This is a genomic window from Caldithrix sp. (assembly GCF_056497305.1).
This window is the reverse complement of record NZ_JBSMDE010000004.1, coordinates 1-57,671: the sequence shown is the minus strand read 5'-3', so window position 1 is coordinate 57,671 and position 57,671 is coordinate 1. Positions and strand designations below refer to the sequence as shown.

Genomic DNA, 57,671 nt, shown 5'->3' with positions numbered 1-57,671 from the left:
ATCGATCACCTTTCCGCAAAGGATCAGTAATTCGGGATTGATTATTTTATTAAGAGTCGAGCAGGCCAGGGCCAGTAAATAGGCAAATTCATCAAGAATCTCCTTAATCTCCTCAAAAAAGAGTTTTGATTTCAGGATGCGTTCCAGGTTCATGCGTTTTAAATCGTATTTGCCGGCCAATTTTTTGATAATCACCTCTTCCAGGTAGGCTTCGGATAAAATATCTCCAAAATACTTCTGCCCATGGTACAAATGGGGCAGCCGATTTACCGGTTCGCAAAAGCGTTCCAATTCTAAATAGCCCAATTCTCCGGCGCCGCCGCTGTAGCCTTGAATCAACTGATTATTAATAACCAGCCCAGCGCCAATGCCTTCGCCGATCCACACACAACCAATATTTGAATTTTCTTTGCCTGCCCCTAAAATACTTTCAGCCAGAGCGACAACATTCACATCATTTTCAATAAAAACCGGCACCTTAAATTCCTGGGTGAACCTATCTACCAGGGGAAAGCCGGCCCAACCGCGCAGAGTATCGGCAAAACTCAACTCTCCTTTCTGGTAATCAATCAATCCCGGAATGCCAATTCCTATGGAAATGATTTGCTGTCTGTCAACACCTGCGCTTTCCAGCAAACCAGCAATTTTGTCAAACACTTTTTTCAAGACTTTTTCCGGCGGGCTGCCCACGGCCATTTTGAAACGCACCGTATTGACTATTTCGGCTTCGATATTGGCCAACGCGATCTGAACTTCCCGTCGTTTAAAAGCAACGCCAATGACATAGTGTTGCTCCGGATTGAGTTTTACCAGCGACGGCCTTTTACCGCCTCTGCTGGTAGACTCTCCTTTGCCAATATCGAGTACAAACCCGGCGTCAATCAGGCGGTTGATGATATCAAACACAGCCACTTTGGACATCTGTACGCGGCGCGCCACCTCAATGCGCGAAATGGGACCCTCTTCACGAATAAGATTGAGAATTTGAATCTCGTTCAAAAGTTTAATTAATTGCGTATCTGCTTTTTTGAACATTTTATGAAACCCTGCTCTTTAACGTCGGAAAATGGGAAAAAATTTTGTGCAATGTATTTTAAAGTTAGTTAACTTACATTACCAAATACATGGTAAATATACGTGTTTTTTGAAAAAAAATAAAGTTAATCATTGAGTTTTTTGGTTTCATGGAACTGCTTCAAATTGTAACCATCATCGTCATTTTTGTTTTCATGGCGGGCGCCATGTTTTTCAGGAGAATTCCGGCGCTCCTTGCCCTACCCCTCATGGCCTTTTTCATTCCCCTGGTAAGCGGCGTTTCCTTAAACCATATTTTACAACTGGTCATCGGGCAAGGCGCATTACGACTGCATAATGCGTACACCATTGTCCTGTTTGGTAGCATGCTCAGCGTGTTTTTACAAAAGACCGGCGTGGCCCATAATCTGATCAAGTATGGTGCAGAGCTGGCCGGAGACAGTCCCTGGGGTATTTCGCTACTCATGCTCGTTTTAATCACCGCCCTTTTTACCACTTTAGGCGGATTGGGCGCTATCATCATGGTAGCCACCATTGTACTGCCCATCCTGTCGGCTATTGGTCTGCGCCCCCTTACCGTAGCCAGCATCTTTCTGATCGGTCTTTCCATGGGTGGCATTTTAAACGTCGGTAACTGGGCCGTGTACATCGATGTGATGAACCTGACGGTAGAGCAGATTCGGCCTTTTGCTTTGCTGATGTTCCTGGTTACCTTCATTATGGCCATGGCTTACATCACCATTGAACTGTATCGTAGCGGACAAAATTTGCCTTTAAAAAAGATCGTCCGAAACAGCGTTTTGACTTTAATTCTGTTGATTCTTTTCTTTACAGCGTACCGGTTTCTTCCGGAGCAGCAAAAATTTTTACTCCATGGCATTTCAGGGCAAATCTTTCATCTTTTTAAATGGATTGTGGCCGGGTTTTTGCTCCTTTCTTTTCTGTTTTCCATTCAATTTGCTTTTAACAGAAAACGGGCCAACCAGGAACCGGCCATATTCTGGACAGCTTACCTCAGTCCTATCCTGCCCCTGTTATTGATTTTATTGTTCGAGATGAATTTTATTGCGGCCTTTATTTGCGGATTGATTTTTTGCTATTTTGCCACTTACCGAAAAGGCCATCTAAACACATTCATCGGTGCGCTGTTAGAAGGCGGAGCGGTGGTTATGCCCGCCGTGGTGCTGATGCTGGGCATTGGCATGCTGCTGAACGCCATTATGGGGCCAGCTGGTTTTAGTACCGATCCCTGGCCAGTACTGCGCCTTTTGCAGCCTTTCATCAGTAAATTGGTTCCTGCCAGCGGTTTTGTTTACGTTCTGCTCTTTGGGCTGGCCGCGCCTTTGGCTTTGTACCGTGGCCCGCTGAACGTGTGGGGCATGGGCTATGGACTGGCGGCTGTCTTTCTGGCCAGCGGCCTTAATCCCGGAGCGGTAATGGGACTATTAATGGCAGTAGGCCAGGTGCAGGGCATTAGCGATCCCACAAACACGCACAATGTGTGGCTGGCCAATGAGCTGAAAGTGGACGTGCAGAAAATCCTCTGGAATACCCTGCCCTACACCTGGGCTGTCGCTTTTGTGGGCTTAATCCTTTCGGCAATGATGTTTTATTAAGGCGAAATGGAACATGACAGAGAATCAGACTCGGCGCAAGATAAAAATCGGAATTGACGTGGGCGGCACTTTTACACACGCCGTGGCCATCGATATTTCGGATTACCGGCTTTTGGGCAAAGCCTGTGTGCCCACCACGCACCGGGCCAAAGAAGGCGTGGCCAAAGGCGTCATCGATTCGCTGCAACGTGTGCTCCAAACAGCGCAGGTGCATCCAGCTGAGGTGGTTTTGATCGCCCATTCCACCACCCAGGCCACCAATGCTTTACTGGAAGGCGACCTGGCCCCGGTGGGCATTATTGGCATGGGCAAGGGCCTGCAGGCCCGGCTGGCCCGGCGCGAAACGCGGCTAAAAAATCTTGAACTGGCGCCAGGCAAATATTTGCAAACCTTCTACCGTTTCTTAAATACAGATCAACCCCCGTCCAGTGAAATAATCCAAAAGACAATACAGGAGCTCATTGACCAGGGAGCGCAGGTTATTGTGGCCAGCGAGGCTTTTGGCGTGGACCATCCACAGAATGAATTAAGGGTCAAAGAGCTTGCCCAACAACTGGGCTACCTGGCCACGGCGGCCAGCGAACTGACCAAATTGTACGGTCTGCGCATTCGAACGCGCACCGCGGCCATCAACGCCGGCATGCTGCCCAAAATGCTGGAAACAGCGCAGCTCACCGAAGAAGCGGTACGCCAGAGTGGCATCACCGCGCCCTTAATGATCATGCGCTCCGACGGCGGAATTATGGACATCAACGAGATGCGCAAGCGCCCCATTTTAACCATGCTTTCCGGACCGGCTGCAGGCGTGGCCGCCGCCTTGATGTACGTCAAAATTTCCGACGGAATCTTTATCGAAGTGGGCGGAACTTCTACCGATATCTCAATCATCAAGCACGGCAAACCGCAGGTCAAAACAGCCAGTGTCGGCGGACATCGTTTGTACATTAAAACACTGGATGTGCGCACCCTGGGCATCGCCGGCGGCTCCATGCCCCGTCTTTCCGCAAAACGCATTATCGATGTAGGCCCGCGCAGCGCGCACATCGCCAACTTACATTACGTCTCGTTTGCTGAAAATGAATCATTTGAAGAATTTGAAATCGTCCACTTTCAGCCCCTGCCCGGGGATCCGCAGGACTATTTTTACATCAAACCGCCCCATACTCAAAAGCGTTACGTCATTACGCCCACCGGCGCGGCAAATTTTCTGGGGCTGGTTAAAGAGATCGACCACGGGACGGCCAATTTCAAAGCCTTAAACACTTTTTTTAAGGTCTTTGCGCAAAAACTCGGGCAATCCGCAGAAAACATTGCCCGCCAGATTCTGATCATTGCAGCCGAAAAAATTAAACCGACCATCCGCCAACTAATGCGCGAATACAAACTGGATCGGGACCTCATCCGCCTGGCGGGAGGTGGAGGAGGCGCGCCCGCAATCGTTCCCTTTACCGCAGAACATCTTAAGCTGCCCTTCTCCATTGCCAAAAATACCGAAGTTCTGTCGGCTATCGGAGCAGCGCTGGGCATCATCCGCGATACCGTTGAACGCACGGTAATCCATCCTACCGAGGCCGATATTCTGTCCATCCGCCAGGAAGCAGTGGAGAGCGTCCAGGCCATGGGAGCTATTCCGGAAAGCATTGAAGTTAGTGTGGAAGTGGATGCGCGCAACAAACGTTTGATCGCCATTGCCACTGGTTCCGGAGAACTGCGCATGCGCGATCTGCGGTTACAACCCAAATCGGACGAAGAGCTGCGCGAGCTGGCCGCCCAACTTTTACATTGTCCTAAAGAAGAAGTTACCTTGCAGGCTAAGACCTCGCAACTCCTAACTTTTAGCGCCATTCGAACTCAAAAGCGTCTTTTCGGGCTGATCAAACACAGTTACCAGACCGTGCGCGTACTGGATCGCGAAGGCGTGGTGCGCTTGCAATTGAACGATTGCCAGATTGTTCAAACGCGGGTTGAGGGCGTTCGAGCCCGAATCAATGCGCTGCTGGAAGCCTTAACCACTTTTGGCGATGCCGGCCCATTACTTCCGGATCTCTTTTTACTGGTTTCAGCGCGCATCATTGATTTTTCCGGATTGGTGGAGGCCAGTCAGATTGCAGCGCTGGTCGATGTGGAGTTAAAGCGTCTGCCGCCGGACGAAGCAGTGGTACTCATTGGAGCCCGAAAACAATGACCAACACAACAGAGCGCGCCCTGAATTTGGACGCCTTGCGAGGCTTTGCCATTCTGTCCATGGTTTTAGCAGGCACTATTCCTTACACCGGTTTACCGGCCTGGATGTACCACGCGCAACTCCCGCCGCCGGATCGAACCTTTAACCCCAACCTGCCCGGTTTTACCTGGGTAGACCTGGTCTTCCCGCTCTTTCTATTTTGCCTGGGAGCGGCCATTCCTCTGGCTTTAGGGCGCCGCTTACAACAACACTCTGTTCCAAAGGTCTTGTTGCACATTGTCGAACGAACCGTCTTACTCGCTTTTTTTGCCATTTTTCTCTTTCACGTGCGCCCCCACATCATCGATCCGCACCTCTCCACAAGGGCCTGGCTGCTGAGCCTGGCCGGTTTTATCATCCTGTTTGCTCTTTTTGTCAAACTACCAGAACGCTGGCCTTTCCGCCTTCGTTTAATTTTTAAAATTATTGTCTGGCTGCTGGCAGAGGGCCTGTTAGTCAGCCTGCGTTATCCTGATGGTTCCGGTTTTTCTCTTTACCGCTCGGACATCATCCTTATTGTCTTGACCAATGTTTACTTTTCGGGCTCATTAATCTGGCTTTTAACACGAAACCGTTTACTTGCCCGGCTGGGCATATTAGGCATTTTGTTGGGCATCCGACTGGCACACACAGAGCCGGGCTGGATTCACTGGCTGTGGGAGTTTCGTCCGCTGCCCTGGTTGTATTCGCTTTACTACCACCAGTATTTATTTTTAGTCATTCCTGGAACCATCATTGGCGAAGCTTTGCTGGTCTGGCAAAAAAGACTCAAGTCCTCACCCACACCGGCCTTTCGCTGGCCCTACTGGAAACAAATAAGCGTGGCCCTGCTCATGCTTGCGATTTTACTGTTGAATTTAATCGGTCTGCAATGCCGATGTCTTCTGATTAACCATCTGGGCACCTTGATCCTGCTATTAAGCGCCTGGTTGCTGTTAAGAAACAGCCAGACGCCCACGGAGAACTTTCTTAAACAGATCTTTCTATGGGGCTGCTACTGGATAGTGGTTGGTATAGTTTTTGAACCATACGAAGGGGGGATCAAAAAGGATCATCCGACCATGAGTTACTACCTGGTAAGCGCCGGGTTTTCCATTTTTCTGTTGACGGCCTTCACCATTCTGGAATCGGTATTCAAACGACCATTCTGGCTAAAGTGGCTGGCCGGCAATGGGCAAAACCCCATGGTGGCCTACGTGGGCTTTGCCAATTTCTTATGGCCTATTCTCTCTTTAAGCGGCCTGGCTGCTTTGTTGGATCAATGGACGTCATTCTCGCCCTGGCTTGGTTTTGGGAAAGGTGCGCTTTACACCGTTACTGTGGCTTTTGGCGTGTACGTTTTGTCTAAAAACAAAATCTACTGGAAAACCTGAACTCAGCTCTGGCGCAAAATATTAATACGAAACCGCTGGCCCCAGATTTCAGGTTCAAAGGGAACTTTTGCAAGTTCAAAACATTGTTCCGGAATACCAATGTCCGCTAAAATGAGCTGCCCGCAGGAAGCATTGTGTAAACCGTGCTTGGGTATGGCCAGCGTCAGAGTGAGGTGGGCTTTAAAAAACCGGCCCGGCGCCAGGCCGCTGGTAGCATCAACACCGGAAGGGATGTCCAGTGCCAATTTAAAGGCCTGCTGCTGATTGGCCCAATCAATAACCATGGCCGTCTCGCCTTCGGGCGCTCCGCGCAAACTATAGCCAATGAGTCCATCCATGATCACATCGGCATGAAGGTGCTCCAGGGCCTGCCTGTCGACGATTTGACCTTTTGCAGCTTTGAAAATTTTTAACTGATGTTCAGCGGCTGCGCTCAAAGATCGTTTGTGGCCCAGGTAAACCAGCACATTCAATCCACGATTGCGTAAATGCCTGGCCGCGCAAATGGCGCCACCGCCATTGCCTCCTCCGCCGGCCAAAATTAAATAGGTCGCCTGCCGCCAGGTTTGGGGCAAGGCTTCCATGGCCGTAAGAGCCAGGTTCCTTCCGGCATGCTCCATCATCTGCAAAAGGGACGGCCCGGTCAGCTCTGTGGCAATGCGATCAATTTCCCGCATCTGTTCTGCGCTAACAGCAGGCACCACCCGACCTTCTTCAGTCATAAATTTGGCCAAAATGTTCACCTCTTTTTAAATTCCGTAGACGCCTTTACATGGGAAGCACAAAAAAGAACATCCGGCAGCTAAGGTTGCCGTACACAATCCTACAAGCGTTTTTTTCTGCCCTAAAAAAAATCATGCCCATTTTGGAACTCATGAATCCCAAAACAGGCATGTCTCATCAAGTGCAATGGTAAACTATACTTGATCCACTATGGATTACAATTTGAGCATGACACTAAATGCCATAAACAAGCCTTCCGAGTGGGTTGGCCACAGGGCATTTTTCATGGCCATGGAAAAATCAAAGGTAAAATATTTAAGATCAATACCACTGCCGGCGGCCAGTAAAAAGCCGCTGTTCCCGCCAACGGAAAAGCCTCCGCGAAGGGGCAGCCAACAGAGGGGCCGGTAATAGACTCCCGCCCCAAAGCGTGGTGTAGTTGCATTCCCAAAAGCCCGATCCAGGCCCTGGACGTATTCGGCTGTAAAAGTCAAATTCTTTTTGAATTGGTAGGCCGCTCCCAGACGCATGACTGTAGGCAGATCCATGGAAAAACCATCCATTGCCTCTGTTGTGTCTACCGTCGATTCTTCCGATACAGGGTCCAGATCGGTATCATGGTAAATTTTAAAACGGTGATAGCTTGTTAACATGAACTGCTCGGCATTGCTGCTCACATCCATGGAACCAAACAGATCAATAAAACTGAGGCCAAAGTACCAGTCCTTTTTAAAACGGGTCGATAGGCCCAGATTAATTCCACGCCCTTTGGCAACCGGGCTTCCCCCATCCGAAACAGCCTGACGTGCTCTGATATTTAAGGTCGACTCATTGATTTCGTATTCATCGTACTGGGTACGGTTAATGGTTATATCCGATTGCTCAATTTCGGACACGGCCATAGAGATGTAATAGTTGATGCCGATGCCCACAGCCAGATAAGAAAAATCCGGCAAATATTTTTTAATCTGCAAAAATGGGTATCCATAAGCCAGAGCGACCTTCACACCGCCAAAGGCAGAACCGCTGACAAAATTGTTGATGGTTCTATGGTACTCTCTGCTGTAGGTATCGCCAAAGAATGCTAATTCCAATGGAGTTTTGTCTTCGAATGGGATTAATTGGCCCATAACCATCGGCTGCACAGCAAGGGCAAAATTATTAAAAGCAAAGCCCAGGGCATTGGCAGCTACATTGGTATGAATTTTCCAACCGGAATTGGGAATAATATCGTAGAATTCTTTCTGTTTACTTTCAGACCAGCGGTTTTCTTCCTGATCTGTAACAAAAAAGTAGTTGTAATCATTAAGGCTGAAACTATTGTTGAACAATCCCAGATTGAGACCGATCAGGTTAAGCTCAAATACATTGCCGCGTGGTAGGGCCACATTGGCCGGGTTGTAATTAACAGCCTGAACGCCACGTGAAATGACCGCAAAGTTATCTCCAAGCCCGAGGGCCACCCCATCAAATCCCTGAGCCAATAGACTGGCGGCCATGACGAACGTTAAAACAATCTTTTTCATAACGAACTCCATTTTTGTTAAAACCTGACTGTAAAATTAATCTTAATAAAACCAGTCAGTTCAATTTTATCACTGGTACGTACCTTTACTTTGGTTTTACCGGTTGGCAATAGTTTTGCCATTTGTTTAAAATAAATAGGCGATTTTTGAAAGAGCTGCATCTGTTTTTGATTTAGTTTGATGCCCACTTCGCTTTCCGTTGGCGCGCTGACATAGCCATCGGCCCCAATGGTTCCCGATTGGATATTGGCCTCTAATACAATCTTTTTACTCGAGTCGCTGATCGTTGTAGAATTGACCTGGGATGAATCTTCCGCCAGAACAAATGTAAATTGCGTGCCAAATGGCGTTCCATTGCGGATGATCAAGCGGAATTCACTGTCATTCCAGTCATTTGCCAGGCGATCTCTCACATCCTGATCAATATCATCTCTCCGAATACTGTCTATCTTGCTCTCATAGGTCACCGGATTTTCCAGTTTAAAAAAGAGTGGCGTCTCCACCGAAAAGAGGGCCCTTACGCCTTCCCCCAGGGCCACCGTTCCCTGTCCTTCCACAGTGGCCTGGCCGCTGAATTCAATTTTTTCCGGCAAAAGAGAAAACAGATCAATAATGCTATTGGGCGTTTGATAATTTTTGTCCAGTACAATTTCGGTGTAAGGAGCCTGGCTGGAAGCCTTAATCCACTCATCAACAACCATGGTCTTCTCTTCTGTGTTGTTACTGGCTTTTAGATTCAATACCAGATGCACCGGGATGTCTATCTGATTCTCTATTCTGAATTTTAACTGCAAATCTTCCAGGATCAAACCACTGCCATTGATTTTTTCAAAAAAATCGCTATTGTCCACGGTATCCGGGTCGATTTGAACCACCACCGGCTCAAGAATTCCCGTGATGCTCTGGAATACAATATCAGTAAAGTCAACATCTACAGCAATTTGATCTGTCTCTTTTATGGTCACAATCTGATCATTGGAATGAACGGTCGATTCAATGTGCACGTGAATGGAATCCAGCGGCTGACCAGGCTGATTTGAATTTTGAATGAGCAATCCGGCTAAATTAATTTGTCGGCTGGTATTTTCGTTGGGTTGCAAATCAAGTTCGATGCGCTCGGGTTGCCCATTTTTGATTATTTCGGGTAGGGTGATGATAGAATGCGAATATAATGGCAAATTATTTTGAATATTTAAAGTCAATAGTCCCTCTTTAACCGTAGCCATAATGATTTTATGTTCATTCTGAGGCATGGCGATGCTCTGATCTTTGGCAAAACTTTGTTCAGGCACCTTAGCGTCTGCCTCACTTACCTCAATATCTTCGATGGTAAGAATAGAATAAATTGTGCCATTTTTTTGTTCATCGGTTACCACCTGAATGGTGTCAGAACCGGCAATAGGAATGGTGTATTTCAGTAAGAAATGGTTGCTCACAGTTAGACCACTTAAATCAACCACATCGCTCTGCGTAACCGCGTAAGGTTCAATTGGATCACTGAAAATGATTGAGGTGATCAAGGTGGGGTTGGGGCTATCATTATTGTACACATCAATTTTCATTCCGGCGTCCACTTTAATAAACAGATCATTGTGGAAGGTGAGATAAATTTTGCCTTTTTTAATAACCGCCCTTTCAAAAAAGTCGTAAGTCACCTCTTTAGGATCAGGAGTAACTGTTCGACCCGGATAGGGCGGGATGGTGTCTCTGGCGATTAGTTGTGGAGGCAGAAGTTCACTTAAAGTGATTTCGGTTGATTTTACCTCGGTCTTTTGCTGCAATTTAATGGGCCCAATTTTTGCTTCAAAATGGGCATTTTCAGGTGTGACTGTCAGGTCTGATTCCTGCACTTTTTGCCAATCCGTACTGTCGTTCATATTAAAACGAACGATGGCCTGCCCATCCTGTGTCGTATCCGCCAACAGAGTGGAATCGTTTACCAATTTTTTTAATGTAATACTCTGGATTGGCAATTCAATTTTCCAGGTCGTGTCCCACACGGGAGGATCGGGTTTTTCAATAGTACAGGAGTAAGTTAAAAAAAGCAGCGCTCCAAGCACGGCAAATAATCTTTTCAACATCAGTTGTCTCTCCTTCTATTTTTTTTTACCTTATTAAAGATCGTCAAGTTTCACGTTTTCCTTAATAATTTAGAACAACTGGGAAAACCATGGACAAAATGATTCCTTTTAAAGAGATTGAACACACCGCGGACATCGGTTTACAGATTTTTGGCCGCGACCTGAACGAACTGTTCAGTAATGCCCTTCACGGTTTTTACGCGCTCGTTTTTGGTAGTTTAAAAAATTTTCAAAACATTTCAACCCTTTCTACGCCCATAAAGGAAATAAAACAAATTCGAATTAATGAAGCCACTCTGGAAGACTTGCTGGTCTCGTTTTTGAGTGAAATCAACTTCAATTTGCAGGTTCATCATCGGCTATTTGTTCCTTTACACTATCTAAAAATTGAACCAAAAGGGCATCGTTATCTTCTATTAATGGAAAGCGGTCAGATCATTTTAAAGGAAAATGGGCTGAACCATTTAATGGAAATAAAAGCGGTGACCTACCACGGAATAGAAATCGCTAAACAGGACAAAGGCTACGAGGTAACCGTTATTTTTGACATTTAACAGACCAATGGAAACTAAAACACCTGGTCACTCGTTTTTAATGTGCAGACCCATTGAGGTGAGGAGCTACCCATGGCAAAAGCTAAAATCCCCATTAAAAAAATCGAAGAGAACCTTTACCAGATAGAACCATTCGGAGGTATGTTAAAACCGGGCCGGATTTATGCTTCAGAATCCATGATGTCCGATTTATTGGAAGAAGAAGCGCCTCTGCAACAGGTCATCAATGTGGCCCACCTGCCAGGCGTTGAAAAATATGCTCTGGCCATGCCCGACATTCATTGGGGATATGGATTTCCCATTGGTGGTGTGGCCGCTACCGACTGGAACGAGGGGGTCATTTCTCCAGGCGGCGTTGGCTACGATATCAATTGTGGCATGCGATTGATCCGAACCAATTTAACCGATCAGGAGGTAAAAAAGCGTTTACAAAAACTGGTGGAAGAACTGTTTAAAGCCATTCCCACAGGAGTTGGGGCCTCCCACGCCATTAAAAAACTGTCTAAAAACGAATTAAAAAAAGTTGCCCAGGAAGGTGTGAATTGGGTCATTGAACAGGGCTTTGGGCGCCCAGAAGACCTGGAAGTAATCGAAGAGAAGGGGAAACTGCCCTCCGCAGATTTTTCCGTTGTCAGTCAACGGGCTGTGGAGCGCGGCCTGGACCAGTTGGGCACTTTAGGTTCCGGTAATCACTTCCTGGAAATTGACGTGGTTGAACGCATTTACGATGAACAAAAAGCAGCCGCACTTGGCTTGTTCTTAGGACAGATTGTGTTGCTAGTCCATACCGGTTCCCGCGGATTTGGTTACCAGATTTGCGATGACTACCTGAAAGTAATGGGCAAAGCGGCGCAGAAATACCATTTAAATCTTCCAGACCGCCAGCTGGCCGCAGCGCCCATCCAGAGCCCTGAGGGTCAGGACTATTTTGCAGCCATGTCCTGCGCTGCCAATTTTGCCTGGAGCAATCGTCAGGTCATCATGGATTTAGCCCGACGCGTTTTCAAAAAGGTTTTCAATATCTCGGATGCGGATCTGCAATTTCATTTAGTGTACGATGTTTCGCACAATATTGCTAAGAAAGAGAAACATCAAGTGGGAGATGAAGAAAAGACGGTCTGCGTTCACCGGAAAGGGGCAACCCGGGCTTTGGGGCCCGAACATCCTCTGTTGCCGGAACGATATCGTTCCATTGGTCAGCCGGTGCTCATTCCGGGCGACATGGGGCGCTACTCTTTTGTTTGCATCGGCACACAAAAAGCCATGGAAGAGACCTTTGGCAGCACCTGCCACGGCGCAGGACGTTTGTTAAGCCGACGCCAGGCCAAAAAAGCCGGAGCCGGACGTAACCTGGTCAAAGAGCTCTCGGATCAAGGGGTAATTATTCAGGCCAGAGGTCGGGCTACCATTGCCGAAGAGATGCCCGAAGCCTACAAAGATGTGCAATCGGTGGTAAATGTAATGCACCAGAGTGGGATTAGCCTTAAAGTGGCCCGTCTTAAACCGATCGGTGTGATCAAAGGTTAAGGCAGCAGAGGCGAGTTATTCAATTAAAAATTAAAAAATTACGAGTTACGAATTATTTTGCGAAGGGCCAGGTTGTGCCCAGGGGGTTAAGGCCTGTGCTGGCCTGTCATTCTGATCTCACTTTAAACGTAATTTGAGCTTTAGCTCGAAGCTTTTGTTATAGCGAAGAAAGCATCAAACGCAGGTTTGATGCCGGCGTCTACCGACTGATTGAATTTACCCCTCGCCCAACCTTATGATTGAACGCGCTCATCCTCCGGAAAATTTGGTTTTCAAGCCCTGTTTGTTTAAGAATTCTGCAATCTTTTGCCGATGATCGCCCTGAATTTCAACCGTGTCCCCCTTAACGGTTCCACCGGCGCCGCAAAGCTGTTGCAGCTCTTTTTTCCAGTTTTTCAGATTACCACTCAGTCCAGTTATCAGAGTCACGGTTTTGCCGCCCCGCCCTTTGCTCACTCTTTGCAGATAGACCGGCCCGATTTTTGATGGCCTTTCTTTTGAAACCTCATCCCCTTTTTTCTTCCAGTTAGGATCTGTTGAATACACAAGCTTGCCTCTGACCATTATCTGACTCCCACTATGTTTTCCAGTCGGGCGGGCAAATGTTTTTTCACCCACAATTTGTAATTGCCGCTGTAGCCAACCTTTTCCTGTAATTGTTTAGCCGAATCTTCGATGTGTGCGATCTGTTTTCTGCTTAAATCCGGCTGGTTTTTGATGACTTCCAATACCGAATTAACGCGCCGATCGGCTAATTGGCTGCGTTCTTCAAACAATTTTTGATAGTCGCCTGAATTCAGCGAGAAATATTCATCGACAATAAATTCTGTCACCTTTTTGCTGTGCAACATGGATTGGCGGATATTGCCGCGCCCCGTTACGGTATTGCCTAAAGCAAATACCCGCCCCAACCCCCTTATCTTCCCATTTTCCGGATTTTCCACATCGAACAATTCCCCCTTCATGGGAATACCAGGTAACGGTTCCGGGATGGCTCCAATGGCCGAAATAACCAGGTTGGTTTGCACCTTAACCAATGTTTCTTTTTTGCCTTTTTCCAGAAAGACCAATCCCATCAGTTGTCCATCTTTGACGATTTTATCCTTAATATGGTGTCGTTCGATCAGTTCGAAAGGGAATTTTTCTTTCAGTTTCTGGATAATCTTACGGCGCGTTTCCGCTGCCTGGTCTAATTGTTCAGGAGTCGGCTTTTCCGGTAAGATCGTCAAGGGCAACTCTTCAATGGATCGGCGGACAAAGAGTCTGGGCGGTTCAATATTCAACGCTTCCCAGGACAATCCAAATTCTTTCAAGCTCTGGAAAATGCCTTTGCGTTCAAGTTGTAACACATCGGTTTTAATCCCTTTTTCGTGCAGGCGTTGAATGGTTTGGCGAATGACCACAATTTTAATCACATCGATAGAGGCCAGCCCCCCGCCGATCACCGCCACATCTTTGTAAGGCATGATGTAATTCGGCCCCTGGTAATTGGGATCGTGACACAGATTAAACCATCTGGTAACTTCGTGCATGTAGAGCAGACCTTTACCCACATATTCGTTGATATTTTGGATGGGTAATGGTCGATCGCGCCAGGCGCCCGAGGCCAGTAAAACAGCGTCAAAATGCCACTTCTCCAGCAAATCGTGAATCTGGAAATCCCGACCCAATTTCAAATTGGGGATGAAATACACATAGGGGTTGTTCAGCTTTTGATCGATCAGATGCTCCTGACGGTCGCGCAACCGGGCATGCCATTTGGGCAATCCGAACTCCAGTTTGCCGTAAGGAATGGAATTTTGTTCAAAGACAACGCTGTAAATGCCTTTTTGCGCCAGTTGGCTGGCAGCTTCGGAACCGGCAACGGCTCCGCCAATAATGGCTATTATTTTTTTAGCCATAGACTTCACCTTCTATTGACTGACAATCTTCCACTCAAATTTCCAATCCCATTGATCAAAGTACAGATTGCCGCCGCTCCATTCCACCTCGCCGCGCTGCGAATCCACTGTCTCCGAACGAAAATGCGTTTTGGGCGGATCAAAAGGAACAGAAAAATCATCGTTAAAAATTAAGCGAAAACTATCCATTCCATTTAGATAAAAATATTTGATTTCAGGGACATCAGAAGGCCGCAGGCCATAGGTTACATCAGCCGGCACCCAGCCGTACGGTTTAAAATAGACCATGCTCCAGTCATGCATGCTGTCATCGGGCGGCTGGAACTCCCAACCGCTCTGCCAGCGGGCCGGGATGCCATTCATACGGCAAAGGGTAATGAATAACATGGACTGAATGCCGCAATCACCATGACGCGTTAGCAATGGATAAAGCGAAAGATTACGAATGGTGGAATACTCACGGGCCGAGGCCCAGGTAATATTGGTATCGATCCAGGCAAATATTTTCTGGGCAATTCGATAGGGATTGGTTTCTGTTCCGACAATCTTTTGGGAGAGTTTTTTTAAGGTGTCGCTAAACACAATGTGCGGCGGCCTTTCCTGCAGGTACTCTTTCAAAGGACCGTTTGCATCCACGGGCTGCACCTTTTCAGGATCGATGGGCACATAGACGCCGTGCGAAGTGTATTCATATTCTACCCAGAATTCGGTTGGATGATTCCCATTACTACTTTTTTCAAAATAGATGGTTCTCTGCAAACGCTCGTTGGGCGCAAGTTGAAACTGGGCAGGTTCACTATTCAGGATTTTAATATTGATTTGGCGATGGGGAATCTCTCTTGGAAAGGGAATCCAGCAACGAATGGTCTGGCCTTTGGGCACCTCATCGGGATGCACCACAATGCCCTGTTTAATGCGCAAACGAACCGGGCTACCATAGGGCAGGCCGCTTTCCTGACATTCGGCCATCACATTTTCGATATGCACATCCAAATCAAATTGTTTCTTTTTCGCTTTATTTTGCTTTTGCCAGATTTGAGCGCATTGTGGATCGAGACGAAAAAGATTACGGGCGGCGTAATTAAAATATTTCTTGTGGCCATCGATGATCTTAAATTCCAGTTTGTGCTCTCTTTCCCAGCGGGACAGGTCTTCATCGCTTACCTCGGGAATGTATTTTCGGATAAAGTCCAGCACATCCTGTCGCGATTTTGTAAAATCTTTGCGAATGCGATTCATCCGCTCTATTTCAAAGCGCAGTAAATTTTTCTCACTTTCACTTAACCGGCCATCGTTTTGAAGGCGTTTCTTAATGATCTGTTCTGCTTTGCTAAACTCTCCGCGGTCAACCATCTCCTGTAGCTCTGAAATGGTCATTTTCCGGCAGCCTGCAAACATAATCCAGACTCCTAAGAAGGTGATCACTATTTTTTTCATAACATTGCCTCCGGCTTTTGATTAAAATTCTTTGACAATAATTTCATCTAAAGGGCGTTTGGGGACATGATGGACGCCCTTTTCATCACGCCAGTAACGGATGTCCCCATCTTTGCCCACTTCTTCCAGCACAATGGTTTCCGCCGGCCTGCCCAGCGCCAGAACCAACAAAATTTCCAGGTTTTCCGGAATGTTGAGTATTTGTCGCAATGCTTTTCGCTGGATGGAGCCAATAATGCATCCGGCATAGCCCGATTCCGTAGCTCCCAGTAAAATGCTCTGGGCTGCAATCCCGTGATCACAATCAATAGGGTATTTGATGGTTTTGTCAGCCAGAATAATGATGTAAGCAGCTGGACGTTGGCCTTCGGCCGGTCCCGGCCAGTCGGTTAAATAGCCAGCCCAGGCCAGAGTGGGAAATATCCTGGCATTCACTTCTTCAGACGCAGAGAGAATGTATTTCAGCGGTTGTAAATTGGAAGCCGATGCAGATAATCGGGCCAGATCCACCCAGCTTCGCAACACAGAAAGCGGAATGGTTTCGTGTTGTCTAAAACGACGGCAACTTCGATTTCTCATGATCAAATCCCTAATAGACATGAGCACCTCCTGTTCTTTGCCCAAAGTCCACTATTTCTGACAGAAGCTGTTCAGGCGCATCGGCATGCACCCAATGGGATGCGCCTTTAATTAAACGAATTTCCGCCCGCGGAAATAATCGTTTAATGTTCGGCTCATCCTCTTCTGAGATGTAGGTCGAATGTTCTCCTTTTAAAAACAGCGCTGGCCCATCAAAGGTAGTGGAGGCAGTGATGGCGCTTAGCACGTGTTCCAGATTGTTGTAGATGGCTGGTAAATTGAGCTTCCAGACAAAGCGATTATTCTCCAGACGCTTCAGATTTTTCAGAAGAAACTGACGAATGGCTGGCTGGGGAATTTTTTGCGCCAGATGGCGATCAATCTCCATGCGCGTCTTAAATTTCGTTAAGTCAAGGCTAAGAAGGGATTCCAGAAAATCTTTAAAATGCGTATGGTGATAGGCTCTGGGAGCGATATCTACCACAATAAGGCCTGCGATGTCCGGATCATAGTTTAGGGCTAGATTCATGGCCACCTTTCCCCCCATGGAATGTCCCAGAACAAGGGGCGCCTGCAGCTGGTGCTCTTCCATAAACTCCACAACATCGCTGGTCATTACGGAATAATTGAAAGCTGCATCGTGCGGCGACTGGCCATGATTTCTCAGGTCCAATAAATACACGTGAAAATATTCTGACAGTCGGCGACCGATGGACAACCAATTGTCCGACATACCAAACAAGCCGTGCAACACGATCAATGGCCGCCCCTGACCAAAAGCTCTGTAAAATAACTTCATGTAACCCCTTTCCTTACCAAAAATTAGCTAATGCGCTGCAATAAAGCAATTTTGATTTTTTAGCGCCTTTGCCTGAGATGTTTGCCAATAAGCGATCGAGCCCTGCGGCGGAGTGCAAAGCGTTCAAAGAAAGCGTGAAAAACCTTCATTTTACATTTGAATCATTTCGTCAATTTTGTTAGTTTTGATTTTATGAATTCAGAATCAAAACTGTGAATTCAGCGAATGGACGCATTTTTCCATGAAAGTTAATGGAAATTTTGCCTGGAATTCGGCTACGGTTACTGTGTACGTAAGCTCACTGATCTGAAAATTAGGATGGATCATGCAACTTGCCGGAAACATACTGATCTTGATCTTCAGCATTGGCGCCCTCTGGCTGGGTGCGGTGTGGATTGTCGATTCCGCGCCCCGTCTGGCTCAAAAGTTAGGCATTTCCGATCTGGTCATTGGTTTAACCGTTATTGCTTTTGGAACGTCGGCCCCGGAATTTGCGGTCACCATTTCGGCGGCCATCAAGCACCAGGCGGATATTTCTGTGGGCAATATTGTTGGTTCCAATATCTTTAATCTGGGCTTTATTCTTGGGGGCGTTGCCTTACTGCAAACCATCAAAACTACTAAAAAAATGGTCTATCGCGAAGGTGGACTATTGCTTGTAGTTTCGATTGTGCTGCTCTTATTTTTAAGCGATTACGCCATTGCCCTCTGGGAAGGCCTCTTTTTGCTTGTGAGCCTCGTTGCCTATCTGACCTATCTTTTCTTTCACAAGGAACCACTGGAAGACGAGTTCAGTCACGGCCCCTTTCGCTGGTATCATGGTTTGCAACTCATCGGTGGCTTGCTGCTGGTGGTGGCGGGTGGACATTTCCTGGTCGATTCGGCCACATTCCTGGCTCGCAAGGTGGGCCTTTCGGAGTGGGCCATTGCGGTGACTATTGTAGCCGCCGGAACTTCCGCTCCGGAATTCGCCACTTCGCTGGTGGCCGCTATCAAAGGCAGGCATGGCATTTCGGCCGGCAATCTCATTGGCAGCGATCTTTTTAACATCATGGGCGTGCTGGGCTTGGCCGCCATTTTACGTCCGTTGCACGTGGCCCAGGATGCACCATTCGACATTTTGCTGCTGGTGTTGTTGGTGCTTACGGTTGTCATCATGATGCGCACCGGATGGAAAATTTCACGGACGGAAGGGCTGATCTTGATTGTGCTCAACTTGATTCGCTGGATTTTCACTCTAAAACAATAAGGCGCCTATAAACCAATTTTTATGAAACCATCCTGTATGATTAACATGGAACTGCCCCTGAGCTGGATGCGCCTCCCCCTCTCTGAGGCACGATTTCACTCCATAGCTCTTAAACACACTTCTTTTATCTGGCTGGCCATGGGCGATGTGCCTTACAACCAGACCTTTATGCAAACGATTGATGCATTGCCTGAGCGGAATTATGTGATACGGGGCTGTACACCTCCTATTGCGGCCGCGCTTAAAGCCCGTGGCTGGCAATGCTTGCAAAGTGGAATGGAGGCCACGCTTGAACTTCAACACCTTCCACAATGGTCCCGTAAATTGCGCCATTGTATTCGTCGGGGTAAGCAAAAGCTTCAATTTACTGAACTACCACTCCATAACCTGAATGTGCGAAAACTACAAGAACTGGAAAAACGCACGTCTTTTGCAGGGCATCCTCGTTTGAGACATGTGTTTCGATGGAATGAGCCAACGGCCCTGCGTCTTTTTGTTGCACGGGACCGGCAAAACGAATGGCAGGCCGCTTTTACGCTTTCCCTCAATGCTCCGGGGCGTTTCCAGGGCGAGTTAATGTTGCGCCATTGTCAGGCGCCTTACGGCGCCATGGAAGCGCTCATTGCCTTTGTAGTTCAGCAATTGCAAAATGAAGGAATTAGCCAGTTGAGTTTGGGAGAAGTGCCCTTTTTATTGAACAATACACAAAACTTAAAAGAAGTAGCCATCCATTGGGGAGGTTTTTCGCTTTTACCTGTGTACAATTTCAAAGGATTACATTTTTTTAAAGATAAGTTCAAACCAAACTGGCGTGCGGTTTATTTGTGCGCCACTCCGGCTCTCCATTTTAGAACCATGGCTGAGCTACTTTACGTTTCTGGTACATTTTCTCTCTGGAGAGCTGCTCTGGGCAAAGCGCCTGCAGCCATTCTTCCCTCGTCCAGAGCACTATTGCGTACAGTGGCAACCGGAATTCCTGCTTTGCTGCAATTAATAGACAAGTAAACAGGGCCGGCCCGGTTTAATAGGTAGACACCAATATATTTTCTGAAATATTTAGAGAGTAGGAAAAAGTTCGGATTGTAAAAATTATAATAGCATATTGTCTTAAAATTTTAAGACAATATCTAAAGAAGCAAATCCGGAACCTTTAAAAAACCGCAGTCGTAACTCGAGCTTCAGATCGAGACCTCCCCTGCCAGACACAATTTTCCCCTGGCCTCGATTTTCGGGGACGGGCATAGGCATGAATTGGCCAGTGAGAAAATCTCCCCCCAATGAACATTCATTGGCGCGTGGCCAATCCGGTTAACTTGTTTATTAGAGTCTTAAAGATTAGTTAATTTATTTTTTGCCAAATGTGTGCCATTGACGTATATTTAGTATTTAAAGATAATTGAAACACCAATCTTTACTAGACAAGTGAATAAAATTTTATCGGAAGATGAATGTCGATTACTTCAGAAGACTCTTCTACTAAGACCAGATTTAGGAAAGATCATTCAAGGTAGCGGCGGTCTAAAAAAATTCGTTGATCAGGTTCAGGAAGAGGCAAGCGTGGCGGTTCAAGAGTTATTTATTATTGGTCTAAAGAAAAAGAAATTATTATGATGCTACTTATTTATAAGAAAAAAGAATTGTATGATTTAAACAAACAACAATTGAAATTATTAAAAGAAATAGTAGAAGGAGAATTAAAATGAATGATAAATTATTTCAGGAATTATTGGAAAGTATAAAACAAGGCGGTGAAATACTCCGTGGAGAACGAAAAGCCAGCCGGTCGTGTGAATTTAAAAATACAGATGTAAAGTATATCCGGCACAAGTATGGATTATCGCAAAATAAATTTGCTCAGCTTCTTGGAATCAGTACAGCTACTTTGCGCAATTGGGAACAGGGAAGAAGGAAGCCGGAGGGACCTGCTCGAGTATTGTTGATGGTGGCTGAAAAACATCCTGAAGCCATTCTAGATTCTGTTTACCAAGCCGCCGAGTAAATATCGGTACTGGACCTGATCGTCTTATTTTGCGGGTATTCTGGAATTTTTGTTAACTTTTAACGTGGTAAGAACAGTCCTCAATGCTTCTGGGGCTGGAACCCACCCGTTTAAAGGTTGATACTGTTGTTTTGCTGAATAGTCCAACAAATCGCTCCAGCAGTTCGCTATTTTGCAGCGCTCTATAGCGGAGGTCGTTTCTAAGCCATAAGGAGTTTTTGTCATGAATGAGCAGCAAGAAAAATTGGAGGCCTTTCCATTCGTTAAAGGCGGTATTTCTTTTATACCACTGTTAGGTGTTTTTTTCGGCTTAGTTGCCATTATTTGGGGGCTATCAACCAAAAAAACAGGCGGAAGGAAGCTTGCGTTGATTGGTGGTGGAGGAATTGTTTTTACTACTATTCTCTACTCTGCCCTATTTTACTTCGGTTTTGTACAGCGGGGTGGGGTTTACGACCATTTAAGGGAAGAGCTGGCAGAAACAACATTAACATCATTAGTTCAGGCCATAGAGTTCTACAAAGTACAAAACGGAAAGTATCCAGAATCACTTGAGGAACTTAAGAAATCCTTGCCAGAAAATTCATTAGTAACTGTCTTTGACCCGACTGATAAAAGACTGGGAGGAAAACCCAGATTACTTGATAATGAGCACTATTACTTACTTGGAGTCGGCCCTGATGGTAAACCATTCACTGCTGATGATATTTTACCTGGGATAGAATTGAATGCTCAAAGCAAAATAGGTTTAGTCATTAAAAATCGTTAGAAGCTTATAACAAATGGGCATCGCACCGGACGCTATTTAATAAATATCCGCAGGCTCACCTTTTGAATGTGCGTCCGTCGCCAAACCTTTGTCAGATTATCCCCCGCCTGCGAGGTAAAAGGATTGGCTGACCAAATTGTGCAAGAAATTGTTGAAAGGAGTTAGAATGACTTTTCAACTCTCAAACTGGATCAAGAAACATTCCCTTTTGGCCTACTTTGTTCTGGCCTTTCTAATAACATGGATATTTATACTGCCGCTTGCTCTTTCTGCGCAGAATCTTCTTCACTTTAGAATATCAGAGCACTGGCATTTCCTGGGAGCATTGGGGCCGATCGGTGCTGCATTAATAGTTACGGCAATTGCCGATTCAAAAGCTGGTATTTCGGAATTTCTTGAGCGTATGGCACGGTGGAAGGTAGGCATTGTTTGGTTTACGATATCTACATTTACTCCTTTTGTTCTATTCATACTTTCTATGATCATCTTGCGTATTTTCGGGAACTCCTGGCCAGACTTTGGAAAGTTGGCATCGGGTGAACATGCTACCCTGGTGTGGGTAGGGGGCTCGTTGCTGTCAGCGGTTGCTTACGGGATTGGTGAAGAAGCGGGCTGGCGGGGGTATGCCCTGCCAAGATTGCAACAAGGACGTAGCGCGTTATGGGCAACGTTCATCTTATCGGTGTTTTGGGCTATCTGGCATATTCCAATGTTTTTCTATAGATTCGAATTTGGCATAGGCCAAATCATTGGTTTTTTTATAGGCTTATTCGCCGGTGCAATCTGGCTTACTTTTCTATATAATAGCACAGGGGGGAACACGTTAATGGTGATCCTTTGGCACACAACCTGGAATGTAGTCAATATCTTAGGACTCGTTGTTTCAGCAGAAGTCGTCTCTATGATGAGTACAATGGTTATGGTTGCAGCCGTCGTCATCGTAATTAAAGGCAAACCTGCACAACTTTCTCCTTATGGCAAGTACATTATTCAGATTGTTTCATAAAATACAGGACAATCCAACAAGGGTTGTTGGCGACACGCTCCACTCACTTTGCTGCGCGTGCGGCTAAACCTTGTTTATTGGGTAATGAAATAAATAAATTAATCAATGGAGAAACATCCCATGCAAACAATACTTGGATCAGGTGGAGCTATAGGCATCGAGCTTGCGAAAGCATTGAAAGAATTTACGAGTCACATTCGTTTGGTAAGCCGAAATCCCAAAGCCGTTAATCCAAGTGATCAATTGCTTTCTGCAGACTTAACAAAACCTGAAGATGTATTGAAAGCAGTAAAAGGTTCGGAAATTGTTTATTTAACAGTAGGCTTGCCTTATAATACTAAGTTATGGGAAAGAATATGGCCGAGAATAATGAAAAATGTGATCACGGCATGTAAGCATGAAAATTCTAAACTTGTTTTTTTTGATAATATCTATATGTATGATCCAAACCATCTGTATCATATGACGGAAGATACTCCAATAAATCCTGTGAGCAGAAAAGGTCTTGTAAGAAGTCGAATAGCTAAAATGATAACGGATGAGGTGAAAAAGGGAAATCTTCAAGCTCTGATCGCTCGGTCTGCAGATTTTTATGGTCCTTCGATTAAAAATACAAGTGTATTAACCGAAGCGGTCTTTAATAATTTCAGTAAGGGTAAAAAAGCGTTTTGGTTCTCATCCATAAATTACAAACATTCTTTTACTTACACACCGGATGCCGGAAAGGCTACAGCCTTATTAGGAAATACACCGGAAGCCTATAATCAAGTTTGGCATCTGCCCACAGCTTCAAATCCATTAACAGGAAAGGAATGGATTGAAGCAATTGCTAAAGAGATGGGAGTAGAACTCAGATATCAAATTGTTTCAAAATTTATGTTACGCATAATTGGTCTTTTTAATTCGGTAATGAGAGAAATGGTAGAAATGCTTTACCAATATGATCGGGATTATATCTTCGATAGCAGCAAATTTGAAAACCATTTTGATTTCAAACCCACTCTCTATTCACAAGGTATTAAAACTATTGTCGATATCGATTACAGATAAGAATTATGATGAATTTAAAGCAGTCTTTAAAAACCATTTCTCTTCGTGTTCCTGAATCTTTAATTGAAGAATTAAAATTTCTTGCGAACAAGAAAGATATCCCTTACAAATCGCTATTAAATTAGCAGAAAGAGTTGAGAAAGGATTAAAAAGTTTATCAAAAAAATGAGATAAAATTAAATTTTGTTTGCCCAACAAAACGTTCAACAGGCAATTTGCCATGCCCGTCTTGCCACCGGTTGGAACATAACGGAAATCCCGATTTTCGGGGACGGGCGTGGTCATGAATCGGCCAGTGAGAAAATCGCCGCGCCAATGAACGTTCTTTGGCGCGTGGCCAATCCGGATGACTTAATCATTTTACAAGATAGGAAAGGAGGAATCAAGGGAAAATGCAAAAGCCAGTAAAACTAAGCGCCCTAATTGAAGGGATGGAATCACAAATGGATGAGTTTTCGTCATATCTCAACCGCAAGACCGGGGCAATTGTGACAATCAGCGAAGAAGAATTCTCGGCAGCAGAGAGCGACGAGTCTCTGGAGGACTATCCTAAATGGCAACACGATAACATTAAGACAGCGCGGGCGATTCTGGAGGATGAAGAAGGTAACTATGTACAGCTACCAACGAAGTTTGAGATTCACGAATGGCAGATCATGAATCAGTTTGCCCTTCAGGTTGAAGATGATCAGATCAGTGAGGAGCTGCAGTACGCGTTGAGAGGTAGAGGTGCTTTTCGGATGTTCAAAGAAGCAATTCGTCGCCATGGGATAGAGAAGGAGTGGTATGGTTACAAAGAGCGGGCATTGAAGCGCATAGCGGTGGCCTGGTGTGAATTGAACGGTATACCTTTTGAGGACGATTAAATGGCCCTCTACAAATTAAGGTATTAACTCTCGGGCAGATGTAAAACCAGACAGCAATTTACGCTCACGCGCGCCCCGATAGTTGATACCGGTACTGGAGCTGATCGTCTTATTGGTATTCTGTAATTTTTGTTAACTTTTAACGTGGTAGGAATAGGCCTCAATGCTTCTGGGGCTGTAACCGATCGGTTTAATGTTGATGGATAGTGTTTTGAGCAATATAATTTACAAAGGAAGGCGCCTTTTCTCAGCAATTTTAAATATTTCCTTCAAAAGAAGTCTATCCCGCTATGGCGGGATGCGAAAATTTTTGTGCTGTGTGAGGAAGTAAAACCGTTGAATTGTTGAATTTTTGAATAAGCATCGGGCCGACATTCCAAATTCCCCTTGGTCGTGTATGGTGCCATGATAAGAAATCTACAACACAGGTGGAAAGTTTTCCAACACAAACCTTCCCCCTCTCCCAGACATTTATTCTGGGAGAGGGGGATCGAGGGGGTGAGGGCAAATAATTTCTTTGCGCTCTCTGCGGTTTTTTAAAGGTTGCGGCTCTGCGGCCTTAGACAATCCACTGGCCAATCAGTCATAAAAAAAGCCGGGAATGTTGACTGGCGATCCATCCCAGCTTTAATATTCATTTAAGAAGCTATTAGTTTTTCATTGCTCCATGGCATTTCTTGTACTTTTTACCGCTTCCACAGGGACAGGGGTCATTGGGACCGATTTTTTCGCCCACGCGGATGGGCTGCTTTTTATTGGAGCGCTGTTTACCCGCTTTCTGGATATCTGTTTCCTCACCTACAGGCGCAGCAGAATTAAAGCCCATGCCATCGGCCGATTCATGAATCAATTGCATGCGTTGGGGTTGATGCTTTCGGGCTTCGGCGCGATTGACCGGTTCCTCAACCAGCTGAAACTTCCACAACCAGTGCAGGGTCTCTTCATTGATATCATGGATTAACTTTTCGAACATCATAAAGGCTTCGCGCTTGTACTCAATCAGCGGATCCTTCTGGCCGTAGGCGCGTAGGTGAATGCCCTCCTTGAGCATATCCATATCGTAGAGGTGGTCTTTCCATTTTTCATCGATGACGCGTAGAATAAAATAGCGTTCGAGAACCGACATGCGTTCGCGCCCAATTCGCTGTTCTTTTAATTCGTAAATCCTCAAAGCCTGGTCTCTAATGTACTGACGGAGGCGTTCCTGATCGTAATCGTAAAGATTTTCGCGCACCTGTAACAAAGAGATGTTCAGCACATTGCCCACCTCCCGTTCCAGTGAATCGAGGTCCCACTCTTCCGGGTGGCTTTTTGGAGGAGCGTACAAATCGAGTTTGTGCTCGATGAATTCATCAAGAATAGCCTCCACCTCTTCGCGGGTATCCTCCTGGAACAGAGCTACCCGCCGGCGATCGTAAATGATTTCCCGCTGCTGATTCATCACATCATCGTATTCCAGCAAGCGTTTACGGATGGCGAAATTCTGAGCTTCGACTTTCTTCTGGGCTTTTTCAATGGAGCGGCTGATCATAGGATGGGTGATAACCTCTCCCTCTTCAACGCCCATGCGATCCATAATGCGAGCTACACGTTCGCTGCCGAACAAACGCATTAGATCGTCTTCCAGGCTTAAAAAGAAAATACTGCTCCCGGGATCGCCCTGTCGCCCGGCACGGCCACGCAGCTGACGGTCAATCCGTCGGGATTCGTGGCGTTCTGTACCGATGATAGCCAGGCCGCCCACTTCGCGCACACCTTCGCCCAACTTAATGTCGGTTCCACGCCCCGCCATGTTGGTGGCTATGGTTACAGCACGTGGTTCGCCGGCGTGCGCAATAATTTCCGCTTCGCGTGCATGGTGCTTGGCATTTAAAACGTTGTGTGGAATACCGCGTCGTTTGAGCATTCGGCTTAAAATTTCAGAAACTTCCACCGTGGTGGTACCGACCAGCACCGGTCGTCCTTTTTCTCGTTCTTCAATGATTTTTTCGATTACGGCATTGTATTTCTCTCTTTTGCTGCGATAGACCACATCGTCATAATCTTTTCTGATCACCGGTTTATTGGTGGGAATGACCACCACATCCAGTTTGTAAATTTCCCAGAATTCAGCCGCTTCCGTCTCGGCAGTACCCGTCATACCGGCCAGTTTGTCGTACATCCTGAAATAGTTCTGCAAAGTGATGGTGGCCAGGGTCTGCGTCTCTTTTTCAATTTGTACATTTTCTTTGGCTTCTATGGCCTGATGCAATCCGTCGCTATAGCGCCGCCCGTGTAGAATACGACCGGTAAATTCATCGACGATCTGCACCTTGCCATCCTGTACCACATACTCCTGGTCTTTTTCATAAAGGGTGTATGCTCTTAAAAGCTGAGAAATATTTTGCAACTTCTCGCTGCGTTCACTGTACAGGTTGTGGACTTCTTCTTTGCGAAGCACCTTCTCTTCGTAAGAGAGGCTCTCATCATTCTCAATTTTGGCGATCTCTTCGCCCAGGTCCGGCAGTAAGAACATGTCCGGATCTGCCGGGTTCAATTCAGCCCGTCCTTTTTCGGTTAGATCAATGATATGGTTTTTTTCGTCAATAATGTAATACAGATCGCCGAAGTACGTTTCATCAGACACTTTATTCTGGCCTTTGTCGCGGTAATAGTCGTTTTCCACCTGCTGGACCAGCGTCTTGATGCCCTTTTCATGGTAGAGTTTGAGCAATCGCTTATGCTTTGGAGCGCCGCGTTCGGCAATAAACAGCTTCACGCCCGCTTCACGCTCTTTGCCTTCTTTCAACAGCTGTTCGGCTTCCATAATCATGCGGTTCACCAATCGGTTCTGGCTAGACACCAGACGTTCCACATAGGGTTTCATCTCGCGGTAACGTTGCGCGGTACTGTCTCCGCTTACCGGCCCACTGATGATTAACGGTGTCCGGGCTTCATCGATGAGCACACTATCCACCTCATCCACAATGGCGTAATGGTGTCCCCTTATTTGCACAATCTCATCGGGTGAAGAGGCCATGTTGTCGCGCAGGTAATCGAAGCCAAATTCATTGTTGGTGCCATAGGTAATATCGCAATTGTAGGCTTCGCGCCGTTGACGGGCATCCATATTGTTTAAGATTACTCCAACCGTCAGGCCTAAGAATTTGTACACTTCTCCCATCCATTCGGCATCGCGCTGCGCCAGGTAGTCGTTAACCGTTACCAGATGGGCGCCTTTGCCTTCCAGAGCATTGAGGTAAAGCGGCATGGTAGCAACCAGGGTTTTTCCTTCGCCGGTAGCCATTTCTGCAATTTTACCCTGGTGGAGCACAATGGCGCCGATCAACTGTACATCAAAGGGCACCATGTCCCAGGTAATTTCACGGCCAACGACCAGCCATTTTTTACCTAACAGGCGTTTGCAGGCTTGTTTTACCGCAGCGTACGCTTCTGGCAGAATATCATCCAGGGTTTCGCCTGCGGCCAATCGTTCCTTAAATTCTTCTGTTTTTTTCTGAAGTTCTTCGTCGCTTAATTGGTTGAACTGTTCAAAATAGTGGTTAATTTGTTCAACGATCGGCCATAACTTTTTAACATCGCGTTCGTGTTTGGTGCCGAAGATTTTGGTAATTAAATTCATTTTCCCTTAATACCCCTTTAATAATCGTTCCGCTAAAAATGGCGGCAATCCGCTTTTGATAATTTTTTCGTACGTTTTGTTCACTTCGTATTCCAGACGCACATTCTTAATTTCGCCGCTTTCAGGATCAAAGATAACAAAACTCAGGCGCGGATCTCCATCACGTGGCTGTCCAACGCTTCCTACATTAACGATATATTTCTGATTTGGTTCAATGGTTATGTCTTTTTTGTAGGTGTTTTGCTGATTAAAAATAACGGGCACGTGCGAGTGTCCGACAAAACAAACAGCCTGCTTAAAACTCTGCATTTCGATGCGAGCATCGTTAATGTTTAAAATGTAGTACCAGTGCTCTGGATTGGTCGGCGAGGCATGAACCATGATAAAACGGTCGGTTTGATACATAAATGGCAGGTTGCGTAAGAATTCTTTGTTTTCTTCACTCAATTGGTTCATGGTCCAATAGGTAGCCATTTTGGCAAAATCATTGAAATATTCAATGCGCGCCAGCCCGATAGCCGCGTAATCGTGATTGCCCATGAGCACAACCTTGCATTGCTGCCGAATGATCTCAATACATTCATTAGGGTTCGGGCCATAGCCTACCACATCGCCCAGACAATAAATGTCCTGGATATTCTGCTCTTTGATATATTCGATGGCTTTGGTTAGAGCCTCTAAATTCCCATGAATATCTGAAATTACCGCTATTGCCATTATGTCCCATTCAAATTGATTTTGCTGATCAGACCTCTGCCACTCTTTCGAATCTTTTTTTCAGCCTTTAATTCTTTTAAGATGGCATCCAGCATCCCATTAATAAATCGGCCGCTTTTTGGGGTGCCATACTTTTTACCCAATTCAATCATCTCATCGATCGTTACCTCGGGTGGAATGTCCTCAAAATAAAGGAACTCTCCCAAAGCCATGCGCAGTAGAATTTTATCTACAATAGCAACGCGCTCAAAATCCCAATTAATCAATTTGGGTTTAATGCGGGCATCAAACTCATCCTTCTTCTCAATGCAGTAAGAGGCCAGCTGGCGCACATAAGGCGTAATGAGCGGTTTGTATTCCGGCTCTTCAGCCAGATATTCCAGCTGCTGTTCAAGAGGAATGGAATTGAATTCATGTGCGAACAAGACCTTGAATACCAGCTCTCGTTCTTTTCTTCTTGACATTTTCACTCGTATGTGTAAAATCCTTTTTTAGTTTTTCTGCCCAGGTGGTCAGCAGCCACCATCTTTTTTAATAAAGGACAGGGGCGATATTTGGGATCGCCCAGCCCTTTGTACAACACTTCCATAATGTGCAAACACACATCCAGTCCGATAAAATCAGCCAGGGTTAACGGCCCCATGGGATGATTCATTCCCAGCTTCATGACCGTATCAATGGCTTCTTTATCGGCCACACCTTCCATCAAACAGTAGATGGCTTCGTTGATCATGGGCATTAACACCCGGTTGCTAACAAAACCCGGGTAATCGTTCACTTCAACCGGGGTTTTGTTTAAGGTTTTGGCCACCTCAAATACGGTTTGAAACGTTTCGTCGCTGGTGGCCAGTCCACGGATAATTTCCACCAGTTCCATGACCGGCACCGGATTCATAAAGTGCATGCCGATCACTCGCTCCGGACGATTGGTCACCGCCGCCAATTCGGTAATCGAAATAGAAGAAGTGTTGGAAGCCAGAATGGTATCGGTTTTACAAATTCCGTCCAGTTTTTTAAAGATGTCTTTTTTAAGTTCATCATTTTCAATAACGGCTTCCACCACCAGTTCGGCATCGGCCGCGGCCTTAAGATCGGTTTGGCCGTTGATTCTCTTTAAAGTGGCTTCTAACTGATCTTGAGTAATAACGCCTTTTTTTAACTGGCGGTTCAAATTTTTTTCAATTGTTCCCCGCGCTTTTTCTAATATTTGTTGATCGATATCGATCAAAGTTACATCGTATTCAAACTGGGCAAAGACATGGGCAATCCCGTTACCCATGGTTCCGGCTCCAATAACGGCTATTTTTTTCATGTCAAATTCCTTTCACATTGTCTCCACTACCAGGGTAGCGGCTTCGCCGCCACCAATACACAAAGAAGCCACCCCACGTTTTGCTGCACGCTGTTTCATGGCGTAGAGCAAGGTGGTCAAAATCCGGGCCCCGCTGGCGCCAATGGGATGACCGATGGCCACGGCCCCGCCGTGTACGTTCACTCTTTCCACCGGCAATTTTAAAATACGATTGTTAACGATTGCAACGACGGCAAAGGCCTCATTTATTTCAAACAGATCAATATCTTGTATTTTCAGCCCGGCCTTTTCCAGCGCTTTGCTAATGGAATCGGCTGGCGCGGTAGGAAACTCTTCCGGTTTTTTGGCAAAAGAGGCCTGAGAAAGAATACGCGCCATAGGCTTTAAGCCCAATTCATTGGCTTTTTCCAGTGACATGACCACAACGGCGGCCGCCCCATCATTTATTTTAGAGGCATTGGCAGCCGTGATGGTCCCATCTTTCTGGAAAGCAGGTCGCAGATGTGGAATTTTTTCGAATTTTACACGACCGGGTTCTTCATCCTGCGAAACAACGATGGGCTCACCCTTTTTTTGAGGGACTTCTACCGGAACGATCTCCTCATCAAACCAGCCTTCTTCCTGCGCTTTCAGAGCCCGTCGGTAGCTCATCACCGCATACTCATCCTGCTCCTGACGGCTAATATTGTTTTTCCTGGCACACAGTTCAGCTGCATCGCCCATGTGGAAATCGTTGTACACATCCCACAAACCATCTTTAATCATCCCATCAATTAACTGGCCATGCCCCATTCTGTAACCATAGCGGGCCTGGGGTAAATAATAAGGCACCTGAGTCATATTTTCCATGCCGCCAGCAACTATCACATCGGCATCACCAACCATTATGGCCTGAGCCGCCAGCATTACGGCTTTTAAGCCAGAACCGCAAACTTTATTGATCGTCAGGCACTGAACCGATGTGTCCAGTCCGGCACCAAGAGCAGCCTGGCGTGCGGGAGCCTGCCCCTCATTAGCCGTTAAAACATTGCCCATGATCACTTCATTAACCTCATTCGCTGGAATGTTTGCTCTTTCCAGAGCAGCCTTAATGGCGATGCTCCCCAGTTTTGTAGCGGGCACCTCTTTAAATACGCCGCCAAAGCTACCAACCGGGGTTCTGGCTGCACTAACAATAACCACTTCTTTTAAATCTGACATTTTAACTCCCCCATGTAAAATCCAATAAAATAATAATCTAACGATTTTATTCAAGCCATGCAAGAAACATACGCATTCTTAAAAGGCTTAAAGAGAAGTGGGGACGCCATTTTATTTTTCCCGAAGCATCCAATCACCATTACAAATGGCAAAGTCTTTTGGTCCTTTGGGAACAGGTAGTTCTACGTGTCTTAAGAATTCTGCTTTTCATCATACCGTTCGTAGGCATCGATGATATCTTTAACCAGCGGATGGCGCACAACATCTCGATTGGTTAATTTAACAAAGGCAATGCCCTCAATTCCAGAAAGCACATAAAAACTGCTCACCAGACCGGAATCTTTCTTAGAAGGCAAATCAATCTGTGTAATATCGCCGGTAATGATGCACTTGGAATTGACTCCCAGACGGGTAAGGAACATCTTCATCTGCATGAAGGTTGTGTTTTGCGCTTCATCTAAAATAACAAAGGAATTGTTCAAGGTGCGGCCTCGCATATAGGCCAGCGGCAATATCTCAATGATTTGTTGATCAATGAAACGTTTGAGCAGGTCGCGGGGTAACATATCTTCCAGGGCATCGTACAAAGGCTTCAGGTAGGGATCAATTTTTTCTTTGTAGTCGCCGGGTAAATACCCCAGGCTCTCCCCTGCCTCCACCGCCGGGCGAGCCAGCACAATTTTCTTAACCAGATTGTCTTTCAAAAAAGAGACAGCCAGTGCCACAGCCAGATAGGTTTTTCCGGTACCGGCCGGCCCTACGGCAAAGATGATGTCGTTGTGCTCCAATGCCTCCATCATCTGGCGCTGGCCTTCTGTGCGTGGTTTGATGAAGCCTAAAAAGGTATCGATCGTCTCTATGGCTGCCGGAGATTCTAAAGAGGACTCTTCGCCACGCTCCCTTTCTGCGGGTAGTTGTGAAGATTGAGCAATCTTAATGGATGTCAGCAGATCATTGGATGTAAATATTTTTTTTCTTTTAGCTGCAGCCAGCAAATCTTCCAGAACATGGATGGCTGTCTCTACCTGGTTGGCCGGCCCCAATATTTTAATGCTGTTGCCCCGGGCAATCAACCGGACCTGGAAATGTTCCTCAAGCATTTTAAGATTAGAATCTTGCTGTCCAACCACGGTTAAAGGATCAATGGTATCGGGTATTTTATAAATTTTTTCAACAACCTCGGTCATTTTTCCCTCAAACAACAAAAAAAAGGCTTCCGGAAAGAGTTTCTCCAGAAGCCTTAAGATCACTCTGTAAAATCAGAATTAGCGTGCAATTTTTAACACCTGGAATGGATAGATCAGGTTAGGATCCGAAATAAAGGATTTGTTGGCTTCGTACAATTTCTGCCACTTAAATGAATCGCCATACACATTGGGATACCCGGCGATTTTGGAAAGGAATTCGCCTTTTTGTACCAGATGTTCATTCGGGCCAACTACGCGCGGTATGGCCAACACCTGATTCGGGTAGATTAAATCCGGATTTTTGATTTGATCCAGGTTTGAGGTGTAAATTCTCCACCAGGCCATCGGATTACCGTAGATATCATCTTTACCAGCGATTTTCCACAGATAATCTCCTTTCATTACGGTATAGGTAGGAGGCACGGCGGTTTTAGCTTTTTCTTTTGCCTGCTCGATTAAACTTTCAATTTCACTAATCAGCGCCTGCTGTTCAGCCATGGCCGAAAACGGATTCTTTTTCAGTTCTTCCAGACGGGTTTCCAGGCCTTTTAATTCATCGGATTTACTGTAAATCTCTTCCGGTGAAAGATTCAAGAAAGCTCTGGTATCATCACGTAATTGATTCAGGTTGCTCTTGTAAGCCTCATAGGCTTCCTTATTCGCTTCGGCAATTTGAAAAATATCCTGCCAGGTCTGATCAATCTCGGCTTGCAGAGCATCATATTCTTTTTTCAACTGCTCAATTTTTGCTTCTTCGTCAGCAATACCCTTTTTAGCTGTATCCAACCTTTGCTGCCACTCAGCCAACAGGGCATTATATTGTTCCTGGGTCATCTCTTCGTAATTATAGGAATATTGGGCCAAAGCAACATTGGCCAACATGAGCGACAGGAACAAACTTAAAATGACTAACGATCTTATTTTCATAGCTACGTTCTCCTTTTTAATTCTCAATTAAATTGTAGATTATTCAGCAGGTTTTTGGAAATTTTGAACGTTTTCTTTGTCTTTTTTCAGTTTTTCCAGTTCCGCTTTTTTAGCGGCCACCTTCTTTTCCCATTCCTGTCTCTCAGCTTTTTTCTTCTGCAAGGTCTCTTCTGCAGAAAGAGCGGCTGCTTTGGTCTCTTCTAAGGTCTTGATTTGTTCTTCGCTGGGTTTCCATTTACAGCTGGTTAGCGTTAACATGGCAACGCTTACAAGCCCTAACATAAAAATTCTCAACTTGCTCATACGACACGCCTCCTGGATTAGATAATAACGTTTAACTATTTCTTTGATAGTGTGAAACTAACAAAATTATTTATTTTTGTCAAGATTAAAACCAAAATTAACACAAAGTTTTTACTATTTTTACCTGACTTTAATGTGCAATTCAGCCAGCTGCTCTTCCGAAACCTCAGACGGGGCTCCATCCATAAGGCTAAGCGCTGAACTGGTTTTAGGAAAGGCAATCACATCACGGATCGACTCCGCTCCGGTGAGCAACATTACCAATCGATCGAGTCCAAAAGCGATGCCGCCATGGGGCGGGGCGCCATATTCAAGGGCTTGCAGTAAAAAGCCAAATTTTGCCTCGGCCTCCTGTTTGCTGATTTTTAGGACTTCGAACATTTTTCCCTGCAATGCCCGTTGATGAATACGAATGCTTCCCCCGGCGATCTCATTTCCATTCACAACCAGGTCGTAGGCCCTGGCCAATGCCTTCTCCGGCTGGCTCTCTAACAATTCCAGTTGATCAATTTTGGGGCTTGTGAATGGATGGTGGCGCGCCACGTAGCGATTTTGCTCATCATTCCATTCCAGCAAGGGAAAGTCAACAATCCAGACAAATTCAAATTTGTCTTTGTCGATTACATTCAGTTGCTGGGCCAGCATCAGTCGGAGCTGTCCCAGAACGGAATAGGTTGTTTCGTAGGCATCGGCCACCATGAGCACCAGTGAATTGTTTTCCAATCTGAGCATGTTTTTTAAATTTTCTTTTTCAGCATCGCTCAAAAACTTGGCCACACTGCCTTTAAATTGTTGGTTATCATAAATGAGGTAGGCCAATCCCCTGGCCCCAAAATGTTTGGCGTTTTCTGTAAGTTGATCGATCTTTTTTCTGGAAAACTGATCGGCCGGCTGCACAGCAATGGCTGCGACCACCCCTTGTTCCTCAATAGCACTCCTGAACACTTTAAAATTAGATTGCGCAAAAACAGAGTTTAAGGTAACAATCGGGAAGCCAAAACGAAGGTCGGGTTTATCGTTGCCATAGGTCTCAAAGGCTTCTTTAAAAGACATTCTTTTAATGGGCAGCGCCACGTCATAATCCAGCACATCTTTAAAAAGTTTTTGAATCAGCCGACTGGAAACATCTATTACATCATTTTCATCTACAAAAGAGAGCTCGACGTCAATCTGCGTGAATTCGGGCTGCCGGTCGCGGCGCAGGTCTTCATCGCGAAAACATTTTACAATCTGAAAGTAGCGATCAAATCCGGCAATCATCAGTAACTGTTTGTAAGTTTGCGGCGATTGAGGTAAAGCGTAAAATCGGCCCGGAAAATTTCGGCTGGGTACCAAAAAATCGCGCGCGCCTTCCGGAGTGCTCTTCATTAAAAATGGGGTTTCAATTTCCACAAAATTTTCGTCATAAAAAAAGTTGCGCACAATTTTGTACACCTGGCTCCTGACGATAAGATTCCGTTGCAAGCGCGGCCGGCGTAGATCAAGGTAGCGATACTTGAGTCGGATATCTTCACTCACCTCAATCTGATCGTTAATTTCGAAAGGCGTGGTTTTTGATTTATTGAGAATCTGTAACTGGTCCACGTGAATCTCAATGTTTCCAGTTCTCATGCGTGGATTAACGGCTTCGGGCGGCCGGGCAGCCACAACGCCCTGCACAGCAATGACATCTTCACTGCGTAGAGATTTAGCCAGCTCGTACGCTTCGGAATTGGTTTGCGGATTAAAGACAATTTGCGTGATTCCATAGCGATCCCGCAGATCAATGAAGATCAATCCTCCATGATCACGCCATTTATTCACCCAGCCATTTAACACCACTGTTTTGCCGACATAGCCGTCATCCAGTTCTCCACACGTGAAAGTCCTTTTCATGGTCTCTCCAAATAAAATTTATTTCAGACTATTGAATAAAAATTGGGTCTAAATATATTGTAATTACTTAAATTTCACAAATAAAAAAAGCCACCGTAAGGTGGCTTTTAAGATCTTTTACAATCAGGCAGGTATTATTTGGTAAAAATGAATTTTTGTCTGAAGATGGCTTTACCTTCTTTCGGATCAATCGGATCAAAGCGCCAGCTTTTAATACGGCGCACAATACAGCTTTCTGCTCTGCTGTTCTTTAAGGTAGATTCGATGATGCGTACATTGCTTACCCGGCCATTGGGCTCGATAGTAAACATCACGGTAACGCTTCCTTTAAGATTGGGATTCAGCTTGGCGGCCCGTTTGTAACAATCTTCAATAGCCGTCTGGTGTTTGTTAATTACCGCAGCGATGGCATCGGCCGATCTGGCTGTGGAGCGCGAAGCGCGTCCGGTCACCGTGCCTTTGGCAATCTTCAGAGAAAAATCGCCCTGGCGGCTTAAATCATAAGAGGCTTCCTGCCCTATCCCGCCGCCCAGAATATCATCGATAGCCGCGCCTTTTTGGGCTTCGCCAGAACCGATTTGCCTGGCGCCAGCTCTCGATCTACGTTGACTGGCGCTGGCGGTTTGCAGGGTTTGAGCGCCGCTTAATATCTGATCCACATCGGTCACGCCACCAGCTCCCAGACTCTCGTCGAGCGCTCCGCCTTCTGCTACCCCGCTACCTTCACCTTCGCCGGCTGTTAACAAAGCCAACACGCCGCCTCCGGCAACTTTGGAAGCAATGGCCGAACGTTGCTGAGCTCTGGCTGCCTGACTGCGGGCCCGACGGCTGGCTCTCTGCGAGGCCGAAACGCCACGGCCTTCGGCCCGTTTGCCCTTATCCCTTTGAGCGCGAACATCCGGCTTTTTCTCTTCTTTGGTTTCCGCGGGCGTCTCTTCTATGCCGGCGCCGGTGCCTTCCTCGGTTTTCGTCTCCACCTGAGGCGGTTTTTCTTCGACCAATTCCACCTTGTAAATTTTGCGCAAATATTGCTGCTTAATCGCTTCTTCTACTTTTTCTTTGGAAAATTCAATACTTGATAGGTAGATGATGGAACCATAAACCACAGCAAATGAGGCAAGTAAAATTACGTAGAATCTGCGATCGAGCTCTTCAAAAAAATTGCGCTCGAATTCCTTTGGGAAGCTACGCAGCGCCAGCTCTCTCCGTCCTCCCCCGGCTTTTATGTTTTTGTTTGATGCTTGCATATTGCCACTCTTTTCTGGGTTTAAGATTTCGATTTTTTAATGGTCAATAAACGCATTTTGTAAAACTCAGATTTACTGCATGTAAACATCACTTTCAAAAGCAGATCGTAAGGAATCTCTTTATCGCCTTCAATAATCACCTCGTGAGAAAAGGGTTTTCCGACTTCACGCTCCAGTTCTTTCTCTTTTTTGGCATATTTCTGTAGCTCCTCCGCCAGCCTCGGAATCATCATTGAATTGGGGGGAATTTCATTATTATCCAGAATGCCTTTGTCATTGACCAGAATTTTTGTTTTTGCAATGCTCACAGTCAGCTGCTTGCTTGGTTTATTCCCCATCAACGAGGCTGGGAGATGTAATTCTTTTGAAGGCGTTACGATGGCTCCAGAGGTAGAAAACGTTTTTAGCAAAAACAACAGAATAATGGTCATCATATCCATCATCGAATTCAAATTGAGCGTGCCCTTTTCCTGGGGCATGTGTCGCTTTATTTTTGAGGGTTGAAAAGCCATATCTTAATCACCCTTTTTTATAGTACTTTTGAAAAATTGACTTCAGGGAACAACGGCTGAACTTTATTATTCTCATCCACATAGGTCTGGATGTTATCCATGACCTTGATGATGGTTTCGTATTTAATCATTGGTTCAGCGGCTAAGATCACTCTGTTCTCATCGGCAAAGCCCTGTCCACTGATTTTCTTTTTAAGCTCAATGAGTTTTTCACGCAGCGTGGCAAAATCGTACTCGCCTTCTGGTGTCTTTTTAACCGTTGGCCCTTGCCCTTCTTCATCCCGCAAAATACCGAACTCATTACCGATCGTAATTCCCTGATCCGTAATAACCAGTTTTAAACGCAGGAGTTTTTTGTTTTCTTGATCATCTGTGGGATTAATATTGCCCGGCTGATTAGCCTGTTTTGATTTGGTAGGCGGTAAATTTATTTCAATCATATTCAATTTAACAAATTCAGCCCCGGCAATCAGTAAAGGGATCAATACGACCATTAGGTTCATAACGGGTCGTATGTCCAACTCCATCTCAAGCTCTTCACCTTTTCGGCGCTTAGATGGTTCATAAGCCATGAGTCATTACCTCACTTTAATGATTAACGATTGCCTGTGATCAAATTTATGAGCTTAACCAGATGTTCATCCAGTTCATCAATTATTTTATTGGTTCTGTTAGAGATATAGGTATAGGCGATCAGTGTAGGAACAGCTACGATCAGGCCAAAAATGGTCGTATTCATTGCTGCAGCAATACCCTGTGCCAGCAAGCGAGATTTATCTTCTTCCGAAACAGATTCGCTACCTACGGCAGCAAAGGAGATAATCAGACCGTAAATAGTTCCCATCAATCCGGTTAAGGTAGCCACATTGGCCAACATGGCCAGATAATTGGTTCTGGCCTTTAATTTTGGGATTACCTCAAGCGTCCCTTCGTCCACAGCGTTTTGAATGGCCCGAAAATCCAATTGTTCGCTTTCATTGGCCCGCTTCAATCCGCGTAACACAACAAAGGGTAAGGCTTTTTGTTTACCCATCTCGCACAGTTCAATGGCGCGTTCAATGTTACCCCCGGCTACCAGCTTTCTGATTTCGGCCATAAATTTATCGGCATTGACATTGGAACGGACCATGATGAAGTAAAAGCGTTCAATAATAATCGCCAGCGCAATGGCTCCAAAAACCGCGATGACCCACATGAAGAGATAACCTTCACTTGAGGTTTTAAATGCATTTCCAAATTGAGCTAAGAACATGGAACTAAACCCTCCTTAAAATTTATCTTAACGTTTTCATTAGTTTTTCAATGTCTATTCTATAATATTCGGCCGATCCCTGCCCGGCCTTTAAATTTATTTTTTCGTCTTCGCCCAATAATTCTTTCTTGAACGAACGATCCAATTTTATGTCGTCAAACTCGGGCTTAATGCGTTTGGTAAATAATTGCACCTGTGGCGTTTCCACCTTTACCTTGATTTCCGTCGTACCCAGATCGATGACCTGCTGCTGATTGGCCGGTTGTTGCTGTGGTCTGTTTTGAGCCCTGAGCGTAACACAAAAAGCGAGCAAGACCGTAAATATCACAAAATACTTCATGTTAATACACTCCTTTAACGGCAATTCTGTTTTTGTTCAACGTGTTAATACGTTTTAAAATGGCCGGATCCACAATAATCTTTTGTTCTGTGGCTTTGGCTTCCGCCGCCTTTAAAATGTCAGCCGGTAAGGATTCGATATAGCCGTACAATTTTACTCCACCGCCTGTTAAATCCCTGTCTTCCACATCAATGGCCAGTACATTTTTCCCTTGTTTTAAATACAAACCAAATGTGAAAAAATCTAAGGTATCGAGCACGGAATAATCATTCTTCTCATCATCCAACAGATATTCACCATTGAGATAAATTCTAAAATCCTCATCAGCCGTGACATAGATGTTTCCGGAAACCGGTTTGCCGTCAAGATAAAATGTTTTGCGGAAAAAGACCAATGTATCCGCTCCTGAGCTCGCCAGAAGAGTGTCTGCAAGCCCCATGGAATCCTGGACAGAAAACCCTGATGTATCTTGCTGTGCGGCGGGTACCCAGATTGCATCCGGATTGACGCCCAACCCTTCGAACGGATTCTGGTAGCTGACCAGAACAGCGGGTTTTTGCCAGTTAGAATCATCAAAATCCAACAGATTCCACTGCTCAGGGAAGTAAGTTGTGGAAAAGACCCAGGTACTGTCTGTTTGCAGGATCAGGCGATTTTTCTCCACGTCTTTGCTGTAAGCCAGAGGATCGATTTTGATTAGTTTGAAAATTAGTTTGTTGACCCAGATATTCTTAATATCGTATTGTTCCTTCATTTGATAGCCCAGATCGAGGATCTCTCTGGCATAGTTGTTAAACTGGACATAATAATTCTCAAAAAATCCTGAAGCGTCATCATAATTGTAATTCTGCGTAGAATCAAACCGCACACGATAGAAATCCGCTTTTTGTTGGGCAGAATCCGCTTCCTGGTTCATCTTGTCGGTAATCTCCACAGCCAATCGGATCATATTATTTTTCGTCGTCTTAATCAGATCGTTCTGGATATTATATTGTAAAGCCTGATCCAGAGTTTGCTGGTAAGATTTCATGCTGGTTTGAGTTAATTCATTGGTAAAATCAATCATCTGGTTGGCATTATTATCCACAGCGTAATAATCTTCACCAAATTCATTAGTAGCGCCATAATCCTGTTCAACAAGCTGCATCAATTTCTGAATTTCGGTTTTATAGTTGGCTAAGGCGAAATAGGCTAATTGTTCATATTGTTCAGCTAAAACGTTGGAGATCAGCAGAATTTGGCGCTTGGATTCTTCGACATACTTGTTAGAGAGGCCCAGTTTTTCAGACTCCTGAATATTTCTTAAATGGGCCTGAATGGACTTTTGAACGGCCGGTTTAGCTGCTTTATCAAATAATTGCACTTTAAAGAGAATAATTTCCAGCGGTCTCTGGAATGGCGCTTTAATTTCTAAAGTGTGATAAAGAGTGGCGGCGGTAATCTCCGCTTCTTTAAACAGCAGTTCCGAAACCTTACTCTTTGCTTTTTCGTGCCATTTTATGGCCAGTTGACGCGCAGAATCTATTTCTGCCACACGCGTTACCATGACATTGGCTGCGGAATCCGTTTGAGCTACAGCCTGTGAGGTATCCGGCTGAGTTAAATCGATCCCCAATTTTTCGGCCAGAGCCGGAATGGCTTGAATGACATTCTTGTATTCTTCTACCGCTCTGTCATACAACCGATACCCTTGTTCGTTAATTTTTAACTGAGCCACAAATTGCTGATCGGGATTGAGATTGGGATCAATTTCCTGATTCACATATTTATCGGCAAACTCTTCAAATGTTTTGGCAATATTGAATGTGGCCTCAAAGCTGCGCGGCGAGGCATAAGCAATAACCTTACGATAGGTATTGTTCAATTCTTTCATTAACTGGGTAAGTTTTGTCAAATTGGCCTTGATATTGTCAGGCGGTTGTTTTAACTGGATGCTCAAGAAATCCTGATGTAGAATCTCGGCCATCAGATTAACGGCTTCTGCAGCAATATAGGCGTTGGCATCCATACCGGCTTTGGCCAGTTGTTCACTCTTCTGGATCGCTTTCTTAAGTTCGGCTTTGGCCTGTTCTGGCATGCCATTTTCAAAGTAATATTTTCCGCGTTCGTAAAAAGCCGTTACCGTACGCGGATCGTCGGGAAATTTAGCGGCAAATTCCTGGTAAATTCGGTTAGCCTCGTTTAAATTTCCTAATTTCAAATACAGGCTGGCATTCTGGAAAAACAGATCGGTAGAATATGGCAGATTTGGAAATTTTGCGATATAGGTATCGTTGACACGTATGGCGTTTTGCCAGTCTTCCCCTTTTTGGTAATAGATGCTGGCGTTGTACAGAGCCGGTTCTGCATTCGGAGAATCGGAATAATTATTGAAGATACGTTCGTACGTTTTAGCTGCTTCTACATAATTTTCCATTTCCACATAATTTTTGGCCATATTTTCCAGGGACAGAATTGCATATTTGGACTTCGGATATTCAGTGGCCAAAATGTTGAAAGATTCATTGGAACGAACCCAATCTTTGGCTTTCTGAAAATTCAATCCACTGTTGTAGAGGGCAGCCTCAACCAATTTGGCTTCAGCGGGGGCTTCCTGATACACACGTAAAAATTCGAGCCCAGCATTAAAGAAATCGCCCTGTTGTTCGTAGTATTCGGCATTTTTGAAAATGGCCTGGCCCATTCGTTTAAGAGCAAATTCTTTTTGCTCTTCTGGCAGGTTCTCTTCCGCTAAAATTTGCCTGGCAATGGCTTCACTGTCTTTAAAGCGCCCCAGAGCAAAGTAAGAATCCATAATAGAACGCAGGGCCAAACTGCGTTCAGCAGCATTGGGAAAGCGTTTAACCAGGGTCTGGAAATAGACCTTTGCTTCGGCAAACATTTTGTGATTGTAGAAAATACCCCCGGCAGCTGCCAGAAAATTGGGCGCATAATCTCCATATGGAAACAATCGTAAATAATTGTTGTAGGCCTCAATTAACATCGATTCTTCCGGAGAAAGCTCTTCGGCGATCAGCTCCTGGGGATTGGCCAGGTTGAATTTAGTGGTATCTCGAGCCCCAAATTTCATTTCCACCAGAGTATCGGCCACGAACACAGCATTTAAAGCGGCCTGATGCTGGTGTTCTGTTTCAAGGTAGTCATTGCTAACTTTGATGTATTCTTCAAAAGCATCTTTAAACCGATGTAAGCGGGTATCAAGCATGTAAGCATAAGACCAGTTGACTTCATAGGCGTTGGAATCGGCCGGAAAATTTTTAAGATACATGTTGCAATGGTCGGCAAACGTTTCGTAAAGGGGAGTAGCATCTTCTCCTGTGGTATATTTTTCTTCGGCCTTTTGTAAATCGATTACCAGATTGGTGCGCAAAGCGGCTTCGCTTAACTCATAAGCTTTGTTCAGGTATTGCACTTTGTTTAAATTATCGGAATTTTCCAGTTTCTGGTACCATTCACCTTTAGGATTGTATTTTTCAAACAATTCCTGACGGGCCTGATAAGCTTCTTCGTCCTTCCCCATCTGATAGAGTACATCAACAATGTGTTGCTGAATTTCAGGCGCACTGACGTAATAAGGATAGACTTCCAATAATTTACTAAAGGCGGTAATGGCTTTTTCGGGTTCGTCAATTCGTTCGTAGGTCTCTCCCATGGCTCTAAAAATTTCGGGCCCATACTCTCTGTCGCCAATCCTGGTAATCAGCTCAGCAGCCTTCTCCACTCCGTTTTTAACAAAATTCTCATCGGTAAAACTGATGCCAATATACTGAACGGCTTCATGAAAGACTTCGGGATTGGAAATCTGGCCTTCGGGATCGTACTTGCGGGCCGCCAAAATATCATCAGCAACCGCAATAAAATAGGTGATGGCATCATTGTAATATTTCGGGTCACGGGCCGCTAATTTGTAATAACTCCAGCCCAATTTGTACAATGCTTCGTCATAGCGTTTAGAGTTTTTATAGCGTAGTACATTTTTGTAGAGCTGAATGGCTTTTTGCAGCTCGATCACAATCTGCTGTTCATCGGTTTTATCTTCTCGTGGAGCAAAGTAGTATTCCGCCAGACGCATATAGGCTTCCGGCGCAAAAGGACTTTCAGGATATTTTTCGACCACTTCACGGTACACTTTCCGGCTTTCTTCACCCTTGCCCATCCGTTCGAGTAGCCAGGCTTTGGAGTACAGGGCATCATCTGCATATTTGCTGGTGGGGAACTCCTGTAAAAGACGATCGTACAGGGCAATCGCTTTTGTGTAATCGACCTTAGGGAATTCGGGAGCAACCGGTTCCTGTTCTATTTTTCCCTGATCAAAAAGCGCTAACTGGTGTTCGTATTCGTTGAGTTTTTTGTCATATTCATCAACTTCTTTTTCGTAATTGCGCTCAGCATCTTCGATGTAATATTCGGCAAGACGAATGTAAACTACATCGCGATTTTTTACTTTTTTCCCTTCTTCTTTTAGAAAATTTTCACCCCACTCAATACCCTCCGAAAGATAATCTTCTCCCTGATTCTGGAGTTTCTGGGCCTTGGATTCGAAATACTTCTTTATCTTAATCAGATCTTCCAGAGTCATCTTATTAAAAAGGGTATCTACAGGAGAAAATTGCTCTTGTTGTGCCCACAGTGGCACAGCAAATAGGCAAAGGATCAGAAGTATGCTTTTTGCTCTCATTGTCTTACATTCGACCTGTTTTTAACCAACCTACTCATGTGTGAATTATTCTTGTTTTTGTTCTTGTTCTTGCGTCTTTGTCTCTTCCGATTGTTGCGGGGCGGGCGTCTCTTCGTATTGAATCTCTGTATCATGGGTGTCGAAGTAACTCTCTTCGAATTGTTTCATCAACTCTTCACGCTTTCTAAGCCGCTCCTGTTGCCGAACCTTACGCGTCATAACAACAATCGCTTCATTGATTTGACGGATTTTATGTTCTACATTTTGTCTTCTGAGCTGCAAAAATTTGTTAATAGCCTCGATCTTTTTTTGCATCTCTTCTATTTGTTTGGTGGTCATCGTTTTCACATTGAATTTAACATTGGTCAAGCCAAATGCGCCGAAATCACTCCATTTACTCAAATTGATGGGGCTTTGCATCAGATCGGAAGTGTACGATTGTGTCTCAAGAAAATCTATTTTTCTCAAAAGATCCTGGAACCGCTCCTTGCTCAATTCCAGAGCCACCAGTTTACGATAATTTTTTTCTTTTTGCGCCTGTTTGATCTGAATATCGAGCTGGCTCAATCGTTTGACAATACCTTTTTTTTGCTCTCTCAACTCCTGGCGCATTTTAAGGATTTCCTGGTTGCGGTATTCAATGACGCTCTCTTTTCTGGCCAGGGGATGGATATCAAAATAGTTAACCCCTAAAATTTCGGGAGAGCGCTGTACACGCAAACTGCTGATGGCCTGATAAATTTTCAACTCCATCCGGCCTATTTTTTTGACCAGATCTTTTCTTTGTCTCTCTTTGGCCAGGGCTTTGAGCTTTTGTAATTCTTTAAGCTGACTTTCAAGCCGTTGCATTTCACTTTGAACCGCAAAGCCGCTGGAACTCAAATCCAGATATCGAAATCGCAAATAAGGCTTGTAGAGCCTGGTTCTCAATTTGTAAGCCCGAACAAAGAGCTCCGGATTTTCTTTGGCCAATCCTTTCTCTTCGATCTTTTTAGCCATATCGATGTATTGTCCCAGAACACGCGTTTCTTCATTGATTTCATCGGATAATTCTTTAACGTCCCGCGCTTCGAACACATATTTGTAATTTCTCAGGGCCTCATCGATTTCATTTTGCTGCTGATGAATGTAGGCTAAAAGGGTTCTGGCTTCCAGCAAATAATCGGAACCGTAAAAAGTATCGATCAGTAATTCCAGGTATTGACGGGCCGGAGTAAAATCCCTGCTTTGCATGTCCGGTTTTTGCATCTCCAATTTGAAGTATGACCAGGCATAGCCTAACAATACCCGATCGTATTGCGAAAAAGCAGGCGATATAAGATCAAAAAACTGGATGGCATTGTGGTAGTTGCCCAGTTCATATTCAATCAGCCCGAGTTTCATCAAAACTTTATCATGAAAATCCGGCGAAAGGTGGTGGTTAAAGGCCAGATCTTTTAAGATTCTTTCGGCTTCCATATAATTGCCCACGCCCACATAGGCTTCTGCCGACAGGTACTGTGCTTGGGCGAACAAAGGCGATCGTCTTCCAATGCGATTTAAATAGCCAAGGGTTGTATCATATTTTTTAGCTTTCAGGGCAGCTGCCGATGCCATAAAAGTTACCTCATCGTAAATCTGGCTTCCCTGCACGCCAGTCTGGACAAAGTTATTGTAATAGGTAAGAACGTCGTCATAGTTTTCAAATTCATTGGCAATGAGAATTAAATATTTGAAGGCCAGCGGGGTATAACTGGAATGGGGATAATCGCGCACCAGAAGTTCGAAATCTTTTTTAGCCGCGGGATAGCGTTCCAATAAAAAGTTGGAAAGTCCCTTGTAATAACGACAATCATCTAATTTGCCAATAAATTTGTATCGATTTAAAATTTCTTCAAAGGAACGTTCTGCCAGATCGTACAGTCCAAAGTTGAAAGCTTCGGCCGCCTGCCGCAGCTCGCGTTTGAACATGCGTTCGCGTTCCAGGGCAGAGCCTTCTTTAAGCAGCCGTTTTTTGATGATTAAAACATCGGTCCAGCGTAACTGGTAATTGACCCGTTCATTGAGTTCCCATTCTTTGTAGAAGTCGTAAACGGTAATTCGTTGACTGACCGGTTCACTGCTGGTATAATCTTCATACCCCAGAGTTGACAGCGATTTTTTGGTTAATTTTTGTTCCGTTTTTTGTAGGTCAGACGTAAATTCCCGATCGTTGTCAATTTTAGCATTGGGGTCCATTTTGATCATCTCTTCAGCCACATAGAGCAACTGAATGGCGTCTTCAATAGCCTTTTGTCTCTGAAAATCGACCTTACCTAAAGATAGCGTTTCATTGATCGTATTTTCTACCTGGTCCAGAAATTCATTGAGGCGAGCAGAATTGTATGGTTTTAAGCGGCGTTTAAGGGCTTTTACTTCAGCCAATCTTTGCTGCAAAAGCTCAAAATACGATTTTCGATAGTTTTCAATTCCGGAAACTCTGGCTCTAATCTCCTCATTCAACATTCTGATTTGTTGAACTAAAAAGCGCTCCTGTCCTATAGAGCCGGTGCCTAATTTAGTAATCAATTTATCCACATAATGTTTAAGAGCGGAACGATACAAGAGCTCGTTTGGGGAGGGAGGGGGTGGCTTTTGTTCCTGAGCAAAGACAGAGAGTGTGAACAGGAAAAATAGAGCGCTAAACACGAGGATATGGTTTTTGCGTATCATAAGAAAACCTTACCTTATATTCTGTATTAGCCTGACAAGACTAAATTTACAATTATTTACGGCTCATGCAAGAAAAATAAAACTTTTTATCAACAAATTTTATCTTTTTTTATTTTTGGTTGCCGTATATAATCGAATTTAAAATGAAATTCTTTAATACAAAAATTTACCTTAATTGGGCAATTTTGATTCGGTTTAGCGCTTTAGCTAAAGCCAGTTTAGCACGAGGAATGTCAATATCGGTGTGTTTACTTCTGAGTCTCTGTTCAGCTCTTTGCTTGGCAGATAAAGCCCGGTCAACATCGATCTCTTCGGCAAATTCTGCGCTTTCGGCCATGATCTTCAGAACATTATCTTTGACTTCGCAATAACCGCCGTTTAAGGCCAGATAGCGCACTTTACCGTCCGGCCATTCAATTTTGAGCGGACCGATCTCTAATAGAGAAACTAGATTTGCATGATTTGGCAAAACCTGAAATAACCCATCAAAACCGGGGAGCGTTGCACTTTGCACTGCTCCCCGAAAAACTTCACCAAAGGGCGTAACGATGACAAGTTCAAAATCCGTTGCCATGAACAGTTTCCTTTTGCTCTTCTGTTATTCTTGCTTCATTTTTTCGTAATTCTCAAGCACTTCATCGATAGTGCCCACCATGTAGAAAGCCTGTTCCGGAATATGGTCGTACTCGCCTTCAATTAAGCCCTTAAACCCCCGAATGGTTTCTTCGAGCGGGACATATCGGCCCTGAACGCCCGTGAATTGTTCGGCAACAAAGAAGGGCTGTGACAAAAATTTCTGAATTTTTCTGGCTCGGGAAACGATCAATTTGTCCTCTTCACTCAATTCATCCATACCCAAAATGGCGATGATGTCCTGCAAATCTTTGTACTTTTGCAGAACTTCCTGAACTGTTTTTGCCACATAGTAATGTTCATCGCCAACCACACGGGGGTCTAAAATTCGAGATGTGGAATCCAGAGGATCCACAGCGGGATAAATTCCCAATTCAGCGATTTGGCGGGAAAGCACCGTTGTGGCGTCCAGATGCGAAAAGGTTGTCGCAGGCGCCGGGTCGGTTAAGTCATCAGCCGGCACGTAAATCGCCTGAACCGAGGTAATGGAACCTTTTTTTGTAGAAGTGATGCGTTCCTGCAATTCGCCCATCTCTGTTGCCAGAGTTGGCTGATAACCTACTGCCGAAGGCATGCGCCCTAAAAGGGCCGATACTTCCGATCCGGCTTGTGTAAAACGGAAAATATTATCGATGAACAGAAGAACGTCTTTGCCTTCTTCATCGCGGAAATATTCGGCAATGGTCAATCCGGTTAAACCGACTCGTTGACGGGCTCCGGGCGGTTCATTCATCTGGCCAAACACCAGGGCGGTTTTACTCAACACCCCCGATTCTTTCATTTCCAGCCACAGGTCATTGCCTTCACGCGTTCTTTCACCTACACCGGAAAATACAGAAAATCCTCCGTGCTCTGTGGCGATGTTGCGGATCAATTCCATAATTAATACGGTTTTGCCCACGCCGGCACCGCCAAACAGACCAGTTTTACCGCCCTTGGAATAAGGCTCCAGAAGATCGATGACTTTGATTCCGGTTTCCAGCACTTCTTCGGAAGTACTGAGCTCTTCCATGGCCGGAGCGGGTCGATGGATAGGATAACGCTTTGCTGTGGCAATTTCGCCTTGTTCGTCGATAGGTTCACCAATTACATTTATTAAGCGCCCCAGGGTTTCCGGCCCTACCGGAACAGAGATCGGTTCGCCAGTGTCAATCACTTCCATGTCTCTGGTTAAACCGTCTGTAGAGTCCATGGCTACAGAACGGACCATATTTTCACCAAGATGCTGATGCACCTCAGTGATCAAGGTACTTCCATCCTGACGCGTGATTTTTAACGCATTGTAAATTTGCGGAAGTTCACCTTCCTTGAATTCAACGTCAATAACGGGACCAATGATTTGTCGAATTCTACCTTTATTCATAACCTTTTCCTAATTTTGAATTTCGCTTTTATTAACTTTCTTTCAGGGCCTCGGCGCCACTCACAATTTCAGAAATTTCTGTTGTAATGGCAGCCTGGCGCGATCTATTGTAGAAAATCGTTAATTGATGTACCATCTCTTCGGCATTGTCGGTTGCATTTTCCATAGCCGTCATGCGCGCGCCCTGCTCGGCGGCATTGCTCTCCAGTAATATGCGCCAGGTTTGAACACGCAAATGTCGGGGAATGACTGCATTTAAAATGCTCTTTTTATCCGGTTCGTACAAAAAATCGACCTGCTGCGGACTTTGAACCATTGCTTCATCGGGCACAAACGGCAGGAACTGTTCCACAACCACATTTTGTTGCACAGCCGATTTAAACTCGTTGTAGATAAATTCCACGCGATCAAAATGTTGCTTTTCGTAAAGATTCAAGATGGTATTGGTGATTTCAACCGCATCACTAAAATCCAGGTCGTTAAAGAAATTGATTTTGGTGGTATTAATGGTAACCGGACGTTTTTTGAAAAATTCAAGCCCTTTGCGGCCCACCAGATAGAGTTCCACTTCGGTTTCAGGATACTCCTGAACGCGTTCGTAAGCCCGACGGATTATGTTATGGTTAAAAGCGCCACATAAGCCACGATCTGCCGTGACCACCACCAGCAGCACCTTTTGCACCGGACGGCGGACCATTAAAGGAATTTCGGACGTGTTCTCCATCAGGGCTGTTAGATGAGCGATGAGTTCCCGCAATTCGTAGGAATAGGGTCGAAAGGCCAGAATGTTTTCCTGTGCTTTGCGTAATTTGGCTGCAGCCACCATCTTCATGGCTTTTGTAATTTGCTGCGTGCTCCGAACACTGGCAATTCTTTTGCGAATTTCGCGCAGGTTGGCCATGGTTATTCCTCAACCTTAAAATTTGCGATGAAATTTTCCAGCACTTTATTCATATTTTCGCGCCATTCATCGGTAAGAATTTTCTTCTCGGCCACTTCAGTCAGCAATTCCGGATGTTTCATTTCCAGATATTCAATAAATTCGCTTTCAAAACGTTTTAGCACTCCAACCGGCAATTTATCCAGAAATCCATTGGTACCGGCATAAATGATGGCGATTTGTTTTTCGAAAGAGACCGGCTTGTACTGGTCCTGTTTTAAAATTTCCACCAGGCGTTCACCACGACGCAACTGCTGTTGGGTGGCTTCATCCAGATCGGAGCCAAACTTGGCAAAGGCTTCCATTTCGCGGTATTGCGCCAGATCCAGACGCAAACGACCGGCCACCTGCTTCATGGCCTTTATTTGGGCATTGCCCCCTACACGCGAAACCGAAATCCCCACGTTAATAGCCGGGCGTACGCCGGAATAAAACAAGCCGGATTCCAGAAAAATCTGACCATCGGTGATCGAAATGACGTTGGTCGGAATGTACGCGGAAACGTCGCCTGCCTGTGTTTCGATGATGGGCAGGGCTGTTAATGAACCGCCTCCCTGCTCGTCACTCATTTTAGCCGCCCGCTCCAGCAATCGTGAATGCAAATAGAAAACATCACCGGGATAGGCTTCACGACCCGGAGGCCGACGCAACAGCAAGGAGACCTGGCGGTAAGCCCAGGCATGCTTGGTAAGGTCATCGTAAACAGCCAGGGCATGACGCCCGCTATCACGAAAGTACTCGCCAATTGCAGCTCCGGCATAGGGCGCAATGTATTGCAAGGGAGCCGGTTCGCTGGCATTGGCCGCCACCACAATAGTGTGCTCCATGGCGCCAAATTCTTCCAGGGTTTTTACCACTTTGGCCACGGTTGACGCCTTTTGCCCAATGGCCACATAAATACAGATAACATCTTTCCCTTTTTGGTTGATGATGGTATCAACCGCAATGGCCGTCTTGCCGGTCTGACGGTCGCCGATGATCAACTCACGCTGACCGCGTCCGATGGGAATCATGGAATCGATAGCCTTGAGCCCAGTAGCCAGGGGCTCTTTCACTGGCTGCCGGTAGATGACACCCGGCGCCTTGCGTTCTAGCTTCATGGTTGCCGTGGCTTCGATCTTTCCTTTGCCATCGAGAGGCAGCCCCAGAGGATTGATTACTCTTCCCACCATGGCTTCGCCAACAGGGATTTCCATTACGCGGCCGGTGCGCTTAACCTGGTCGCCCTCTTTTATCATGGTGTCTTCACCGAACAGAATGGCGCCGACATTGTCTTCTTCCAGGTTGAGCACCATACCCATTACCTCATGGGGGAATTCGATCAATTCACCGGCCATTACATTTTCCAAACCGTGGATTCGTGCAATACCGTCGCCAACCTGCAACACGGTACCCACTTCATAAATGTCGGTTTCCTTCTTGAAATCTTGCAATTGTTTCTTTAATATCGCAGATACTTCATCGGGTCTTACTGCATCACCCATGGATTATTTCCTCACTTTTTAACATTACCGAGCCATTAGTTTTTCACGCAGCTTATTAAGTTGTAAACGAATGCTGTTATCGACCACAACGTCCTGGATGCGTACCACAAATCCACCTAAAATCTCCGGCTGAATTCGCGGATGCAATTGGACACTCTTGCCCAATGTTTGCTCAAAATGGTTCTTGATAGCCTCAATTTGCTTCTGCTCCAGCTCCACAGCGCTGATGATTTCGCCTTCAACCGTATTGTTGTGTTCCAGCATCATAACACGGAACTGCTCCAGCACAGCAGGCAAAATTTTCAGACGACGCTTGGAAGCCAATAACTGTAGAAATCTGAAAGTCAGATCGCTGATCTTCTCGCCGATTACTTCTGAAAGCATCTTAATTTTCACATCGTCAGTAATCAGCGGATTGGCCAGATATTGAGGTAAAGCGTCCGTTTGAGTCAGCAGGTTCTGCAAAAAGGCAAAATCCTGCTCAATCTGCTCCAGAACGTTCTTCTCCAGCGCCAGCTCAAAAATAGCTTTGGTGTATCTTTTCGCTACTCGGTTCAATGCCTTGGTTCCTTAAATGTTAATTTTTTGCCGACTTTGGTAAATCTTTGATGTACTCGTCAACAATCGTTTTTTGCTTATCTTTGTCCAGATTGTGCATGATGATCTTTTCGGCGGCAGTTACGGCTAAGTCAGCAATTTCCGATTTGAGCGAAGTCAAAGCGCTCTCCTTCTCCTGTTCAATCTCTTTTTTGGCCATCTCAACAATTTTCTGAGATTCTTCCCGAGCCTGAGCGAGAAGCTCCTGCCGTTTTTGCTCGGCCAGTTCCCGACTTTCTTTTAAAAGTCTTTGAGCCTCGCTTTCGGCTTCGGCCATCATTTTACGGTGCTGCTCCAATAACTGCTGCGCCTCTTCCCGTTGCTTTTGTGCCTGTTCAAGGTCCTGGCGAATGGCTTTTTCCCGATTTTCAATAGTAGCCAGAATGGGTTTTAAAGCCACTTTAGACAAAACGGCCAAAACAACAAGGAATGTGATCCAGGTCCAGATCATCATCCCGGGATCTAAATTTAACATATTTGAATCCCCAATTATGGTTTAATACTTGCCAGTAAAAAGCAAACAACCACACCAAATAAGGCAATACCTTCAATCATCGCTGCAGCAATAATCATGGTAATACGAATCGCTCCACCAGCTTCAGGCTGTCGCGCTGTTCCGTCCATGGCGGCAGCGGCAATTTTTCCGATTCCAAACCCGGCCCCAAAGGTAACCAAACCTGCACCTAAACCAGCTGCTAAGTACGCTAATGCATATGACCAAACACCCATTTGTAAAACCTCCTTAACTTATTGTTTCTTGTTTTCTATTTTAGTGTTCAGGATTAACACTCATGCCTATGAACAATGCCGAAAGCATTGTAAAAATGTACGCCTGAATCAAGGCAACCAACAATTCCAAAAAATAAACAAATACGCCAAACCCTACAGAGACCGGCGAAATCAAAAATGTTTTAAAAAGAATAATCAAACCTAAAAAGGCAAATAAGACGATGTGGCCGGCAATCATATTGGCAAAAAGACGGATGGTCAATGCCACATGTTTGGCAATGATGCCCATGATTTCTACCACAAACATCAAAGGCCACAAATAGAGGGGCACTCCATGCGGTACAAGATTTTTGTAGTAACCGATCAATCCCTGCTCTTTAATTCCAAAATATTGGGTAGAAAAAAGTGTTACAATAGCCAGGGCCGCCGTTACATTCACATTGCCGGTGGCTGTACTGAATAGAGGAATAAGCCCCATCATGTTGGCGATCCAGATAAAAAAGAAAAAAGTGACCAGCAAGGGCGTAAATCGTTTGCCCTGTTCTTCGCCCATGTTGGCAATGGCGATTTCATCGCGAATAAAGATTACTATCCATTCCAGTAGAGCTCCAAAACCAAGAGGAGCAAGCCCCTTACGCCTGTAGGCCAGAGTAAACAAACCGATGGTGATCAGACCTGCAATCCACAACATGACAACATGATTGGTAATAGAAAGGTCGATTTCCATGCCCAAAAAATGGATGGGATGAAAATGGGGTAAATGAAGATGAATGCCTGGTAAATGCCATTCACCGCTATTTTGAATATGGTGTTGAATCCACTCGCTTAAATTTTCATTTTTTTGAGCTACAGTATCAGCCACAGCACTCGTTGCGCTTAATACGGCCATCATTTATGTTTCCTTCCTTAAGTGGCTCTGAATGATCCAAATTTCCCACATTTGAAATAAGACGTATAATATAAAAAAAGATATAATAAAAGTAAATTGTTCGATGTAGTTTTTTTGTAACATGAACAGAATTATTCCCAACAAAATCAGAACGCGTATTCCCATACCCGAAAAAAACAGTTTCATAAATGTTTTGGCTTCTTTTTCTATTGTGAATCTTATAATTAAAAAGGCCAGAACGACATTCAGGGTATTAATTATTCCCGAAATCCACAAAGAATTTATTTTTTTTTCACCAAACTGTAATATTACAGAAAAGCCCCAGCTACCGGCCCCATAAACCAGTAAAATAATGGCCACTCCCAACAAAAATTTTGTAATACGCATCGCTACTTTCGGTTAATTTGTTGTAACACTTTAATCATATTGTAAATCCCTAGGCTAAATCCCAGAAAGACTCCTGCGATAACTCCCAGAGGACTGCTGGCCCATTTTTTATCCAGGTAATTACCGATATAGCCGAAAAATAAGACGCCGCCGATCATCACATACACGATGCTTAAATAGGGCGCCGCTGTTTGAAAAGCTCGATGAAAATCCTGAGCAAAATTACGTTTTTTATTTTTGTTCATTCGCTTTTAGGGGCTGATTTTTCTCCAGGGGAATGCTTTTATTTTGACTCAATCCCATATCGGAGCTCCCCTGAAACACTGCTCCCTCGTCAATGATCAATTTGCTGGCCTTAAGCTCGCCTATTAAACTCGATTTTGACTCCAGAACCAACTTTTGATTAACAAAGATTTTCCCCTGAACCTTTCCCCCAACTATGGCGTTGGTAGATTGTATTTCCCCTTCTACCCTGCCCGTTTCACCAATGGTCAATGTATTCTTACAAATTATTTTACCTTTAACGGTGCCATCAATACGCAAGCTGCTCTCGGTATGGATTTCGCCAGTAACAATGGTACCTTTACCAATAAAATTCAATTCAGTGGAACTACTCTCCTGTGATCCTTTGAACGCCATATTGTTTCCCTTTTTGCTTCTGATTATCGTTCATTTAAATAGTCAATTGGATTTACAGGCTGATTGTTACGCCAGATTTCATAATGCAAATGAGGCCCGGAAGTAATTTTACCTGTATTTCCCAGAAGAGCAATGACCTGCCCTTTGTGTACTTTTTCCATTTCGCGTACTAAATTGATCTGATTGTGCTTGTACACTGTAATAAAACCAAAAGAATGCAGAATGACCAACATGTTGCCGCCATCATTGGTCCAGCCCTCAAACAACACCACCCCATCGGCCGGAGCGCGAATAGGTGTGTTGGTTTTAGCCGCAATATCGATACCTAAATGGGCATCGCTTATTAAAGAAGACGGTTCATAGCCGCGGGCAATGAATCCTTGCACCGGAATTAAAGAGGGAATATTGTTGAACAGCGACCGTTCCCGTCCCAGATTCATTTTTTCAAAATTGATTTCGTTCCAGGAAACTGAATCGTGATTGGCCGGCTGCTCTATTTGAATGTAGCCTTCGAATGAAGACCGAATTTTTTTCTGAAAATTCTGCAGGGTAACCAGTTCTTCTTTGAGCTGATCGACCTGTTTAAGGCTTTTGACTAACTTGAAATTTTCCTCTTTTAAATGGTTATTCTCTAAAATCAATGAACCCAATTTCCAGTAAGCTAAAAATCCACCGGAAATAAGAAACAATAAAATAATCAATAATACAATTAAAAAGCGCACGGTTGTCAAAGAGAGCCGAAAAGAGCGGGACTCCTCCTTACCGTCTGGTATGATTAAAAAATTAATGTATTTTTTTTGCCGCGTACGATGGGCCATACCAATTCCTAATCTTTCAGTCGTTCAAAAATTTCGTACAAGCGATTTAAATCTTCCGGCGAATAGAATTCGACCTCTATGGTTCCGCCTTCTTTGCGCGAACGAATATTGACCTTGGTTCCAAAAATTTCTCGCAGTTCCGATTCCATTTTCTGGATAAAAATGGAACGCTTCGGGCGTTTACTTTGTTCTTGAATCTCTCGTTTTTCCTGAAAATCTTTAACCATCTGTTCTACTTTGCGCACAGATAGTTTATTTTTTACAGTCTTTTGCCAGATTTTAAATTGCGCTTCCTGATCGTCCACCGCCAGTAAGGCCCTGGCGTGCCCCATACTGATTTCTTCTTTTTGAACGCTTTCCTGGATTTTTTGAGGTAACTTGAGCAGGCGGATGAAATTGGTAATGGTCGAGCGATCTTTACCAATTTTTTTGGCCACTTCGTCCTGGGTGAGGTTACATTCATCGATCAGGCGTTGATAGGCCTGGGCCTGTTCAATGGGATTGAGATGATCGCGCTGCACATTTTCGATCAGGGCCAGTTCCAGCATCTCTTCTTTGGTTTCCACCTTTATGATGTAAGCGGGAATTTTTTCGAATCCGAGTTCAGATACCGCTCGCAGACGACGCTCGCCGGCAATCAGCTCGTAGTAGTTGTCTTTCCGGCGCACAGTGATTGGCTGGATAATGCCATTCTCCTGGATCGAAGTTTTTAATTCTTCCAGTTTTTGAAGATCAAAATCCTGACGCGGTTGAAAAGGATTGGGGCGGATCAAGGCCACCTCAATTTCAGTTAAGGTACCGGCGTTTTGACTGCTTTCTCTCAGCTGATCTTTTTCTGGAATGAGAGCGCTAAGCCCTCTTCCTAACCTATTTGTTTTCTTCACCGATCACTTCCTCTGCCAGACTAATGTAATCTTGGCTTCCGACGCAAACCGCATCGTACATGATTATGGGCTTGCCAAAACTGGGCGCCTCGCCCAGCCGCACATTGCGGTGAATGACGGTATTGTACACTTTTTCTTTGAAATATTCACGCACTTCCTGAGCGACCTGATTGCAAAGATTCAAACGGTTGTCGTACATGGTCAACAGCACACCTTCAATCGAAAGGCCTGGATTTAAGCTTTTTTGAACCAGATGAATGGTATTCAACAACTGCGAGAGGCCTTCCAGAGCGTAATATTCACACTGGATGGGAATAAGAACCGAATCGGCCGCGGTAAGGGCATTTAAAGTCAGCAATCCCAGCGATGGCGGACAATCAATAAATATGAAATCATAATTCTCTTTAATTTTATTCAATTTCGCTTTTAGACGGCTTTCGCGGGAAGGCACTTCTACTAATTCCACTTCTGCTCCCACCAGGCGGATATGCGAAGGGATGATCTCCAGGTAGGGGACCTTGCTTTTGATGACGACCTTTTCCGTAGGCAGATCATCCATTAATAACTCATAAGTAGAATAGCTCTGTTCATCTGGAACAATGCCCAGTCCACTGGTCGCATTGGCCTGGGGATCAATATCCACTAAAAGGACGCTCCTTTCGGCAACTGCGATACAACTGGCCAGATTGATGGCGGTAGTCGTTTTTCCGACACCGCCTTTTTGATTCGTAATAGTAATAACTTTTCCCATACATCCAATCCATAAAGATTTTAATTTTAAACTTAGTAATTTAACTTAGACATTAAATCAAATCAAGCAGATTTTTTAGGGGCGTTTAGATTAACCTGGCGCGCGGAAGATAAAAAACACAAAAAAGCACCATGCGGCGCATTTCAACCAAAGGTGGATCAGGCCAGAATCCCGCCAATGTGGGGCGAATCGAAGCCTCACCACCCCACTCCAATAAAATCTTCTTTAAATTAAACCGTCAATAATGAGATTGTCGAGCATGATGATTCCGGCCTTTTGAGGTAAAAGCAGGCCGATTTTCTTCAAAGCCCCGCCCGGTGGAAATTTTGTTTCATTCTGTCTTTCGCCATTTATCAGAAGGACCAGCTTATCTTTAAGAGCGATCACTTCGACGATTAGAATATTTTTATCCATGAATTGAGAAAATGACAGAGGATATTCATTCCATTTAAGGGGCTTCTTATTCTGCAAAAGGGCAATGGATAATTTATGATCGAGCATATCAAAAAGTGCGGTGTACAAAAAATCATCCGCGTATTTTACGGAAAGGCCCAGATTTTCATTTCGATATGAGCGGAAAGCCCGGGAAATATCTAATCTGGCAATAATTCCCGAGGTTGCACTATTTAAGTCAACTGGAAAATAATAGGCCATTACACCCTTTGATTGCTTTTTTTTGATAATTAACTGGTCGTTTTCGATTGCTACCATCATCATATCTGTATTTAATTCAGTAAAAGTTTTATAGTCAGACTCCGAGCCGGAGAAGGTATGTTCCAGCAACGTATTAGAAACTAATAGATTATTTTTTCTCAAATACTTAATAGCGTTTGGTGAAAACTTTATTTCATCTTTTAAAGGGGCGGCCGGATTGTAACTCGCAAAGAGCGTAACTTCTTCACCATTTTTACATAGCGTTTTTGCCGGAGGAACGGTTTTTAACACGATCCCCATGGCATTGGACCGGCTTCTAACTTTCTTCAGCTTAAGTTGCAGCCCCTGTTTTTTCAGGTAGTTAATTGCCGCGAACACGTCCGAGTCAGTCAAATCTGGCAAATATATGTATTGAGGACCTTTGCTTACCCATAAACGGACAGCGGATTTCGAATCGTCGGCAAATTCCAGATTAAATACCTGACCATGCGGAATATTTTCTCTGTAAACAAATTCGCTTATTACTTCATGCCCCTTATTCATTAGCTCCTGCTGCACCTGTTCAACAGGCTGGCCAATATATTTATCCAGCGATCTGTTACTGTTAAATTGCCAGAATATGACGCCCGCCAGTAAAAAGACCGCCACGATCACTCCCAGGGCCAGGGGCAGCCAGTTAGATTGACGATTATCAATATTGCTCCTGGATTTAGTGGTCTTCTTTTT

The 57,671-nt window shown here is 44.9% G+C and carries 52 protein-coding genes and 1 pseudogene (1 of these 53 running past the window's edge); 13 read left to right on the top strand and 40 right to left on the bottom strand.

Features of this window, described 5'->3' with window-relative positions; all coding sequences use genetic code 11:
• On the bottom strand, window positions 1-1,035 hold the 5' portion of the coding sequence (locus ACWB0I_RS00540; RefSeq protein ID WP_479386072.1) for an ROK family transcriptional regulator. It extends 186 nt beyond the left edge of the window; only the first 1,035 of its 1,221 coding nucleotides appear in the window; the start codon lies at window positions 1,033-1,035; its stop codon lies off the left edge, out of view.
• A gap of 149 nt (window positions 1,036-1,184) precedes the next feature.
• Here ACWB0I_RS00540 and ACWB0I_RS00535 point away from each other — a divergent pair, with 149 nt between their 5' ends.
• From ACWB0I_RS00535 to ACWB0I_RS00525, 3 genes are read left to right on the top strand one after another with little or no spacing between them, the layout of a single operon-like run.
• A complete protein-coding gene (locus ACWB0I_RS00535; protein ID WP_479386071.1) occupies window positions 1,185-2,651 on the top strand; it encodes a citrate transporter in 1,467 nt (488 codons plus the stop codon).
• 13 nt (window positions 2,652-2,664) lie between these two features.
• Window positions 2,665-4,836 carry a hydantoinase/oxoprolinase family protein gene (locus ACWB0I_RS00530; RefSeq protein ID WP_479386070.1) on the top strand — a complete coding sequence of 724 codons (2,172 nt, stop codon included), beginning with the start codon at window positions 2,665-2,667 and terminating at the stop codon, window positions 4,834-4,836.
• Window positions 4,833-6,248, top strand: a complete 1,416-nt coding sequence (locus ACWB0I_RS00525; RefSeq protein WP_479386069.1) for a DUF5009 domain-containing protein — start codon at window positions 4,833-4,835, stop codon at window positions 6,246-6,248. The genes ACWB0I_RS00530 and ACWB0I_RS00525 overlap by 4 nt, the downstream gene beginning before the upstream one ends.
• Window positions 6,249-6,250: 2 nt before the next feature.
• Here the strand turns inward: ACWB0I_RS00525 and ACWB0I_RS00520 are convergent, their stop codons facing one another.
• From ACWB0I_RS00520 to ACWB0I_RS00510, 3 genes are all read right to left on the bottom strand, one after another.
• A complete protein-coding gene (locus tag ACWB0I_RS00520; protein WP_479386068.1) occupies window positions 6,251-6,982 on the bottom strand; it encodes an NAD(P)H-hydrate epimerase in 732 nt (243 codons plus the stop codon).
• A gap of 204 nt (window positions 6,983-7,186) precedes the next feature.
• Window positions 7,187-8,497, bottom strand: coding sequence for a hypothetical protein (locus tag ACWB0I_RS00515; protein WP_479386067.1), 1,311 nt, complete (start codon window positions 8,495-8,497; stop codon window positions 7,187-7,189).
• 17 nt (window positions 8,498-8,514) lie between these two features.
• On the bottom strand, window positions 8,515-10,578 hold the full coding sequence (locus ACWB0I_RS00510) for a hypothetical protein (RefSeq protein ID WP_479386066.1): 2,064 nt from the start codon (window positions 10,576-10,578) through the stop codon (window positions 8,515-8,517).
• Window positions 10,579-10,667: 89 nt separating this feature from the next.
• On the opposite strand from ACWB0I_RS00510, the gene ACWB0I_RS00505 reads away from it, so the two are divergent.
• Window positions 10,668-11,132: an archease gene (locus tag ACWB0I_RS00505; RefSeq protein ID WP_479386065.1), complete on the top strand. Its 465-nt coding sequence runs from the start codon at window positions 10,668-10,670 to the stop codon at window positions 11,130-11,132.
• Window positions 11,133-11,204: 72 nt separating this feature from the next.
• Entirely contained in the window at window positions 11,205-12,659 is a 1,455-nt protein-coding gene (locus tag ACWB0I_RS00500) for an RtcB family protein (protein ID WP_479386064.1), read from the top strand.
• A gap of 249 nt (window positions 12,660-12,908) precedes the next feature.
• Here the strand turns inward: ACWB0I_RS00500 and ACWB0I_RS00495 are convergent, their stop codons facing one another.
• Genes ACWB0I_RS00495 through ACWB0I_RS00475 form a run of 5 tightly spaced genes read right to left on the bottom strand, consistent with a single transcriptional unit; the run spans window position 12,909 to window position 17,375 of the window.
• Window positions 12,909-13,223: a stress response translation initiation inhibitor YciH gene (locus ACWB0I_RS00495; RefSeq protein ID WP_479386063.1), complete on the bottom strand. Its 315-nt coding sequence runs from the start codon at window positions 13,221-13,223 to the stop codon at window positions 12,909-12,911.
• The gene (locus tag ACWB0I_RS00490) at window positions 13,223-14,560 is read right to left on the bottom strand and encodes an FAD-dependent oxidoreductase (protein WP_479386062.1); all 1,338 of its coding nucleotides are present in this window, start codon (window positions 14,558-14,560) and stop codon (window positions 13,223-13,225) included. The genes ACWB0I_RS00495 and ACWB0I_RS00490 overlap by 1 nt, the downstream gene beginning before the upstream one ends.
• Before the next feature lie 12 nt (window positions 14,561-14,572).
• The gene (locus ACWB0I_RS00485; protein WP_479386061.1) at window positions 14,573-15,997 is read right to left on the bottom strand and encodes a transglutaminase-like domain-containing protein; all 1,425 of its coding nucleotides are present in this window, start codon (window positions 15,995-15,997) and stop codon (window positions 14,573-14,575) included.
• A 21-nt stretch (window positions 15,998-16,018) separates the two neighbouring features.
• On the bottom strand, window positions 16,019-16,597 hold the full coding sequence (locus ACWB0I_RS00480; protein ID WP_479386060.1) for a nitroreductase family protein: 579 nt from the start codon (window positions 16,595-16,597) through the stop codon (window positions 16,019-16,021).
• The gene (locus ACWB0I_RS00475; protein WP_479386059.1) at window positions 16,587-17,375 is read right to left on the bottom strand and encodes an alpha/beta fold hydrolase; all 789 of its coding nucleotides are present in this window, start codon (window positions 17,373-17,375) and stop codon (window positions 16,587-16,589) included. The genes ACWB0I_RS00480 and ACWB0I_RS00475 overlap by 11 nt, the downstream gene beginning before the upstream one ends.
• 325 nt (window positions 17,376-17,700) lie before the next feature.
• On the opposite strand from ACWB0I_RS00475, the gene ACWB0I_RS00470 reads away from it, so the two are divergent.
• The 8 genes and pseudogenes from ACWB0I_RS00470 (at window position 17,701) to ACWB0I_RS00435 (ending at window position 24,314) form a co-directional block, all read left to right on the top strand.
• On the top strand, window positions 17,701-18,624 hold the full coding sequence (locus ACWB0I_RS00470; protein WP_479386058.1) for a sodium:calcium antiporter: 924 nt from the start codon (window positions 17,701-17,703) through the stop codon (window positions 18,622-18,624).
• A gap of 36 nt (window positions 18,625-18,660) precedes the next feature.
• Window positions 18,661-19,629 carry a phosphatidylglycerol lysyltransferase domain-containing protein gene (locus tag ACWB0I_RS00465; RefSeq protein WP_479386057.1) on the top strand — a complete coding sequence of 323 codons (969 nt, stop codon included), beginning with the start codon at window positions 18,661-18,663 and terminating at the stop codon, window positions 19,627-19,629.
• 694 nt (window positions 19,630-20,323) lie between these two features.
• A complete protein-coding gene (nadS, locus tag ACWB0I_RS00460) occupies window positions 20,324-20,623 on the top strand; it encodes a NadS family protein (RefSeq protein WP_479386056.1) in 300 nt (99 codons plus the stop codon).
• Between the two features lie 223 nt (window positions 20,624-20,846).
• On the top strand, window positions 20,847-21,392 hold the full coding sequence (locus ACWB0I_RS00455; protein ID WP_479386055.1) for a type II secretion system protein GspG: 546 nt from the start codon (window positions 20,847-20,849) through the stop codon (window positions 21,390-21,392).
• A 166-nt stretch (window positions 21,393-21,558) separates the two neighbouring features.
• A complete protein-coding gene (locus tag ACWB0I_RS00450) occupies window positions 21,559-22,398 on the top strand; it encodes a CPBP family intramembrane glutamic endopeptidase (RefSeq protein ID WP_479386054.1) in 840 nt (279 codons plus the stop codon).
• A gap of 120 nt (window positions 22,399-22,518) precedes the next feature.
• Window positions 22,519-23,448, top strand: a complete 930-nt coding sequence (locus tag ACWB0I_RS00445; RefSeq protein WP_479386053.1) for an NAD-dependent epimerase/dehydratase family protein — start codon at window positions 22,519-22,521, stop codon at window positions 23,446-23,448.
• Between the two features lie 11 nt (window positions 23,449-23,459).
• A pseudogene (locus tag ACWB0I_RS00440) lies at window positions 23,460-23,573 on the top strand (CopG family antitoxin); the annotation flags it as partial.
• 267 nt (window positions 23,574-23,840) lie between these two features.
• On the top strand, window positions 23,841-24,314 hold the full coding sequence (locus ACWB0I_RS00435) for a UPF0158 family protein (protein WP_479386052.1): 474 nt from the start codon (window positions 23,841-23,843) through the stop codon (window positions 24,312-24,314).
• Window positions 24,315-24,963: 649 nt separating this feature from the next.
• On the opposite strand, the gene secA is transcribed toward ACWB0I_RS00435, so the two are convergent.
• The 31 genes from secA to ACWB0I_RS00280 all read right to left on the bottom strand — a co-directional run.
• Window positions 24,964-27,936, bottom strand: a complete 2,973-nt coding sequence (gene secA / locus ACWB0I_RS00430) for a preprotein translocase subunit SecA (RefSeq protein WP_479386051.1) — start codon at window positions 27,934-27,936, stop codon at window positions 24,964-24,966.
• A gap of 6 nt (window positions 27,937-27,942) precedes the next feature.
• Window positions 27,943-28,653 (bottom strand): metallophosphoesterase family protein, encoded by a 711-nt coding sequence (locus tag ACWB0I_RS00425; RefSeq protein ID WP_479386050.1) that lies wholly within the window; start codon window positions 28,651-28,653, stop codon window positions 27,943-27,945.
• Complete coding sequence (gene nusB / locus ACWB0I_RS00420) at window positions 28,653-29,117, bottom strand: transcription antitermination factor NusB (RefSeq protein WP_479386049.1); 465 nt, start codon at window positions 29,115-29,117, stop codon at window positions 28,653-28,655. The genes ACWB0I_RS00425 and nusB overlap by 1 nt, the downstream gene beginning before the upstream one ends.
• 2 nt (window positions 29,118-29,119) lie before the next feature.
• A complete protein-coding gene (locus ACWB0I_RS00415) occupies window positions 29,120-29,965 on the bottom strand; it encodes a 3-hydroxybutyryl-CoA dehydrogenase (RefSeq protein WP_479386048.1) in 846 nt (281 codons plus the stop codon).
• A 12-nt stretch (window positions 29,966-29,977) separates the two neighbouring features.
• On the bottom strand, window positions 29,978-31,165 hold the full coding sequence (locus tag ACWB0I_RS00410; protein ID WP_479386047.1) for a thiolase family protein: 1,188 nt from the start codon (window positions 31,163-31,165) through the stop codon (window positions 29,978-29,980).
• Window positions 31,166-31,356: 191 nt separating this feature from the next.
• Window positions 31,357-32,352 (bottom strand): PhoH family protein, encoded by a 996-nt coding sequence (locus tag ACWB0I_RS00405; protein WP_479386046.1) that lies wholly within the window; start codon window positions 32,350-32,352, stop codon window positions 31,357-31,359.
• A gap of 78 nt (window positions 32,353-32,430) precedes the next feature.
• On the bottom strand, window positions 32,431-33,279 hold the full coding sequence (locus ACWB0I_RS00400) for a LysM peptidoglycan-binding domain-containing protein (RefSeq protein ID WP_479386045.1): 849 nt from the start codon (window positions 33,277-33,279) through the stop codon (window positions 32,431-32,433).
• Between the two features lie 39 nt (window positions 33,280-33,318).
• Window positions 33,319-33,582 carry a hypothetical protein gene (locus ACWB0I_RS00395; RefSeq protein ID WP_479386044.1) on the bottom strand — a complete coding sequence of 88 codons (264 nt, stop codon included), beginning with the start codon at window positions 33,580-33,582 and terminating at the stop codon, window positions 33,319-33,321.
• A 120-nt stretch (window positions 33,583-33,702) separates the two neighbouring features.
• Window positions 33,703-35,457, bottom strand: coding sequence for an aspartate--tRNA ligase (aspS, locus tag ACWB0I_RS00390; protein WP_479386043.1), 1,755 nt, complete (start codon window positions 35,455-35,457; stop codon window positions 33,703-33,705).
• Between the two features lie 134 nt (window positions 35,458-35,591).
• Entirely contained in the window at window positions 35,592-36,704 is a 1,113-nt protein-coding gene (locus ACWB0I_RS00385) for a TonB family protein (protein ID WP_479386042.1), read from the bottom strand.
• A gap of 20 nt (window positions 36,705-36,724) precedes the next feature.
• The gene (locus tag ACWB0I_RS00380; protein ID WP_479386041.1) at window positions 36,725-37,216 is read right to left on the bottom strand and encodes an ExbD/TolR family protein; all 492 of its coding nucleotides are present in this window, start codon (window positions 37,214-37,216) and stop codon (window positions 36,725-36,727) included.
• A gap of 17 nt (window positions 37,217-37,233) precedes the next feature.
• Entirely contained in the window at window positions 37,234-37,743 is a 510-nt protein-coding gene (locus tag ACWB0I_RS00375) for an ExbD/TolR family protein (RefSeq protein ID WP_479386040.1), read from the bottom strand.
• Window positions 37,744-37,811: 68 nt separating this feature from the next.
• Window positions 37,812-38,468, bottom strand: coding sequence for a MotA/TolQ/ExbB proton channel family protein (locus ACWB0I_RS00370; protein WP_479386039.1), 657 nt, complete (start codon window positions 38,466-38,468; stop codon window positions 37,812-37,814).
• Window positions 38,469-38,490: 22 nt separating this feature from the next.
• Window positions 38,491-38,808 (bottom strand): hypothetical protein, encoded by a 318-nt coding sequence (locus ACWB0I_RS00365; protein WP_479386038.1) that lies wholly within the window; start codon window positions 38,806-38,808, stop codon window positions 38,491-38,493.
• A gap of 1 nt (window position 38,809) precedes the next feature.
• Window positions 38,810-43,486, bottom strand: a complete 4,677-nt coding sequence (locus ACWB0I_RS00360; RefSeq protein WP_479386037.1) for a tetratricopeptide repeat protein — start codon at window positions 43,484-43,486, stop codon at window positions 38,810-38,812.
• Window positions 43,487-43,531: 45 nt separating this feature from the next.
• Entirely contained in the window at window positions 43,532-46,033 is a 2,502-nt protein-coding gene (locus ACWB0I_RS00355; protein ID WP_479386036.1) for a tetratricopeptide repeat protein, read from the bottom strand.
• Window positions 46,034-46,343: 310 nt separating this feature from the next.
• A complete protein-coding gene (gene atpC, locus ACWB0I_RS00350) occupies window positions 46,344-46,751 on the bottom strand; it encodes an ATP synthase F1 subunit epsilon (protein ID WP_479386035.1) in 408 nt (135 codons plus the stop codon).
• Between the two features lie 24 nt (window positions 46,752-46,775).
• Window positions 46,776-48,173, bottom strand: coding sequence for a F0F1 ATP synthase subunit beta (gene atpD / locus ACWB0I_RS00345; RefSeq protein ID WP_479386034.1), 1,398 nt, complete (start codon window positions 48,171-48,173; stop codon window positions 46,776-46,778).
• A gap of 31 nt (window positions 48,174-48,204) precedes the next feature.
• The gene (gene atpG, locus ACWB0I_RS00340; protein WP_479386033.1) at window positions 48,205-49,074 is read right to left on the bottom strand and encodes an ATP synthase F1 subunit gamma; all 870 of its coding nucleotides are present in this window, start codon (window positions 49,072-49,074) and stop codon (window positions 48,205-48,207) included.
• A 2-nt stretch (window positions 49,075-49,076) separates the two neighbouring features.
• Window positions 49,077-50,597, bottom strand: coding sequence for a F0F1 ATP synthase subunit alpha (gene atpA, locus ACWB0I_RS00335; protein WP_479386032.1), 1,521 nt, complete (start codon window positions 50,595-50,597; stop codon window positions 49,077-49,079).
• A gap of 24 nt (window positions 50,598-50,621) precedes the next feature.
• The gene (gene atpH, locus ACWB0I_RS00330; RefSeq protein WP_479386031.1) at window positions 50,622-51,155 is read right to left on the bottom strand and encodes an ATP synthase F1 subunit delta; all 534 of its coding nucleotides are present in this window, start codon (window positions 51,153-51,155) and stop codon (window positions 50,622-50,624) included.
• Between the two features lie 19 nt (window positions 51,156-51,174).
• Window positions 51,175-51,669, bottom strand: coding sequence for a F0F1 ATP synthase subunit B (atpF, locus tag ACWB0I_RS00325; protein ID WP_479386030.1), 495 nt, complete (start codon window positions 51,667-51,669; stop codon window positions 51,175-51,177).
• 14 nt (window positions 51,670-51,683) lie between these two features.
• Complete coding sequence (locus ACWB0I_RS00320; protein WP_479386029.1) at window positions 51,684-51,923, bottom strand: ATP synthase F0 subunit C; 240 nt, start codon at window positions 51,921-51,923, stop codon at window positions 51,684-51,686.
• A gap of 40 nt (window positions 51,924-51,963) precedes the next feature.
• Window positions 51,964-52,815, bottom strand: a complete 852-nt coding sequence (gene atpB, locus ACWB0I_RS00315; RefSeq protein ID WP_479386028.1) for a F0F1 ATP synthase subunit A — start codon at window positions 52,813-52,815, stop codon at window positions 51,964-51,966.
• Window positions 52,816-53,199, bottom strand: coding sequence for a hypothetical protein (locus ACWB0I_RS00310; protein WP_479386027.1), 384 nt, complete (start codon window positions 53,197-53,199; stop codon window positions 52,816-52,818). It lies immediately after the preceding gene.
• Window positions 53,200-53,201: 2 nt separating this feature from the next.
• Window positions 53,202-53,444 (bottom strand): AtpZ/AtpI family protein, encoded by a 243-nt coding sequence (locus ACWB0I_RS00305; protein ID WP_479386026.1) that lies wholly within the window; start codon window positions 53,442-53,444, stop codon window positions 53,202-53,204.
• Window positions 53,431-53,838 carry a bactofilin family protein gene (locus ACWB0I_RS00300; RefSeq protein WP_479386025.1) on the bottom strand — a complete coding sequence of 136 codons (408 nt, stop codon included), beginning with the start codon at window positions 53,836-53,838 and terminating at the stop codon, window positions 53,431-53,433. Before ACWB0I_RS00300 ends, ACWB0I_RS00305 begins: the two co-directional genes overlap by 14 nt.
• Window positions 53,839-53,861: 23 nt before the next feature.
• Window positions 53,862-54,656 carry a M23 family metallopeptidase gene (locus ACWB0I_RS00295; RefSeq protein ID WP_479386024.1) on the bottom strand — a complete coding sequence of 265 codons (795 nt, stop codon included), beginning with the start codon at window positions 54,654-54,656 and terminating at the stop codon, window positions 53,862-53,864.
• 8 nt (window positions 54,657-54,664) lie between these two features.
• On the bottom strand, window positions 54,665-55,540 hold the full coding sequence (locus ACWB0I_RS00290) for a ParB/RepB/Spo0J family partition protein (protein WP_479386023.1): 876 nt from the start codon (window positions 55,538-55,540) through the stop codon (window positions 54,665-54,667).
• On the bottom strand, window positions 55,524-56,291 hold the full coding sequence (locus tag ACWB0I_RS00285; protein ID WP_479386022.1) for a ParA family protein: 768 nt from the start codon (window positions 56,289-56,291) through the stop codon (window positions 55,524-55,526). The genes ACWB0I_RS00290 and ACWB0I_RS00285 overlap by 17 nt, the downstream gene beginning before the upstream one ends.
• Before the next feature lie 225 nt (window positions 56,292-56,516).
• Window positions 56,517-57,671: PASTA domain-containing protein (locus ACWB0I_RS00280; protein ID WP_479386021.1), on the bottom strand; the 1,155-nt coding region annotated here is incomplete at its 5' end.

Excerpts from the sequence above, each read along its gene's own strand:
- ACWB0I_RS00515 (WP_479386067.1), bottom strand. The coding sequence starts at position 8,497 with ATGAAAAAGATTGTTTTAACGTTCGTCATGGCCGCCAGTCTATTGGCT.
- ACWB0I_RS00285 (WP_479386022.1), bottom strand. The coding sequence starts at position 56,291 with ATGGGAAAAGTTATTACTATTACGAATCAAAAAGGCGGTGTCGGAAAA.
- ACWB0I_RS00525 (WP_479386069.1), top strand. The coding sequence starts at position 4,833 with ATGACCAACACAACAGAGCGCGCCCTGAATTTGGACGCCTTGCGAGGC.
- atpG (WP_479386033.1), bottom strand. The coding sequence starts at position 49,074 with ATGGCCAACCTGCGCGAAATTCGCAAAAGAATTGCCAGTGTTCGGAGC.
- ACWB0I_RS00500 (WP_479386064.1), top strand. The coding sequence starts at position 11,205 with ATGGCAAAAGCTAAAATCCCCATTAAAAAAATCGAAGAGAACCTTTAC.
- ACWB0I_RS00535 (WP_479386071.1), top strand. The coding sequence starts at position 1,185 with ATGGAACTGCTTCAAATTGTAACCATCATCGTCATTTTTGTTTTCATG.
- atpB (WP_479386028.1), bottom strand. The coding sequence starts at position 52,815 with ATGATGGCCGTATTAAGCGCAACGAGTGCTGTGGCTGATACTGTAGCT.
- atpC (WP_479386035.1), bottom strand. The coding sequence starts at position 46,751 with ATGGCAACGGATTTTGAACTTGTCATCGTTACGCCCTTTGGTGAAGTT.
- ACWB0I_RS00495 (WP_479386063.1), bottom strand. The coding sequence starts at position 13,223 with ATGGTCAGAGGCAAGCTTGTGTATTCAACAGATCCTAACTGGAAGAAA.
- ACWB0I_RS00375 (WP_479386040.1), bottom strand. The coding sequence starts at position 37,743 with ATGGAGTTGGACATACGACCCGTTATGAACCTAATGGTCGTATTGATC.
- ACWB0I_RS00455 (WP_479386055.1), top strand. The coding sequence starts at position 20,847 with ATGAATGAGCAGCAAGAAAAATTGGAGGCCTTTCCATTCGTTAAAGGC.
- ACWB0I_RS00295 (WP_479386024.1), bottom strand. The coding sequence starts at position 54,656 with ATGGCCCATCGTACGCGGCAAAAAAAATACATTAATTTTTTAATCATA.
- ACWB0I_RS00470 (WP_479386058.1), top strand. The coding sequence starts at position 17,701 with ATGCAACTTGCCGGAAACATACTGATCTTGATCTTCAGCATTGGCGCC.
- ACWB0I_RS00490 (WP_479386062.1), bottom strand. The coding sequence starts at position 14,560 with ATGGCTAAAAAAATAATAGCCATTATTGGCGGAGCCGTTGCCGGTTCC.
- ACWB0I_RS00370 (WP_479386039.1), bottom strand. The coding sequence starts at position 38,468 with ATGTTCTTAGCTCAATTTGGAAATGCATTTAAAACCTCAAGTGAAGGT.
- ACWB0I_RS00505 (WP_479386065.1), top strand. The coding sequence starts at position 10,668 with ATGGACAAAATGATTCCTTTTAAAGAGATTGAACACACCGCGGACATC.
- ACWB0I_RS00415 (WP_479386048.1), bottom strand. The coding sequence starts at position 29,965 with ATGAAAAAAATAGCCGTTATTGGAGCCGGAACCATGGGTAACGGGATT.
- atpF (WP_479386030.1), bottom strand. The coding sequence starts at position 51,669 with ATGTTAAATTTAGATCCCGGGATGATGATCTGGACCTGGATCACATTC.
- aspS (WP_479386043.1), bottom strand. The coding sequence starts at position 35,457 with ATGAAAAGGACTTTCACGTGTGGAGAACTGGATGACGGCTATGTCGGC.
- ACWB0I_RS00480 (WP_479386060.1), bottom strand. The coding sequence starts at position 16,597 with ATGTCTATTAGGGATTTGATCATGAGAAATCGAAGTTGCCGTCGTTTT.
- ACWB0I_RS00450 (WP_479386054.1), top strand. The coding sequence starts at position 21,559 with ATGACTTTTCAACTCTCAAACTGGATCAAGAAACATTCCCTTTTGGCC.
- ACWB0I_RS00365 (WP_479386038.1), bottom strand. The coding sequence starts at position 38,808 with ATGAAGTATTTTGTGATATTTACGGTCTTGCTCGCTTTTTGTGTTACG.
- secA (WP_479386051.1), bottom strand. The coding sequence starts at position 27,936 with ATGAATTTAATTACCAAAATCTTCGGCACCAAACACGAACGCGATGTT.
- ACWB0I_RS00380 (WP_479386041.1), bottom strand. The coding sequence starts at position 37,216 with ATGGCTTTTCAACCCTCAAAAATAAAGCGACACATGCCCCAGGAAAAG.
- ACWB0I_RS00435 (WP_479386052.1), top strand. The coding sequence starts at position 23,841 with ATGCAAAAGCCAGTAAAACTAAGCGCCCTAATTGAAGGGATGGAATCA.
- ACWB0I_RS00385 (WP_479386042.1), bottom strand. The coding sequence starts at position 36,704 with ATGCAAGCATCAAACAAAAACATAAAAGCCGGGGGAGGACGGAGAGAG.
- atpA (WP_479386032.1), bottom strand. The coding sequence starts at position 50,597 with ATGGGTGATGCAGTAAGACCCGATGAAGTATCTGCGATATTAAAGAAA.
- ACWB0I_RS00530 (WP_479386070.1), top strand. The coding sequence starts at position 2,665 with ATGACAGAGAATCAGACTCGGCGCAAGATAAAAATCGGAATTGACGTG.
- ACWB0I_RS00405 (WP_479386046.1), bottom strand. The coding sequence starts at position 32,352 with ATGACCGAGGTTGTTGAAAAAATTTATAAAATACCCGATACCATTGAT.
- nusB (WP_479386049.1), bottom strand. The coding sequence starts at position 29,117 with ATGTCAAGAAGAAAAGAACGAGAGCTGGTATTCAAGGTCTTGTTCGCA.
- ACWB0I_RS00310 (WP_479386027.1), bottom strand. The coding sequence starts at position 53,199 with ATGCGTATTACAAAATTTTTGTTGGGAGTGGCCATTATTTTACTGGTT.
- ACWB0I_RS00305 (WP_479386026.1), bottom strand. The coding sequence starts at position 53,444 with ATGAACAAAAATAAAAAACGTAATTTTGCTCAGGATTTTCATCGAGCT.
- ACWB0I_RS00400 (WP_479386045.1), bottom strand. The coding sequence starts at position 33,279 with ATGAAAATAAGATCGTTAGTCATTTTAAGTTTGTTCCTGTCGCTCATG.
- ACWB0I_RS00425 (WP_479386050.1), bottom strand. The coding sequence starts at position 28,653 with ATGGCAATAGCGGTAATTTCAGATATTCATGGGAATTTAGAGGCTCTA.
- ACWB0I_RS00395 (WP_479386044.1), bottom strand. The coding sequence starts at position 33,582 with ATGAGCAAGTTGAGAATTTTTATGTTAGGGCTTGTAAGCGTTGCCATG.
- ACWB0I_RS00445 (WP_479386053.1), top strand. The coding sequence starts at position 22,519 with ATGCAAACAATACTTGGATCAGGTGGAGCTATAGGCATCGAGCTTGCG.
- nadS (WP_479386056.1), top strand. The coding sequence starts at position 20,324 with ATGAATGATAAATTATTTCAGGAATTATTGGAAAGTATAAAACAAGGC.
- ACWB0I_RS00510 (WP_479386066.1), bottom strand. The coding sequence starts at position 10,578 with ATGTTGAAAAGATTATTTGCCGTGCTTGGAGCGCTGCTTTTTTTAACT.
- ACWB0I_RS00320 (WP_479386029.1), bottom strand. The coding sequence starts at position 51,923 with ATGGGTGTTTGGTCATATGCATTAGCGTACTTAGCAGCTGGTTTAGGT.
- ACWB0I_RS00465 (WP_479386057.1), top strand. The coding sequence starts at position 18,661 with ATGATTAACATGGAACTGCCCCTGAGCTGGATGCGCCTCCCCCTCTCT.
- ACWB0I_RS00475 (WP_479386059.1), bottom strand. The coding sequence starts at position 17,375 with ATGAAGTTATTTTACAGAGCTTTTGGTCAGGGGCGGCCATTGATCGTG.
- ACWB0I_RS00300 (WP_479386025.1), bottom strand. The coding sequence starts at position 53,838 with ATGGCGTTCAAAGGATCACAGGAGAGTAGTTCCACTGAATTGAATTTT.
- ACWB0I_RS00360 (WP_479386037.1), bottom strand. The coding sequence starts at position 43,486 with ATGAGAGCAAAAAGCATACTTCTGATCCTTTGCCTATTTGCTGTGCCA.
- ACWB0I_RS00485 (WP_479386061.1), bottom strand. The coding sequence starts at position 15,997 with ATGAAAAAAATAGTGATCACCTTCTTAGGAGTCTGGATTATGTTTGCA.
- atpD (WP_479386034.1), bottom strand. The coding sequence starts at position 48,173 with ATGAATAAAGGTAGAATTCGACAAATCATTGGTCCCGTTATTGACGTT.
- ACWB0I_RS00410 (WP_479386047.1), bottom strand. The coding sequence starts at position 31,165 with ATGTCAGATTTAAAAGAAGTGGTTATTGTTAGTGCAGCCAGAACCCCG.